This is a genomic window from Labilibaculum sp. K2S, assembly GCF_030372765.1.
Taxonomy (GTDB): Bacteria; Bacteroidota; Bacteroidia; order Bacteroidales; family Marinifilaceae; genus Labilibaculum.
In genome coordinates this window covers 98,035-155,705 of sequence record NZ_JAUCMW010000010.1, presented here as the reverse complement: position 1 = coordinate 155,705, position 57,671 = coordinate 98,035, and the positions used below count along the sequence as shown (strand labels likewise).

The following is a 57,671-nucleotide window of genomic DNA, read 5'->3' as shown; positions in this document are numbered from 1 at the left end:
ATGCAGAAAAAGCTCAGTATGATTTGGCCGAAAAGGAGATCAACGAGTTCATTGAAATGAATTCGCCTCATCAGTATTGGCTGGCAGAAAGCTTTCTTTTGCTGTCGGATGTGTTTCTGAAAAAGAATGACCCTTTTCAGGCTCGATATACCTTGCAAAGTATTGTTGATAATTATGCGGTAAAGAACGATGGGATTATCGAAAGAGCGCAGGCGAAATTAGATGTTCTTTTAGCCAGAGAGAAAAAAGCCGAAGAAAAAATAACCAATAGTGAAGTGAAAGTTCAGTTCGAAGGAGCCGACAGTACCGAAAGCAATAAGTTATTTGAAAAATCTTCGGTGAAAACAGATTCTCTTAAACTAGATGAGGAGAGTATAATGTTAGAGAAAATGTTAAATAGATTAGATATTAAGTAATTAACCACTAATAAAAAAAAGTAATGTTCAAAAAGATCATATTCACTGTTGCGATAGCTGGCTTGGTTTGTTCAGTTTCTCATGCGCAGGAAGAAAGAGATTTAAATAAAGAGGTGAAGGTGAAAACCGCTTATCAGCCAAAAATAAATAAATCAAAGCGAATTGGTGAATTGCCGGTGGTTCAGGATACAGCAACTTTTACACCTTCGTTTTCCTATTTTATACAAACAAAACCTTTGACAGTAGGATTTTCCCCGGCTTTAATTCCGGCAGCACGAATTGTTGGTGAGCCATTGCAATCAATTAACAGTCATGCCTTAACTCTTGCAGGGGGTAATTATTCAACCCTTTTCGGGGATTATCGTTTCAATAACCAACGCTCGAAAATAAGCGATTTTGGAATTCATATTCGTCATTACTCCACCAACGGAAAATTAGAGTTGGAAAATGGGCGAAAAGCAAAGCCAGATTGGAAAGAACAATTGGCTGAAGTATATGGCAGTGTGTATTTAGAGGAAGGAAAAGTTTCTGGAAAAGTTTATTATGAGCACAAAGGCTACGATTTTTTCGGTTTTCCGGCAGAAGATGATGTTGCTGCAAATTATGTGAATTTATTTCCATATACTGAGCAGGTTCAAAACCGTTTTGGACTGGATGCAGAGTTTCTTACTACCTTTAAAGATGAAGAGAAGCTGAATTTTGGTGTTGGTTTACAATACGAGCATTTTGCCGATGATATCTATGTAACAGAGAATGATGTATTGATTAGTGCCGAGGCTAAAATTCGTCGTGGTGATGGTTTCTGGAGTTTAAAATCATCTTTTGATTACTTTGCAACCGACGGAATTACTAGTATGGAAGAGTTGGGAAGCATGTTTGAAAGAAATACTCTTGTTTGGAATTTAAATCCTCAGTATTTGCTTCAAACCGGCAAATTGAATTTGAAATTGGGATTGAATACAGTTCTTGCCATGGGCGATGATTCAGATGCAAAGCTGTATCCGGATATAGCTATCGATTTTGAAGCAATTGATGGCATTATGACCCTTTTTGCCGGATTGGATGGGGATCTGAAAATGAATAATTACAATGATATTATTGCTGAAAATCCATACGTTTACTCAGGTTTGAATGTGATGCCTTCCAATCAAAAATACAAATTGTTTGGTGGAGTAAAAGGCAGTTTGTCTTCTAATTCATCTTTCAAATTATCGGCAGAATACAGCTCGGTTGATGATCAGTACTTCTTTATACAAAGAAATGCGGGTGCGGTAAATGCAGATTATTTTGGTCCTACTTATTCAAATAAATTTGATGTGGTTTATGATGATATCAGTTTGCTTCGTTTAGGTGCTGAAGTAAGCATAGGTTGGACCGACAAATTGGATCTGAATTCAGCGGTTTGGTTTAATAAATATACTCTCGATAAGCAAGCTGAGGCTTGGCACAAACCAGAATTTGAAATGAATGTTAATGCCACATATGCATTCACAACTGATCTTGATTTTCAGGCGGGAGTTAATATATTGGGAGAGAGGCCTGTTTCAATTGGATCTGCGGTAAAAACATTGGATGCCGTGTATGATCTGAATATTGGTGCGAGTTATCGTCTAAATAAGCATTTTACGGCTTTTGGGAAAGTAAATAACCTATTTGCCGACAAATACTACCAGTGGGATGGATATCCTTCTCAGAGACTTAATTTTCTATTGGGTGTGAAAGTCGTATTTTAGAGCGCGTTAAAAGCATTTTACTGAAGGGTGTTCTATTCGTAGAGCATCCTTTTTTTTATTTTGCTTATGTTTGCAAATTGTTTTTTGCACGCTTTTTGCTATTTTTAGTAGTATTATTAAATCTCTATCAAAATTATGTCCTGTAAATTGATCCGTAAATTAAGATATATACTTCCGCTCGTTACTATACTTTTTTCATGTGTAAGTGAGCTTTGTGCTCAAAAAGAAGAGCGGTGGAAACTTTCTGTCAATAATGACCAAAAGCCACTCGAAATTTTAATGGAGATGGGGATGGAGGATTTGGGAGTAACCTATCTGTTCGATATCACCAGAGATACTCTTAATCTGGCTTTTGTGGCTGAAGAATCAATTGATTGGGATTCTCATGGAGTTAGTGTTTTTGCAATGCCCAAGAACAGTGAGGTTCTTAAAATAAAACTCGACAATGCTGATATGGAGAATGTTCAGGTTGTTTTTTACAAGATGTGGAAAGCAATGCCTAAAAATTTTAAAAACGTAACTACGGTATTTGAACTGCACGAATACGGACGCACAAAATCGGGAACCGATATGAATAGTTTCATTATCAGGTTTAAAATGAAAAGACCCCGCCGAAGTAATTCTATGGAATTATAAACATAAACGGACACAACTTTCTTCTGATTAGTACATTTAAAAACAGTTTGTCAAAAACTATTAAAAAGCACGATTTTTCTAAATAAAACAGCCGGTAAACTCATCATTTTTACTATCTTTGTTTTACTTTTATTTTTGGGCTTTAGTGATAGTGTAACGTGCTGACAGTAAATGTGTTTTATCTTTCTCTCCACTGCTGGTTTTTATCGGTTTAGTCAGAAAAAAACTTTCCTGAGAATAAATTAATTTTTGTACAAAAAAAATATTAGAATATAAGATCATGATTTGATCAATAATCATACGATTTATTGATCAAGTTATTTGATTGACAACTAAAGATCTGATAAATGAGTGATTTAGAAAAGAAACCAAACGGGAATAATGAATATTCTGCTGATAGTATTCAGGTATTAGAAGGATTGGAAGCGGTTCGTAAACGCCCTTCTATGTACATTGGTGATGTAAATGTTAAAGGTTTGCACCATTTGGTGTATGAGGTTGTAGATAATTCGATTGATGAGGCCTTAGGTGGATATTGTAAGAATATCGATGTGTTTATTAACGAGGATAATTCAGTTACCGTTAAGGATGATGGTCGTGGTATCCCTACCGAGCTGCATATAAAGGAAAACAAATCAGCACTTGAAGTAGTAATGACTGTTTTGCATGCCGGTGGTAAATTCGATAAGGATTCTTATAAGGTATCCGGAGGTTTGCACGGTGTTGGTGTTTCTTGTGTTAATGCATTGTCAATACTTTTAACTGCGGAAATTCATCGTGACGGAAAAGTATATCGTCAGGAATATTCAAAAGGCGTGCCTTTGGCTCCGATAGAGACAATAGGTGAATCTGATTTGACAGGAACCTATATTACTTTCAAACCAGATGATTCAATTTTCCTTGTAACTGAGTATAAATACGATATTTTAGCTGCACGTTTAAGAGAGTTGGCCTTTTTGAATAAAGAGATTCGTTTGAATCTTACTGATAAACGAGATTTAAATGAGAATGGAGAACCTCGTTTCGAGACCTTTTATTCAAAAGAAGGATTAAAAGAGTTTGTTGAATACCTTGATAGTACAAGAGAACGATTAATCGAGGAAACCATTCATGTTTCGATAGACAAGAATGAAGTTCCTGTTGAAATAGCTCTTCAATACAATTCTTCTTATTCTGAAAATATTCACTCTTATGTGAATAATATCAATACAATAGAGGGTGGAACTCACCTAACGGGTTTCCGTCGTGGATTGACCAGAACATTAAAAGCATTTGCTGATAAGTCAGGAATGTTGTCAAAATTAAAATTTGACATTAGCGGTGATGATTTTCGTGAAGGTTTAACAGCTGTTGTTTCTGTGAAAGTTGCAGAGCCGCAGTTTGAAGGACAAACCAAAACAAAATTAGGAAACTCTGAAGTAAGTATTGCTGTTGATCAGGCTGTAAGCACAATGTTGGCTAATTATTTGGAGGAACATCCAAAAGATGCCAGAACCATTGTACAGAAGGTGATAATGGCAGCTACGGCTCGGCACGCGGCTAGAAAGGCTCGTGAATTAGTACAGAGAAAAACTGTTTTGGGTGGTTCTGGATTACCTGGTAAATTATCTGACTGTTCGGATAAAGATCCTGTAAATTGTGAAGTATTCCTTGTCGAGGGAGATTCGGCGGGAGGAACAGCCAAGCAAGGTCGAGATCGTAAATTTCAAGCAATTCTTCCATTAAAAGGTAAAATTTTAAATGTTGAGAAAGCCATGCAGCACAAGGTTTTCGAGAGTGAAGAAATCAAGAATATATTTACTGCTCTAGGTGTTACAATTGGAACAGAAGAGGATAGTAAAGCTGCTAATGTGGAGAAGATTCGTTACCACAAGATTGTAATCATGTGTGATGCGGATGTCGATGGTAGTCACATTGCGACTCTTATTATGACTTTCTTTTTCCGATACATGAAATCATTAATCGAAAGTGGTTACTTATATATTGCAACACCTCCATTGTATTTGGTTAAAAAAGGTAAGAACGAACAATATTGCTGGAATGAAGATCAGCGTTTGCGCTTAATCGAAGAATGGGGTGGTGGAAAAGAATCTGGTTTGCACATTCAGCGTTACAAAGGTCTTGGAGAGATGAGTGCAGAGCAATTGTGGTCGACAACCATGAATCCTGAAGCGAGAACATTACGCCAGATAACGATTGAAAATGCGGCTGAGGCTGATCATGTATTTTCAATGTTGATGGGTGATGAAGTTCCTCCAAGAAGAGAATTTATTGAAAAGAATGCAACTTATGCGAATATTGATGCATAAGTAGTAAGATGCAGTATGTTAAGCCCTTGAGTTTATTTCTCAAGGGTTTTTTTTTATTATTAAATCATCAATTTTGTGTTTTTTATTTGTTGTATAAAACAAAATGAATACTTTACTTCGCGTAAATTTTAAAGGTTGAAAATATGAATATTTGTGTGTTTTGTTCTTCCAGCAATTCTGTGGATGAAAAGTATTTTCTGGAAGCTGAAAACCTGGGAACATCGATTGGTGAATCAGGATACAATTTGGTTTATGGGGGAACTAAAGTGGGACTTATGAATCAGGTTGCAGTTTCGGTTAAAGAGGCAGGAGGAAAAGTGATTGGTGTTGTGCCAAAGTTGATTAATGATTATGGAATATCGGCTGATTTTTTGGATGAATTAGTTATTACTCCTGATATGTCGGAACGGAAAAAAATTCTGCGTGAAAAATCAGATGCATTTGTAGCTTTGCCAGGTGGTTTCGGTACGCTCGAAGAGATTCTGGAAGTAATAACTTTGAAACAGTTAGGGTATCATAACTTACCAATTGTGTTCATTAATACTGATGGGTTTTATGATTTTTTAAAAGGCCAGTTTGAACTTTCTTATCAGGAGAATTTTGCAAAAGAGGATTACCGCGACTATTATTTATTTGTGAATAGTTATGATAGTGCTATGAATTATATTCAGAACTATAAAAAAGAACAATTAAAGACAAAATGGGATTAGTTTTTTAGAAACTGTTTCTCGATTGAATCCAGTAGTTTTGCTGTTTTAATTGGTTTTGAGAGGTAGTCATCGCATCCGGCCGTCATTACTTTTTGCTTGTATTCTTTTTGAAAGTAAGCGGTTTGGCCAATAATCGGAATTTGTGAGTTGAATAATTTGATTTCTTTCGTTGCATCGTAACCGTTCATAATTGGCATTTGTATGTCCATTAATACAAGATCAACAGCAATTGATTGACATATTGTTACAGCTTCAATTCCATTTGTTGCCCAAAGTATTTCTGCGTTGGTTTTTGCCAGACTTGCTTTGAAAAAGGAGAAATTAGTCTTCTCATCATCTACAATAAGAATGTTCTTGCCTTTCCAGTTGTAAATTTTTTTGTCACAAACTTCTGGTGTTTCAATCTTCAGGTTGTCTCTGTTGTAGGGAAGGGTGACAAAAAAACAAGTCCCTGCATTCTCTTTTGATTCAACTCTTATGTCTCCGCCAAGTATTTCAGCCAATCGGTTCGAAATAGTTAAGCTCAGGCCTGTTCCGCTATACTGTCTGGTGTCCGATCCATCCATTTGTCTGAAGCTGCGAAAGATATTTTTCAGGGATTTTTCAGGGATTCCAATGCCAGTATCTTTTACGAAGAATTCGATCTTGTTTTTTTCTTTAAGACGATAACCAAACTCTATAAACCCATTGTCGGTAAATTTGATTGCGTTTTCGATTAAGTTTGATAGTAATTGTTCTAATCGGCCAAGATCAGTATAAATAATAGAGTCTTTATCGTTTAGAGTCTTTTGAATTTTAAGTATAAGGTGGGATTTTTTATTCTTGTTTTTATGAATGTAATACTTTTCATATAATTTGGTAAGTAATGCATTAACAGGAATTTCCAAAGAGGAAAGTTTTATTTGTTTGCACTCTATTTTCGACAAATCAATTATATTGTTAATGAGTTGTAGTAAATTAATACCACTTTGTTTGATTAGAGCTCCGTATTCTTGTCGCTCGCTTTTTGTAACGTCTTGAGATGTGATAATTTCAGTGAATCCAAGAATATGATTCATTGGAGTTCTAATTTCATGAGACATATTTGCAAGAAATGCTGATTTTAATTTATCAGATTCTTCTGCTTTATTTTTTGCTTCGGTTAAGTGTTTTTCATATATTTTTTTTTCTGTAATGTCCCTGTAAATGCCGAAAATTGCAATCTGCTCACCATCAACTTCAATTGGATTTCCCATAATAGAAACGTCAATTAGTCTGCCATCTTTACATTTCCGGACAGTTTCAATTTCTACCAGCTGGCCTTTAGCTGTGATGTAATTTAAACTATTGGCTTCATCTTGTTTTGTTTCATCGGCAAGTAAGGTATCTATAACGACTCCTTTTAAATCTTCTTTTGTATAACCAAACAGATTTGTAAATTGTTTGTTGATTTTTATACCATTACTTTCGTTGTCGGTAATTGCGATCGCTTCCGGAGAATTTTCGAAAAGTTGTTCAAAATAAGCAGTTTCAATATTAAGCTGGTGCTCAATCGATTTTCTTTTAAGAATCATTTCATTGGCATGTTCACCAAGAATTTTAAATTCTTTAAAATGCAGTTTAGATATGTCAATTATGTGTGAATCACTCGCAGCGTTTTTGTAAAATTGAGTTAGAATTTCTAATCCCGACTTGCTGCTTTTCACCATAAATCGGGTAAATGCAATAATAATAATAATAATTGTCAGTAAAAAGATTAAACCTGCTTTGATGAAATACCCATTCACAAGAGCTTTCAGCTCATTTCTTTTATTCTGAATTGATTCTGTGAGTTGGCTAATATGAACACCACTGCCAACTACCCACTGCCAGTCTTTATAGGTTTTTGCATACATTAATTTTGCGATAGATTCTTGACTGCCCTCTTTGTATGAATCCACATACCTCACGAATCCACCATCTTTATCTGTTCCTCTTGTAATTAGCTCCTGAACTACCTTTTTGCCATTTTTATCTTTTTCATTCCAAAGATTTTGACCAATAAGATCCTTTTGTGTATGTGCTAGACAAGTTCCGTCGAAATTAAATACTTCAATTGTGAAACTTTCATCAAATCGCATGTCTGTGATTTTGTCCAGAATTTTATTTTGAATTCTCAATTGGTAGTTTTCTTCATATTGAGTACATCCGATGTACCAATTATATGGTTTGAATATTTTAACAAAGGATATTTTAGGAGCGATTTTTTGCCCTTCTTCTTTTTGCCAGGAATACTTTGAGTAACCTTCTCCTTTAGTTTGTGCAATTTTTATTTCATTTTTAATAATCGGAACACCAAAAACATCTTTAAGTGATAGTTTGTTTTGTCCTTCCCATTCCGGGTTTTCCGAATCCATTTGCACAACACCAGCCAAGCTGTTTATATAGAAAAAACCGCTTTCATCATTACAGCGGACAGAGCGCAAAGCGTCAGTGATAAGTTTCTTTATCTGACTTTCTGTAAGATCATTTTTACAGCTGTTATATATGTTTGCAGCAATGGAGTGTGCTTCGTAAACTCTGTTGCTAATGTCTTTTTTTAGAGTATTTCTTGTTTGCTCTCTCTCGTTTTCAATATAATTTATAAGAGTTTGAGTTTCGTGTTGAAGGGTTTTTTCTTGTATTTTAAAAAAGTCGTCCTGAATCTGTTTGGACTCTTGCTTAAATTTTTGCCTTGCTTGCTGCACCCAAAAAATCCCAAGAATGGAAATTAGGAGAAAAGAAGTCGCGAGAAGTGAAACCAAAAATACTTTAGAAATACTTTTGTCTTCAATGATTTTAGCAAGAAAGAATTTCATATTAAGGTGGAAGTAGAATTCAATTATTATGTTGTGAGAGTACCATTAAAAACATGTGTTGCCGGCCCTATCAGCCAAATATCTTCAATTTGGTTGTTACTTATTTTTTTGAAATGAACTTCAAGAAAACCACCTTTTGTCTTAATCTTAAATTTGTTGCTGTCCGTTTTAAAACCGGCACAGATAGCCGATGCAACAACTCCTGTTCCGCAAGAATAGGTTTCATCCTCAACACCTCTTTCGTAAGTGCTGACAGTGAGGTTTTGATCTTGAAATGATACAAAATTCACATTTGTCCCTTTTTCGGCGAATCTATTATTGTAGCGTATTTTCTTTCCTTCAGTAAAAGTGTCGAAATTTTCATGATTGGATATGAATCGCACAAAATGAGGTGATCCGGTATTTAAAAAATAAAAATCGTCACCCATTTCAATATCTAAAACATCAATCATTTTTAGACTAACCTGAATACCATCTTCAGTATTCGTAATTTTTGCTTCATGTTCTCCATCAACAGCAATGAATCTTGCTTTTTCTGAGACAAGTCCTAAATGATAGGCAAAAGCAACAATACAACGACCACCATTTCCGCACATGCTGCCTTCTTTTCCATCCGAGTTGTAGTATCTCATTCTAAAGTCGAATCCGTCTTCATTTTCAAGCAACATTAATCCATCCCCACCAACACCAAATCTTCTGTCGCAAAGTTTTTCGATTAATGAGAAGTTATCTGGAGTAATTCTACCGCTTCTATTATCAATTAAAACAAAATCATTCCCGGTTCCCTGATATTTTGAAAATTCAACTTTCATTTTTAAATCTTGTTAAGAAGTGTTAAATACCAATAAATTATAAACACTTGTTAAGTTTATATCGTTAAAATTGTCGTATAAATGTAGAAATCTTATTGGTACCAGTTATTTCGTCACTCAAGAAAATCAAAATTATTTGATCCGTGAAATAATTTGATTTTTATTTTGGATAGAGAAAGCAACATTCTGCTTTTTTTTTGCATAGTAAGAAAAACAACCTGTTTGATTTCAAGCAGGCATCATATAATTATTAATTAATAAAGTTTTTTCAGATGAAATTGAAATTGTTTTTGGGAAAATTAGCAATTGCCATTTTAGGTGGAACAATTGCTGTTTTATTATTTGTGTTATTTACTGATAAAAAAGAAAGAATTATTACGGTTCCGGAAGTGCGAACGACACAACTTACGAATCATTCCGTTGGAAATGTGCCTCAGGTTGATTTAACATACGCTGCAGAAATGTCTGTAAAATCGGTTGTTCATGTAAAAACACTTTATTCAAATGAGGAATATCAATCCAATCCCTTTTATGATTTTTTATTTGGAGAGAGAGGTAGAAGTCAGCAGCCAAGAGCTAGCTTAGGATCTGGTTCTGGAGTAATTATTTCTGATGATGGATATATTGTAACTAATAATCATGTTGTACAAGGATCGAATTTAATAAATATTGTATTGTACGATAAAAGAGAATACGAAGGGAAATTAGTTGGCTTTGATCCGTATACCGATTTGGCTCTTATCAAAATAGATGAAAAAGATCTTCCGAAAATGGATTTTGGAAATTCAGATGACATAAAACTTGGAGAGTGGGTTCTTGCTGTAGGTAATCCATTTAATCTGACATCTACGGTAACGGCTGGTATTATTAGTGCAAAAGCAAGAAATCTTGGTTTAAATGGAAATAGAATGAGTATTGAGTCATTCTTGCAAACAGATGCTGCCGTTAACCCAGGTAACAGTGGTGGGGCTTTGGTTGATACTAAAGGTAGGTTAATTGGAATTAATACTGCAATAGAATCCAGAACAGGTTCATATTCGGGTTATTCTTTCGCTATTCCAGTTGCTATCGTTGAAAAAGTAATTGGCGATTTAAAAAACTACGGAAAGGTTCAAAGAGCATTTATAGGTGTGTCTATTCGTACGGTTGACGCTAATTTAGCTGATGAATTAAAAATTGATAAAATTGAAGGAGTATATGTTGCGAATGTAAATGAAGGTGGTGCTGCCGAGGATGCAGGAATTAAAAATGGAGATATTATATTGAATATAGAAGGGAAAGTTGTAAATTCTAGTGCTGAACTTCAAGAGCAGATTAGTAAGTTCCATCCGGGTGACAAAATTAATGTTTTATTAAAAAGAGAAGAGGAAAGGAAACAAATTGAGGTAGTCTTACGTAATAAACTAGGAAATACCAACGTTATTAAATCTAAAGATCTGGCTTTTCTGGGTGCTGAATTTGAGCCTATCTCAACACAGGAGAAGTATCGTCTTCAAATAAACAGAGGAGTGAAGGTAAAGAATCTGCGTGATGGGAAGTTTAAGGACGAGGAGATTAAGGAAGGTTTTATTATTTATAAAATTAACGAAACGCCAATTTTCAAGGTAGATGATATTAAAGATGCCCTTCAGGATGTGAAGGATGGAGGTGTATTTATCTCTGGAATTTATCCGGATGGAAGCGTTAAGTATTACGCGTTTTCGCTAAATGATAAAGATTAGGAAATTAAATGGGAAAATAATAATAATTCGAATAAAAGAGCAATTAATTTTGACTTTAAGTATTTAAAAGTCTAATTTTGCAAAATATTTCGATGAAAAGGGACTATGAGACAATTAAAGATAACCAAATCAATTACCAATCGTGAAAGTGCTTCTTTGGATAAGTATTTGCAGGAAATTGGTAAAGAAGATCTTATTACGGTAGAGGAAGAAGTTGAATTGGCGCAGCGAATAAAAAAAGGCGACCAACGAGCTTTGGAGAAATTAACAAGAGCTAACTTACGTTTTGTTGTTTCGGTTGCGAAACAGTATCAAAATCAAGGGTTAAGTCTGCCAGATCTTATTAACGAGGGTAATTTAGGTTTGATTAAAGCAGCTGAAAAGTTTGATGAGACACGAGGATTTAAATTCATCTCGTATGCCGTTTGGTGGATCCGTCAATCTATTCTGCAGGCTTTAGCTGAGCAATCAAGAATTGTTCGTTTGCCATTGAATCAGGTTGGTTCTTTGAATAAAATTAACAAAGCTTTTTCTAAATTTGAACAAGAGCACGAGAGAAAGCCATCTCCTGAGGAGTTAGCTGAATCTTTAGAGTTGCCTGCTGATAAAGTAGCAGATACACTTCGTGTTTCCGGTCGTCACATTTCTGTTGATGCTCCGTTTGTTGACGGGGAAGACAACAGTTTGTTGGATGTATTGGTGAATGATGATTCTCCGATAGCCGACAGAAATCTTTTGAATGAATCTCTTACTAAAGAAATTGATCGTGCACTAGCTACTCTTACTGAAAGAGAGAGTGACATTATCAAACTTTTCTTCGGTATTGGTATTCAGGAAATGACTTTGGAAGAAATTGGTGAAAAATTTGGTTTGACACGTGAGCGTGTTCGTCAGATTAAAGAAAAAGCGATTCGTCGTTTACGTCATACTTCCAGAAGTAAATTACTGAAAACTTATTTGGGATAAAACATTCCATTTACGATATGTAAAAAGCAGTTTCGAAAGAAACTGCTTTTTTTTATTTCTTTTCTTTTAACTGCGCTTCAAGCTTATACATTTCATCGCGATATTGAGCTGCTTGTAAAAAGTCCATTTCCTTAGCTGCTTTTTGCATTGCTTTTTTGGTTTGCTCAATTGTTTTTTCCAAACTGCTTTTACTCATGTATTGAACAACAGGATCTGCTGCGATTTCAATTGAATCCGGACCGGAATAAGCGACAGGTTCGTTGTCTTTGCCATGATTCATCATGCTTGCTTTTGAGCGGGTAATTTGTGTTGGAGTAATGTTGTTTTTGGTATTGTAAGCCAATTGTTTTTCTCTTCTATGATCTGTTGCATCAATGGTTTCCTGCATCGATCGGGTAATTTTATCGGCATACATTATCACTTTGCCATTCACATTACGGGCTGCTCTTCCCGAGGTCTGTGTTAATGATCTGGTAGATCTCAAAAATCCTTCCTTGTCGGCATCTAAAATTGCAACGAGAGACACTTCCGGAAGATCCAATCCTTCACGTAATAAGTTTACACCAATTAAAACATCAAAAACACCATTTCTTAGATCTTCCATTATTTTCACCCGGTCTAATGTAGTAACATCGGAATGAATGTACCGGCAGCGAATATTTAAATTGGTGAAATATTCCGACAATTCTTCCGCCATTCGCTTGGTGAGTGTAGTAACCAAAACACGTTCACTAATTTGTGTGCGTTTGTCGATTTCGGCAATTAAATTGTCTATTTGATTAAGGCTTGGGCGAACTTCTATTTGCGGATCAAGTAATCCGGTTGGTCTGATCACCTGCTCGACAACAACGCCTTCGCATTTTTCTAATTCGTAATCGGCAGGTGTCGCACTTACGTGGATTGTTTGTTTGGCAATCTGTTCGAATTCTTCGAATTTTAATGGTCGGTTATCCAGCGCCGAAGGCAAGCGAAATCCATATTCAACCAAATTTATTTTTCGGGAGTGATCGCCACCATACATGGCACGAATCTGTGGAATGGTAACATGACTCTCATCAATTACCACCAAAAAGTCATCCGGGAAATAATCCATAAGGCAGAATGGGCGAGTTCCTGCAGCTCTTCCATCAAAATACCGCGAGTAATTCTCAATTCCTGAGCAGTGTCCCAATTCGCGGATCATCTCTAAATCGAAATTGACTTTTTCTTCCAAACGTTTTGCTTCCAGATGTTTTCCTATATCTTTTAAAAAGGCAACCTGAGCTACCATATCATCCTGAATTTGATGAATGGCTTTCTGGACCCTGTCTTTACTGGTAACAAATATATTTGCAGGGTAAATTGTTATTCTGTCATAGTGGTCTAATTTAGCTCCGTTAATTGGGTCGAACGAGTAAATTTCTTCAATTTCGTCGTCCCAGAATATAATACGATAGGCAAAATCAGCGTAGGCTGGATAAATATCAATTGTATCTCCTTTCACCCGAAAATTTCCACGGTCAAACTCTATTTCATTTCTTGAGTACAAAGCATCGACAAAGGAGTGAAGAAGTTTGGTGCGCGAAATTAATTGTCCTTTTTTAATTTCGGTAACATTGGCATGAAAATCTTCTGGGTTTCCAATACCATAAATGCAGGAAACCGATGAAACTACAATTACATCCTTTCTTCCGGACAGAAGGGCAGAGGAAGCGCTTAAGCGCAGCTTTTCAATTTCATCATTAATGGATAAATCTTTCTCTATATAGGTGCCCGTTACCGGTAGATATGCTTCCGGCTGATAATAATCGTAATAGGAAACGAAATACTCAACGGCATTGTTTGGAAAAAACGTTTTGAATTCACCATATAATTGAGCTGCAAGAGTTTTGTTGTGACTTAAAACCAAGGTAGGGCGTTGTACTTGCTCAATTACATTGGCGATGGTAAATGTTTTACCCGAACCGGTAACCCCAAGCAGAGTTTGATGAGGAGCTCCATCGTTTAAGCCTTTGCATAATTCTTCAATGGCATTTGGCTGATCTCCTGTGGGTTTAAATTTTGATTCAATTTTAAATTTCATGCAACACTTTTAATTGGTTCTATGTCTGAATTGCTAAAATATAGAAACAATATGAACCTTGATAGTTTTAAATGGAAAATCTAGCTTATTAGATTATTTCAGAAAGAAAAACAGCCGATTACGTTGTTGGTAATCAGCTGTTGTATTTTATTTGATTGTTTTTTTCAGTTGCTTAATTGAAAGTAAACGGGGAAGTGATCGCTGTAACCACCAAAGTATTTAGGACCGGCGTAAGTGCGGTTGGGAACCAATATACCTTTTGGGGTTTTGTGGCAAATCCAGTCAGCATTAAAGATTTTTCCTGCCTGATGATTTGTATGCAGCCCGTTTGTATTGCTGATAAGGCTGTTGGAAATAATTAGATTGTCGAGCATGTTCCAATCTCCCTTGTAGTTGTAAGTGCCTTTTCCGTTCATCTTTAAATCGTACATTAGATTGTAAAGAGCTTCTGGATTTGATGTGTCCTTATTGTTGGTAGCGGCTAAAATCTCTTCAGCAGATTTGTTGTTAGGTTCATCATTAAAATCTCCCATGATAATGATTTTTGCATTGGCATTTTTTTCCTGCAATTTATCAACGGCAATTTTTAATTGCTCTGCAACAAACACACGATTTTTCTCCGATTTTTCTGCTCCTCCTATTCTTGATGGCCAATGATTAACAAATATGTGTAAGGTGTCATTAGAACCTAAAATACCCTGAACATGAAGAATATCACGTGTTTTATAGTTTGGTTCATCTGGAAAATGAATTCCAATTATGTCATGACTCAGGTATTTGAATTTGTTTTTCTGATACAGAAGTGCACAATCAATTCCTCTTCCATCCGGACTTTCGGTGTGGGCGATGCCATAATCAGCAGATTTTAATTTTTCCTGACTTATTAATGCTTCCAGTACAGATCGGTTTTCTACTTCACAAAGGCCGATAATGGCAGGGAAATTATTTTTATCGATGGAAGATAATACACTGGAAAGATTTACCAATTTTTTTTGATATCGTTCGGCAGTGTATTCTAATTTTCCTTCAGGAGTAAAATCGTCATCCCGAGTGTTTGGATCGTTAAGAGTGTCAAATAAATTTTCAACATTATAAAAGGCAATTGTATACTCCTTTTTTTCCTGAGAACAGGAAAAGGCGATGAGAGCCACCATAAGAACAAACAGTAATTTTTTTAACATGAAATAATTTTATTGATTCTAATAAAAAGGAGTGACATCGGTTACTCTCATGCCTGCCGCTTCAGCGGCCTGAAAGCCTAAGCTTGCATCTTCAAACACTTGACAATTTTCAGGGGAAATTCCCATTAGTTCAGCACATTTTAAAAATGTATCCGGTTCCGGCTTGTGATTTTCTACATCATCAGCACTTACCAGAATAGAAATGTATTTGTCTAAACCTAAAAGCTGCATTGTTTCAGAGGCAATGTTGCGTTTCCCACCAGTTCCTACTGCCATTGGTATTTTGCCATGATATTTGTATACCAGATTAGTAACGGCAGTAATCTCTTTGATTTTGTGCATCTCCTTTGCGAAAAATTCTTCTTTCATATCAGAGAATTTTTGTGGATCAATAGTACGGTTGTTTTTCTCGTTTAGTAAATCGATAATTTTAGAAGATGGCATTCCTGCACAGCTCTTTAAAAAATCAAGACTAAACTCTAAGTTCATGATTTTGGCTGTTTTTACCCAAGCGTCATAGTGTAAAGGCATGGTGTCAGCCAAGGTTCCATCTAAATCAAAAATAAAAGCTTTAGTACTTGGGAATATATCTATTTTTTTCATGGTTTTTGTTTTAGTCTTTCTATTCGTAAATTTATTGTTACAATCCTATTTTTGCCTGTGTAAGATTACATTAAATAGATTAGAAAGGGATGCCTAAATTATTAAATAATTTTTAATTAATTGCACTGAATTTTCGTTAATTGTAGATTCTTATGGTGTTGTTTTATGGTCTGAATAACTGCTTGTTAAATTATTGATTGCTTGGATGTTTCGTTAAAAATATTTAAATTTCGATTGTTTTAACAACTTTTTATTTAATCAGCCGTTATTATAGCTGTTTGATTGAAGTGAATATTAAAAATCAGTATATGAAGATTGTAGCAGGAAGTTTGATTTTACTATTTGTGATGATGAGCGGTACTGTGAGTGCCAAAAACAATTCTTTGGCTGAAAAAAGAGCAAATCTAATTACATCCTGGATGGAGAAGAAATTGGATTTGTCTGCGGAACAGATTACCCGGATCGAGGTTTTAAATTTGAAGTATGAAAAAGAAATTGAAAAGCTGACGATGGAGAAGGATGGATTTCCTTGTATGCAGGCAGTTCGTGATAGTTTGAAACGTAAAGAATTCGAAATGAAAGACGTTCTGTCTGATAAACAGTTGGCAAGTTACATTGAATGTAAGTGTGAGCTAAAGGAAGAACTCAAAAGGAATTGCAAAGATTTGATGTAAGAGTAAATTTAAAATATAGGATCCCAATCTGTTTAGGTTGGGATTTTTTTTGTCCAAATTCAGTAATGGGGATAAAGAGATGAAAAAATCTGAATTATTTTCATGTTTGTAACATCCGTTACACTTTTTGCTATCATCCTGTCGCATCTTTGTGGTATTGAAAGAGGAAATCGGATTTCTTTTCAGAAATTATTTAGTTTGCTCTTTCTCAATTTTGTTACTGAAATAATCAAATTTATAACATTAAAAAATATTATTATGGCTATGTTTTGTTATCAGTGCCAAGAGGCAGCAAAAGGAACCGGATGTACAATTAAAGGTGTTTGTGGAAAAACCGATGAGGTTGCAAACATTCAGGATTTGCTGATGTATGTGATGAAAGGAATCTCAGTTTTTAGTACCAAAGCCCGTGAAGCTGGTGTTGAGAATGATAAAGTGAACAACTTCATCATGACTGGTTTATTTATGACTATTACTAATGCTAATTTTGATAAAGTAAAATTTATTGCCGCTATTCGCGAAGGTCTTAAATTACGCGAAGAAATTAAAACTCAGGCTGAAGCGGCTGGTGTTACTTTTGAAAACCTTCACCACTCTGCAACATGGTTTGCTGATAAAGAGAATGATTTTGATGCAAAAGCCCGGGTTATTGGTGTTTTGTCTACCGAAAATGAAGATGTTCGTTCATTAAGGGAATTGTTGTTGTATGGCTTGAAAGGATTTGCTGCTTACGTTGAGCATGCTTACAATTTAGGTCTTGAGAAAGCTGAAATGTATGCATTTATGCAGAAAGCTTTACAAGCAACTACTGATGATACATTATCTGCTGATCAATTGGTTGCTTTGGTTATGGAATGTGGTGCTAATGGTGTTACTGCTATGGCTGTTCTTGATGAGGCAAATACAACTGCTTACGGTAATCCTGAAATTACTGAAGTAAATATCGGAGTAAGCGATAAGCCGGGCATCTTGATTTCGGGTCATGACTTGAAAGATATGGAGCAATTGTTGAAGCAAACTGAAGGAACTGGTGTTGATGTTTACACTCACTCTGAAATGTTGCCAGCTAACTACTATCCAACATTTAAAAAATACAAGCACTTTATAGGTAACTACGGAAATGCATGGTGGAAGCAAAACGAAGAGTTTGAAACTTTCAACGGACCTATCTTGTTTACAACCAACTGTATTGTTCCTCCTAAAGCAACATCTACTTACCAGGATAAAGTATACACAACAGGAGCTTCTGGTTTCCCAGGATTCAAGCACATTACTGCTGGTGAAGATGGGAAGAAAGATTTCTCTGAAATTATTGAATTAGCAAAAAACTGTGCTTCTCCAACAGAGATTGAAAACGGAACTATTGTAGGTGGTTTTGCTCACAACCAGGTGATGCAATTGGCTGATAAAGTTGTTGATGCTGTGAAAACAGGAGCTATCCGTAAATTCTTTGTAATGGCAGGTTGTGATGGTCGTATGAAAGGTCGTGATTACTATACCGAATTTGCTGCTGCTTTACCAAAAGATACCGTAATTTTAACTGCAGGTTGTGCTAAATACCGTTACAACAAATTAGAGTTGGGTGATATTGGTGGAATTCCAAGAGTATTGGATGCAGGGCAGTGTAACGACTCATATTCTCTGGCTGTTATTGCCTTGAAATTGAAAGAAGTATTTGAACTAAACGATATCAATGATCTACCAATTGCATACAATATTGCATGGTACGAGCAAAAAGCTGTTATTGTATTGTTAGCTCTTCTGTCATTAGGAGTTAAGAACATTCACTTAGGACCAACACTACCAGCTTTTCTTTCTCCAAATGTAGCTAAAGTGTTAATTGATACTTTCGGAATAGCTGGGATCGGAACGGTTGACGAAGACATGAAAATGTTTTTAAACTAAAAATAAATTGAGAATTAGGAAGGTGTTTCGTGTGTGAAGATTGATAGAGGAGAAATGCGATCGGAACTCTTTTTGAATTTTTTAGGCTTTGTTAAATAGTAGTTTGTTAGGGTGATTAGCTGCCTAATGTAGATGATTTAAACTCTGCATTAGGCAGTTTTTTACTTGATTTTGTTGCCGTTTGGGGGACAATTAGTGTAATGTTATATGTAGTTATGGATCGAGCTAAAACAATGAAATTCTTAAATAAGTACCATAAATGGCCTTCTTTGGCATTGACTTTCTTTATTTTATTATTCGCAATATCGGGTATTGTAATGAATCACCGGGGAGTATTTTCTTCTGTTGATATAGATCGAAAATATTTGGGCAGTGAGTATCAGTATTCAAATTGGAATAAGGCAGCGGTAAAATCAGCAGTTACAATTCAAGGAGATACAGCATTAATTTATGGCAATATCGGAATCTGGAAAACTACAGATAATTTAAAAACATTTCAGGATTTCAATTCCGGCTTAATGTCAGGAATCGATAACCGGAAAATAGAGAAACTTATTAAATCCAGTTCGGGTGAGGTTTATGCAGGAACATTATTTGGTCTTTTTTACTACAATCCGCAAAGTGAAAATTGGGAAAATATTGACTTACCTGTTTTAGAGGCGAGAGTTGTTGATTTGATGGAAATTAAGAATCAACTATTTGTTTTGACACGTTCTCACTTGTTGAAAAAAACAGAGATTGGTTTTGAGATCGTAAATTTGCAGCCAGATCAGAATTACGACAATAAGATCAGTTTGTTTAAAACTCTTTGGGAAGTTCATAGTGGTGAGGCTTTTGGTATAATAGGGCAGTTGTTTGTTGATTTTATTGGTCTTGTTTTTATTTTTCTGTGTGTTAGTGGTTTGGTGTATTTTATCTATCCCAAATGGATAAAAAAGTTAAAACAGAAAAGTAAAGATGCTAAGAGGAAGATTAAATTTCTGAAATTTAATTTGAAATGGCACAATCATTTCGGGAATTGGTTAATGATTTTTCTTGTCTTAACCACTCTAACGGGGATGTTTTTGCGTCCACCTTTATTAATTGCAATAGTCTCGAATCGAGTAGCTAAAATTCCATTTACACATTTGAACAACCCCAATCCTTGGTACGATGAGCTGCGCAGAATAATGTACGATGAAGAATTGGACCGAATTCTATTGGCAACCAATGAGAGTGTGTATTATTCTGATGATGATTTTATTTCTGCTCCTAAGGCCTTTATCGTGCAGCCTCCAATTTCAGTAATGGGAGTGAATGTTTTCGAGAAAGCAAATAGCGGGAGTTATTTGGTTGGATCGTTTAGTGGACTTTTTTATTGGATCCCTGAAAAAGGAATGGTTTTCAATTACATTACTAAAAAGCCATATGTTCCGATTAAAACCTTGGGAGCACCAATTTCATCACATCCTATTGCCGGGTATTTAAAAGATGCAAAAGGAAAAGAAATTTTGTTTGATTACAATTTTGGGGCAGGAAATTTAAGTGATAATTCTGGTTTTGCTCCGATGCCTATAAATATTCAGCAATCACCAATTTCACTTTGGAATTTGTGTTTGGAAATTCATACCGGAAGAATTTACCAATACATCTTTGGAAAGTTTTATATTCTTTTTATCCCATTGGCTGGAATCAGTATTTTATGGATCTTGCTTACCGGATATATAATGTATCAAAAGCAAAGGAGGAGAGGAAAGAAATAGTTTTTCTGCGAACTTGTTTCAAAACGGGATAACTGGTCTTAAGTAACCTTTAACGATTATTTAGGATCAGTAAAATCTTACTTCTTTTTTGTTGTAGAAGCCAATCGTATAATCCCGGATTATTATAGGTTTCCGTCCATGAATTGTGAGTCGCTTCAGGGTAAACCGTGAATTTCACACTGCTTCCCAATTTTTTTAATCCATCTACCATTTCTTTCGAGCGGATGAGTGGTACTACATCATCTTTAGCACCATGAAAAACCCAAATCGGAAGCGATTTTATTGTTTCCAGTTTAGTCGTGTCGCCACCACCACAAATTGGAACTGCGGCAGCAAAAAGATTTGGTTTGGCAATAATCGATGCCCAGGTTCCAAAACCACCCATACTCAAGCCCGTAATGTAAATTCTATTTCTGTCAACCGGATATTTATTGATTATTTCGTCATAAAAGGGAAGAAGTAAGTCTTTGTTCCAATAAGTTGTATCAGGACATTGTGGTGAGATGCAAATGAATGGGAAATCTTTTTTGTTATCCAGAAAAGAAGGAGGGCCATGAAATTTCACCTTGCTTAAATCATTTCCCCGCTCACCCATTCCATGCAGGAAAATCAATAAAGGAAGTTTTGCTTCCGATTGCTTCATACTTGGTACATATTCCAAATAGTGTACGCCCAATTTTGATTGTTTTTCAACCTGTTGTGCTTTTATACCTGTTAATGAAAAAAGCAAAATCGTTACTGACAAAAATGTGTACTTAGTCATATTTTAATATCTAGTTTTGATAAATCTACTAAATGTAAATGATAAGTTAAAAGGAAAAAATTATTTACCGAAAGTCTGTATCTTTATCGCCGGATTAAAAAAAGGAAAAGCATGTTCAACTTTGAAGATATAAATTTGGACCGTATTGTGGTTCACAATGTAGGAAATAAACATCACGATGAAGATTTGAAGCTTTCTAAATCAGAAATTCAATTGGAAGATGATGATGTTAAGGATATCCTGCTAAAGTATTTTTTAACAGCCTTTAATAAGGAGGAATTCTATAATTTCCAACATGATACCGATTTGAATATGAATGAGGTGTTTTGTTATGCTTCGGAGTATTTCGAGGAGAATGTTTCCTTTTACGATCAGTCAACCAATATCGCCGTTCATTTGTACGAAAAATCGAATCATCCGAATATAAAGGGTGGCGAATTTTATTTGGTGGGCTTCTCTAATTGCGTGGTTGATGGAGAAGTTTGCGATGCGTTGGGTATTTTTAAATCAGAAAATAAAGACACTTTTTTAAAGGTGTACCAAAAGCAGGATAATTTTGAGTTGGGATGTGAAAATGGAATCAATATCAAGAAATTGGACAAAGGCTGCCTGATTTTCAACTCCGAAAAGGAAAAAGGATTCAAAGTTTGTATTGTAGATAAAACCAATTCGAACAAAGAGGCTTTGTACTGGAAAGAGGACTTTTTGAATTTGAAACTTCGCGAAGATAATTTCTATCATACCCAAAATTATCTGGATATGTGCAAAGGTTTTATTGGTGATGTGTACAATGACGAGAATGAGGTTGCCAAGGCTGATCAGATCGATTTAATGAACAAATCAATCAATTTTTTTAAGGATAAAAAGCTGTTCAACGAGGAATTATTTAAAAAGGAAGTGATTGAACAGCCTGAGGTGGCCACTGCCTTTGATGAGTACAAAACCTATTACCAAAATGAACAGGGAACAACAGTTACACCAGAATTCACAATTAATAACGATGCTGTAAAAGGAGAGCAAAAGCACTTTAAACACATTTTAAAATTGGATAAAAACTTTCATGTTTACATTCACGGACAACGAAAATTCATAGAAAAGGGGTACGATGCTGCTCGTGATTTAAGTTACTACAAACTGTTTTTCAGAGACGAGAATTAAACCTGTCAGCGTCTATATATTTATTTGGATTATTAAGAAGCTTTCTCCATCATGGGAAAGCTTTTTGTTTAGTTGTAATTTGGAGTTTTAAAGTTTCATCTTATACTCACTTTATACCCCAGAACCGGCTGGTTGTTGAAGTAAATGATCAACTCATCTTTACCTTTCGAGTTTACGGGTACTGAGAAGTTAATGATGTTCTTTTTTAGAATAGGTTTTACGAGTTGACCAAATTTTTCACTTTTAAAGTGATAAGCAATCGGAATGCCACTTGGAACATTTGCAATTGAAAAGGCAATATCATTTCCTTTTCTGATTGATATTAATCCATTTTCCGGACTGATTATTTGGTAGTCTTTGCCGATGAATTCATTAAAAATGGCAGGTTGAAGTGCAAATTCTTCCCGGGTAAATTCTTTATTTAGCAGTAACCATTCCTGATTATCAGGGTAATGTTTCATGGCAAATTCCTTTGGATCACTATCGAAATAAGCAGGAGTATATTCTTTCCGAAATTCCATTTTGGCGTAGTCAACAGAACCCGCAGCCCAGGTAATATCTGCAAGCTTCCATTTTCCATTAATTTTTACAGCATTCCATGCATGATTCGAAGGCAAATTGTTGTTTCCTATTTCGGAAATAAATCGTTTTGCTGCGCCCGGGATTATTGTACATTCAATGTTTAGTAAGCTGCAGATTTCCTGAAAAAGCGTTGCGTATCCTTCACACAAAGCCTTGCGGCTCTGTATTGTTTCCAATGCCAGATCTCTTCTGAACTGATCTTTTTGCGTCTGCAAATCTTCGTCCGAAGTATACGAAAAACGGATTTTTTGAATCTTGTTTACTCCCTTTGTTTTGTACTCAACATTTATGGCAATCCATGCAAAGGCAGCCCTTGCCCTATCTTCATCTGTGGTAAAATCAATTTTTATTTTATCCGTTAAATCCTCATAAGAGTTAAATTTTGTCGAGTATTTCGAAATGATTTCATCAACTTTGGTTTGAGAGAAACTTTCAAAATGAAGCGAGGTGAAAAATAGTACAAGTAAGAATTGATATCTAAAAGGAATCGCCATGTGTCCGTTTATTTTTTGTTTTAAAGTAATCAGATAGAATGGAAAACGCAATTTCGATGCCATTATTTGAATTTATGGCAAAAAGATTAAATAGTAATTGTTTGATGAGGAATAGAAAAACCAGAATTTACCCCACAAAAAAGACCCACACTCACGGAAGCTTGAGCATGGGCCTTTCGAGTAATATACTTAGTAGTATATGCTTTTAATTATCTTAGGTGATTCACCACTTGATAGATTGGCTGAAGAACAGATTCTCCAAATAAAATACTCCTTTCGGGAGACCAACCATATTCAGGGTCTGGTAAATCATTATTGTCCTTGAATGGCATTTCAATTGTCAAAGATAAACATTTATATCTTTCTCCAATGTGTTTCGAGCAAATTGCTAAATTTCCTGTTCCCGGTTCGTTCTTCGGATAGCCTTGAGTATCCTGAAAATCAGGACATGTAGCAATCCATGAACCAATGAATTTTTCTGTTAATTTTTTCAATCTTTCATCGAAAGAAGGGATGCCTTCTATCCCCGAAATAAAATTATAAGGTAAAGCTTCATCTCCGTGGATATCCAGATTTAAATCACAACCATATTTGTCCATTAAGTTGCGTACATGGAAAACTTCAGGACTGTTTTCTATTGAGGGTTCGGCCCATTCACGATTATAATTGAATCCTTTTGTGTTTACGCGTAAATTGCCCGCAATACTGCCATCAATATTCATGTTAGGTACCAAATAAAAAACAGCTTTATTTAGCAAACTTCTCGAAATTGGATCATCCTGATCCAAAAGGCGGTCAATTAAACCCTGCATAAACCATTCGGCCATGGGCTCGCCGGGATGCTGACGGGCAATTACCCAAATGCTTTTTTTCGCTTCGTCGGCTTCACCAACAATCAGCATATCAATGTCTTTTCCTTCCACCGTTTTTCCAATCGAAACCAATTCACATTCCGGTGACATTTGTGCCTGATGAATTAAATTTAGATGCTGATCGTAGGTGTAAGGAGCGAAATATGCGTAGTAAACCGAGTTGTAAAGTGGTGTGTGCTCAATAATCAACTCGTTGCCATCGTAATTTGATGGAACCCGAAACCAATTCTCCCGATCGTAGGATGCCACAGTTTGGTAGCCTTCATATCCTTCCGGATAAGATGCTTTACCGGCATTTGTAATTCGCATTTTAACAGATTCTTCCATTGCGCCCATTAATCTGAAATGGAACCATTGAAAAAATTCAGAATTCGTGTCGTTGGGGATGCTTAGCTGTATGTTTTGAGGACTGGCAGCATCAATAACTTCAATTTTACCGCCATCAAAATTCGATGAAATATTCATGTTTGTGTCATTTTTTGTGATTCAATCAAAGGTAGATTTTTTGATTTTTACAGACAAGGAAACTGTCGAATTCTTAAATTACACTTCGGGAGTACTAATTCACGATTAGTAAACGTTTAAATCAGAACAATTTCTTCTATTTTTGGGAGACAGTTTATCTGTAAAATATTATTTCTGTATTTTTACAGACCTAGGCTTGTATTTATTTTAATTCAAACTAATGATCAATTTATTTCGTCTGAAAGATAACCGTTCAAAAAAGTGGAAGTTTTTAGTACTTGCTGTAATGCTTGTATTAGTTGTAACAGGATCGGTACTTTTTAAACTTTATCAGGATATTTTTTCAGCAAACATTAATTTGGGCGAAGAAGAAACCAGCTTATTGTACATACCCACCCATTCGAATCAGGCAGATGTTTTGCAAATTTTAAATGAAAAAGGCTGTCTTACAAACAGCTCTTCATTTCAGTGGGTTATGGAGAAGAAAAATTTCGCAAATCACATTCACCCGGGGCGTTACGAAATTAAAAATGGCATGAGCAATAATGAATTAATAAATTTATTGCGCTCAGGCGTTCAAACACCACTCAATCTTACTTTTAATAATACCCGCACTTTAGAAGATTTTGCGGGCAAAATAGCGGCTCAAATCGAGGCCGATTCAATTAGCATTCTATCGTTGTTAAAAGACGAATCTAAAATGCAGAAATACGGATTTTCACCTCATACCATTATAGGAATGTTTATCCCCAACACCTATCAGGTATATTGGAATTTAGATGCTGAAAAGTTTGTGGATAAAATGCATAAAGAGTATGTAAAGTATTGGAATGCTGAGCGTTTGCAAAAGGCTAAAAATATTGGGCTTTCGCCTATGCAGGTGAGCACGCTGGCATCAATTGTCGATGAAGAAACCATTAAGAATGATGAGAAAAGCCGTGTTGCAGGTGTTTACATGAATCGCTTAAACCGTAAAATTAAATTGGATGCCGATCCAACTTTAAAGTTTGCTTTGGGCGATTTCACCATTCGTAGGGTGCTTAACAAACACAAAACAATTGATTCTCCATACAATACCTATAAATATCGTGGATTACCGCCAGGACCAATCCGTCAGGCATCCATTTCGGGCATCGAAGCCGTTCTAAACTACGAAAATCACAAGTACTACTATTTTTGTGCCAGTCCCGAATTTAACGGGTATCACGTGTTTGCCAAATCTTTGCGGGAACACAATCAAAATGCGGGCAGATATCAGAAAGCGCTCAATCAAAGAGGCATCATGAAATAATTAGTACTTCTGCTCTTGTCGGTTTGCAATTTTCAGGCTTTTATTGGGGATACACTGCATGGCAAATGGCAGTGTATTCATAACGGATATCTGATTACTTTTTAAATTTTTCTCTGGACTTTTTTATTGCCGGCATATTGGAAACCGCCCATTTCGCTAAATTATCCACATGGGGAACAAGTGATTTACCTAAGTTTGTAATTTCGTACTCAACTTTAGGAGGAATTTCCGGATAAATGGTTCGGAAAATAAATCCGTCAGCCTCCAATTTTCTTAGTGTAACAGTCAGCATTTTTTGAGATATATCCGAACCAACTTCTTTATTGATTTCATTGAAACGCAACTTCTGCTTTTCACCTAAAATCAGCAATACAAGAATAGACCACTTGTCACCAAAACGATCTAAAACCGTTCTGACAGGACAATTTGTAATATCCCATTCACTTTTTTTAATTTTTTTTTCCATCATAGACCTTTGATTATCAACAATAGTTACCTTGAAGTTAGTTTGGAACAAGGATGTGCCTTATTGGTCGTTTTTACAAACTAATATATCTTTACTATACAAAAGTAAGTATAAAACTTTTATATAGTAAGTTTAAATAAAATATAAGATGGAAAAAATTTTAGTTACTGGTGCAACAGGTCATTTGGGAAATATTGTAGTTGAAAATCTACTTAAAAAAGTTTTCGCCAGTCAAATTTCAATTTTAGTTCGGGATGAAGCCAAAGCACAGACTTTAAAAGCAAAAGGTGTAACTGTTAATATCGGAAATTATCAGGATATTCATTCATTAAATAATGCAATGAAGGGCATCGATAAAGTTTTGCTAATCTCATCAAGTGATTTTAATGATAGAATCGGTCAGCACAAAAATGTGGTTGATGCTGCTAAACAAGCAGGAGTGAAACAGATCTTATACACAGGTGTTACATTGAAAGATATTGCAGCATCTCCTTTACAGCCATTGCTTCAGGATCATTTTCAAACAGAAGATTACATAAAAGAAAGCGGGCTTTCATTCACTTTTTTGCAAAATAGTTTGTACGCAGAGGTGATTCCAATGTTTGTAGGTGAAGATGTTTTGAAAACAGGTATTTTCTTTCCTGCAGGTGAGGGTAAAGTGCCTTTTGCTGTCAGAAAAGATCTGGGAGAAGCTATTGCAATTATTTTGGCAAGTGAAGGACACGAAAACAAAACTTATCACTTAACGGCATCAAAAACCTATTCATTTGCAGATATTGCAGCTGAACTTACCACATTGTCTGGCAAAAAAGTAAATTACACCAGTCCGGAAGCTGATGCATTTGAAGATATGTTAAAGCAATTTGGTTTGCCCGAAGAAATTGTATTGATGTCCGTTTTGTTTGCCAAAGGGATTAAGAATAATGATTTTAATATGGCTGACGGTACTTTAGAGAGTATTTTGGGACGGGAACAAACGGATGTAAGAATGTACCTTAAAGAGGCTTTCAATTTGTAATAGCACTGGCAAATAAGTTTTTTGATTCATGAAAAATTAAAACCTCCTTCATTTTCTTAAAAGCGGAAAGGAAAGGGGGTTTTGGTGATTATTGCAGCACTTAAGTTCACCAATCAAATTTTCTACTTCCCAAATTTAGTACGATACTCTATAGGAGTACAGCCTGTTATGCGTTTAAACTGACGGTTGAAATAGGAAATGCTGTTGTAGCCGCTTTCAAATGCAATGTTTCCAAAATTTTGCTTGGTGCCGGCAATCAGTTTACCGGCATATTCAACACGCATCTCGTTTAAAAAAGAGGAAAATGGTTTTCGTGTTCTTTGTTTAAAATAGCGGCAAAATGCATTAGGTGTCATATTGGCAACCGAGGCTATTTCTTCCAGGCTAATATCCTTCTGAAAATGGGTTGACAGATAGTGAAACACGATATTGATCCGCTCGTTGTCGGAATCTTTGATGGGTGAATTATAACTCACTGTAGAAAGCGAATGGAGACTTTCAGATACTGCAAAAATATTAAGGATATTTAGCAAATGCTGGAATCTTTCAAATCCTTCCAGTCTTTGTGTTTTTACTATATTTTCAGAAATTTCCACTCTTTCTTCACCTTTCAGTTTTAATCCGTTAAGAGCCAGATTAAGCAGGCGTTTGATGTGTGCCATTTCGGGAATTTCAAAGAATTGACTGCCAAAGGTTTCTTCTTTAAAGAAGATCGAAATACCAAAGGAAGTCAATTGGTTATCAGGATCATAATAGGCTTGGTCCGATTTAAATACATGTGGAACATTTTTTCCGATTAGATAAACACTCCCTGGAGAGAAGCGTTCCACATGATTTCCAATAAAGCATGTTCCTTCGCCTTCTATTATTGTGGTAAGCTGATGTTCGGGATGATAATGTATCGAATCGTAGAATCTTTTACTTTGATCCAACTGAAGCCGAAAGGAGTTCCCGCTGGTTTTCGGAATGACAAATCGAATTGCTTTCATGTGTTTGTATGTAAGGATTTATGGTACCGGCAAATGAATGTAACGATCCTCTTGTTTGCATGTCGAAGATCAGAATGTTGTATCAGAATAATTAAACAGCTTTCGTTTTATGGCATCATAATATCGGAATTTTATCCAAATATAATAATAGTGGGTAATATTGTTCAAGCTTCTGATAAAATAAGCGAAATAAAACACCTGTAAGTCTTTTATTTTTGAATTGTTATTAATTCATTTATAAAATTATAAAATATGAGACCTACCTGGACAGGTGTTTACCCTGCTGTTACAACAAAGTTTAAAGCGAATGGGGAGTTGGATATTCCTGCTTTTTTAAAAAATATTGATTTTCAGATTGAATCTGGTGTTTCAGGAATAATTATCGGAGGATCACTTGGTGAATCGAGCACACTAAGTGTAGACGAAAAGCTAAAATTAGTGGAGGTTTTACAGCCTTACCGCGATAAGGTTCCGGTGTTGATGAACATTGCAGAATCAAGTACCGAACGTGCTGTTGAAGCAGTAAAATTAGCTGAGGCAAATGGAGCTGATGGATTTATGCTGCTTCCTCCGCTTTTGTATAAAGCCGATGCTGATGAAACAGTGGCTTATTTTAAAGAAGTTGCCAATGCTACTTCATTGCCCATCATCCTTTACAACAATCCGGTTGATTATAAAATAGAAATTACGATTCCAATGTTCAAGGCTTTGCTGGATGTGTCTAATATTGAAGCTGTAAAAGAATCTACACGCGATTTAACGAATGTTACCCGTTTGAGAAATGCTTTTGGCGATCGATTTAAAATATTGGGTGGAGTTGACACCATTTGTTTAGAAGCCTTGTTGTTGGGAGCAGATGGTCTGGTTGCAGGTTTGGTGAGTGCATTCCCTAAAGAAACAGTAGTGCTTTTCGATTTGGCCAAAGCAGGTAAAGTTGATGAAGCTGTGAAATTGTACCGATGGTTTATGCCATTGTTGGAGATGGACATCGATCCGAAACTGGTACAGTACATAAAACTGGCAGAGGTTTATGCAGGCATTGGAACCGAGCATGTGCGCTCACCTCGAAAAATTCTTTCCGGAACGGAACGGCAAAAAGCAATTGAAACCATTGAAATTGCATTAAAAAACCGTCCTGATTTATCAACCTGTTAATCACAATAGAAATGAGCAGATTACAAACGAATATTAGTAATACAATGGAGGCTGCGGGCAGAGCTTTCAAAGTTTATAAAAAGCTTTCGGGGCGGGAGCGGGCAAAGTTTTTACGTCTTATCGGAAAGGAAATTTATGCCATTGGCGATGACCTGATACATACAGTGATGGAAGAAACAAATTTGCCGGAAGGACGTGTGAGAGGTGAGCGGGACAGGACTGTTGGGCAAATTGATAAGTTTGCCGATTTGCTCGATGAAGGTTCGTGGCTAAATGCAGTTATTGATGTAGGAGATGTCGAAAGAGCTCCTCTTCCAAAGCCGGATTTGCGCAAATTACATGTGCCAATTGGCCCTGTAGTTGTATTTGGTGCAGGAAATTTTCCACTTGCTTTTTCGGTGGCCGGCGGCGATACAGCATCGGCTTTGGCCGGTGGAAATTCCGTGGTGGTTAAAGGCCATCCTGCGCATCCTAAAACCGGAGCCCTTATTGCAAACGCGATAAAACAAGCGGTGAAAAAATCCGGTTTACCAGAAGGAGTATTTGGTTTTATTGAAGATTCGGGATACGAGTCGGGTGAATTACTGGTGAAGAATCCTTTAACAAAAGCAGTTGGTTTTACAGGTTCGGAACGTGGTGGCCGTGCTTTGTATAATTTGGCTGCCGGCAGACCTGAGCCTATTCCTGTGTTTGCAGAGATGGGGAGTGTGAATCCTGTTGTTGTTTTGCCAAATGCATTGAAAAATGATCATGCTTCCATTGCATCAAAACTGGTAGCATCAGTAAATATGGGAGCTGGTCAGTTTTGCACGAATCCGGGTTTGTTAATAACAACAAAAACAGATGGATTTGATGATTTTATTGAGAATTTGGTTCACGAAGTAAAAAATACGGAGGGTACAGAAATGTACAGCGAATCAATTCTGCGCAACTATCAGTTGGGAACCGATAAAATACTTTCTCACTCTGAGATTGAAGTGCTGGGAAAGAGCGGGAGTGCAACAGATCCGGAAAAAGCAGTTCCCGTTTTGGGATTGGTGAAAGCCACCGATTTTATAGCAAAACCATCTATGCACGAAGAGATTTTTGGTCCTTTTAGTTTGCTTGTGGTTTGTGAATCGACAGAACAAATTCTGGATGTTGTAGAAGCTTTAAAAGGGCAATTGACAACAACCCTATGGTCGTATGAAGACGAACTGGATAATTATTCCGGTTTGATTTCATCTTTGCTTGAGAAATGCGGGCGTTTGTTGTTGAATGGTGTTCCTACAGGTGTTGAAGTTTGTTCAGCCATGCAGCATGGCGGGCCTTATCCGGCTTCTACTGATTCCCGTTTTACTTCGGTTGGCGTTTCTGCCATTTTAAGATTTGTGCGTCCTGTTAGTTATCAGGATTTTCCGCAGAATCTTCTTCCTGAGGAATTAAAAAACACCAATCCATTAGGGATTTGGCGATTGGTTGATAATCAATGGACAAAAGATCCGATAAAATAAGAAATAACTATGGCAAAGAAAACATTCTTCTGTATAGATGGACATACCTGTGGAAATCCGGTTCGGGTTGTAGCAGGAGGTGTTCCGCAATTGCAAGGCAAAACGATTTCCGAAAAGCGTGAACATTTTTTGCGTGAATACGATTGGATCAGACATGGATTGATGTTTGAACCTCGTGGACATGAGCAGATGTCAGGAAGCTTTATTTTTCCTCCCGAAAATCCGCAAAATGATGCAGGAATCCTTTTTATTGAAACAAGTGGTTGTCTTCCCATGTGCGGGCACGGTACTATTGGCACAGTAACCATTGCGATTGAGGAGGGATTGGTATTGCCTAAAACTCCCGGAAAATTGATGTTGGAAACTCCGGCAGGTCTTGTTGTGGCGCATTACGTTCAAAACGACAAAGGCAAAGTAACTTCTGTAAAAATTATCAATGTTCCATCTTTCTTGTATAAAACAGATTTGAAGGTAGACAGCCCTAATTTGGGCGAATTAACTGTGGATGTTGCGTATGGCGGTAACTTTTATGCCATTGTCGATGAGCAGGCTAATTTCTCCGGTTTGCATCATTTTACTGCTGATGAGCTGATCAGTTACAGCGGAGCAATTAGAACGGCTTTGAATGAAAAGTACAGTTTTGTACATCCGGAGAACGAAAAAATTTCAGGCCTTAGCCACGTTTTGTGGACAGGCAATACCATTTCGCCTGAGGCCGATGCCCGTAATGCTGTTTTTTACGGCGAACGGGCCATTGATCGCTGCCCTTGCGGAACAGGAACGTCGGCCCGTATGGCACAGTGGTTTTCCAAAGGAAAGCTGGAGCTTGGTTCAAAGTTTCTGCACGAAAGTATTATTGGAAGTCAATTTGTGGGAACGGTAGAAGAACATCTGAAAATAGGAGAATATGATGCGATAGTGCCGGCAATTGAAGGATGGGCAATGGTTACCGGATACAATACTATTATCATCGACGACGAAGATCCTTATGCACATGGATTTAGAGTTGTTGGAAAATTGTAAAACGAAAGAATGGCAAAAAAAATACTTATTGTCGGTGCGGGTACCATTGGCTTGCACTGTGCCTATTATCTGATTCGAAGTGGTCATGAAGTTGAAGTAATTGATGCTGCTGATGAGAACGATCATTCCGGATGCTCCTATGGAAATTGCGGCTTGATAGTGCCAAGTCATTTTATTCCCATAGCGTCGCCGGCAATGCTAAAATCGGGATTTACCATGCTTTTCGATAAGAAAAGTCCCGTGCATCTTCCCCTTTTGGCTAATGTGAAAAACGCCCCTTGGTTTTTGAAGTTTATGGCCAGTGCCAATTCCGGTCATGTAAACAGAGTGATGCCTGCACTATTGCAATTGAATGTGGAAAGCAGGCAGCTTTACGCTGATATTGTAGAAGAGCAGGCTGTAGATGTCGGACTCGAAAAAAAAGGATTGCTGATGATGGCAAGCACTCAAAAAGGATTGGAAGAAGAATTGGAACTGGCTCATATTGCGAATGGTTTGGGAATTTCAACCCGGGAAATAGATGATTCGGCACTAAGGGAAATGGAGCCGGATGTTCAGTTTACTGTAGAGGGAGCCGTTTTGTACGAAAGTGACGGACACCTAAATCCGCAAAAATACATGCTGTGGCTGAAGACATACCTGCTTAAGCAAGGGGTGGTGTTTCATCACAATTCGAAAGCGTGTAAATTCGATCTTTTTAAAGGAAAAATAACAGGAGTACATACCCGGGAAGCCATGTTTACAGCCGATGAGATTGTTTTGGCAGCAGGTGTTTTTTCATCAGCCCTGGCAAAAACGATTGGTGTAAATCTGCCTTTGATTGCCGGAAAAGGATACAGTATGGATGTGGCCACTCCGAAATGGAATTTGAATACACCATTGATACTTAGCGAAGCAAAAATTGCCGTTACACCTATGAACGGAGGCATTCGTTTGGGGAGCGGTATGGAATTTAACGGCAAGCCCGGACAGATCAGGCACAAGCGCGTACAGGCCATGTTAAACCGTACTGCCGGAGCCATACAATCATTCGAACAACCCGGCATCGATGGATTGAATATTTGGGAGGGATTACGACCGGTTAGTTATGATGGTTTGCCATACATTGGGCGGCCACGAAACATTCAAAACCTGATTGTTGCTGCCGGACATGCCATGATGGGGATGAGTCTTGCACCCGTAACAGGAAAAATTGTAGGTGAGTTGATTGAAGGACAGGAACCGGAATTTGCCATGGAATTGCTTCATCCCAATCGTTGATGCAAATGCAGTCACATCAAAATTTACGGAGGTGTCCGAAATGCAAAGTTTCACTTGAAAACCTCATGTTGATCGAGCTTTAAACATTTGTTATTGGACATCCTTTTTTTTTGCTGATTGAATACTGCCGTTCCATAAACCGCGAATTCTGCATCTTTAAATTCAGGGGCAGTGGAAGAGGAATACCGGGAGAGAAAGCTTTGCATAATAAAATGCAACCGGCTTGAAAAATAAGAGCTGCGTCTCACATTTTGTATCAAAGGATTTATTATCATTGCAGCAAAGTAAATTGAATTGAGAGCAATGATTGGAACACAGACAAAAGGAACCATTATGGTACTTTTATCAGCAGTATTTTTCGGACTGCTGCCTTTTTTTGCCATTAAAACCTATGCCGAAGGTTTTGATGTGAGTAACCTGTTGTTGTACAGATTCAGTTTTGCATTTGTGCTGATTGGTTTGTTTTGTATCTACAAAAAGATTAATATCCGAATCAATAAAAAACAGTTTTTTCTGCTGCTGATTCTCGCATTTGTTGGAACCATGATGACCACCTACACACTTTTTTTATCCTATCAGTATATTTCGTCGGGATTGGCAAGCACACTTCATTTTGTGTACCCCATTATCACCATTGTTTTTGCAGGCATCATCTACAAAGAGAAATTTACACTGAAAAAATTAACAGCTCTCTTTTTATCCATTATTGGCATTGCCTTGTTATCCTTAGGCGGTGGTGCAGCGATTAATACAACAGGTGTTTTATGGGCTTTGGTGTCGGGCTTATTTTACGCCATCTACATTTTGTGCATGGCCAATCCCGAGTTAAGGAAAATTTCGCCTTACAGCGTTGCTTTTTGGATTTTTGGCATCTCTGCAATTTTGTTCTTTGGCAAATGCTACTTCACAAATAATATCAACACAAATCCTGGTATCCTGTCCATATTTTATATCGTAAATCTTAGCTTTTGGTCTACTTTTTTGTCGGTTGTTTTGTTCTATATGGGCATGAAATATACCGGTCCGGGGAATGCGTCTCTTCTGTCAACTCTTGAACCTCTTACCGGAGTTATGGTAGGAGTGTTTGTGTTTAATGATGTAATGGACTTAAAAAGTTCTTTGGCCATTCTTCTGATATTGACTTCTGTTTTTATGGTGATGCAAAACAATAAGAAACGAAATTACCGAATGTTTTTTCTCAAATTAACTCCCCGCAGACTAAGGAGAGCTTAATATTTTAATAGAGAGTCATAACAGGTTAACATCAAAATTGATCCTATAAATGTTTCTTTTCAGCTATCTTCGTTAAAAAAATGCAGGGGAACCCGGCTGTCCTTTTCTTTTTTGCCTTGGTATAAGCGAAAATTATTCATTCATAAATTTTAAAATATGCACCATAAATGTCTTGTTTGTGAAAGGATTTCAAAAATTCTAAATCATGAAAACCCATACTTTGTGGCAGAACTGGAAACAGGTTATGTTGTTTTGGGCGATTTTCAATTTTTTAAGGGCTACGTTTTATTGCTTTGTAAACAACACAAAACCGAGCTGCATCAATTGGATGAAGAGTTTAAGATGAAATTTTTAAAGGAAATGAGTGAGGTTGCCGAGGCTGTTCATCTGGCTTTTCAACCAAAAAAAATAAACTACGAAATGTTGGGAAATGCATTTTCTCATTTGCACTGGCACATTATTCCCAGATATGAAGATGATCCCAACCCACTGAAACCGATTTGGACGATGGACAGCAAAATAATAAATGCAGAAGAAACCAGACCCAACGATCAGGAGTTATCAGAACTAAAAGAAAAGCTGTTAAATGCGTTGAAAACCACGGTTGGCTTTGGTCGGTTGGTGATTTAAAACTGTAGTTAGAGCCGGATTGCAGCAAGCCTGATTACATCCTTTATAAATGATGAAAATAAAAAAAGCGGAATTCATGCCCGTTTGTTTTGTTTGAATTTTGTAATTTGGCTTCATGGAAAAGAGTGAAGATTTAAACGAATTTTACAACAGAATAAAATACAAGCCCGATCAGGAGCTGGTTTTAAGCAAACCTCACATTAATGTTTTTGAACGGTCATCCTGTACGGGACCGCTCACTTATTCAAGAAGAGATTACTATAAAATAACTTTGATATTGGGCGAAGGAAGGCTCGATTATGCCGATAAAAGTATTTACATAGACAGGCCGGCTTTATTGTTTTCGAATCCGTTGATTCCCTATAACTGGCAGAATATTTCCAAAGAACAGACAGGATGGTTCTGTATTTTCAATGAGGTTTTTGTAAAACAGAGGGATGAGCTGCTTACGGATCTTCCAATGTTTCAGCTGGGACACGATAAGGTTTATTTTCCGGATGAAAATGCCGTGAAGGAAATTGCTGATTTGTATCGGAAAATGATGTTGGAAAATGAAGGTTCGTACATTCACAAGCAGGATGTGCTTCGCAATTACCTTCATCTGATTGTTCATTATGCACTTAGAATGGAGCCCGCAAAAAATTATGAGCAAACGCAGAATGCAGCCACCCGTATTACGTCACTGTTCATGGAATTGCTGGAGCGGCAGTTTCCCATTGATTCGATGCAGAATCAATTGAAACTGAGATCGGCAAATGATTATGCCTGTCAGCTTTCTGTGCATACCAACCATCTTAACAGAGCGGTAAAAGAGGTTACCGGGAAAACCACTACCGAACACATTTCAGGCCGTATTATTATTGAGGCAAACGAATTGCTGGTTCATACCGATTGGCCGGTTGCAGAAATTGCCTATTGCCTGGGGTTTGAGTATGCTGCCTATTTTAATAACTTTTACAAGAAAGCAACAGGAATGACACCCAGGGAAGTTAGAATGCAAATTGTTTGAATTTTATAGTTTTTGGTTTGATTTTTCTGATTTTTCTGAAAATAGTCTGGCTAATTTTGTCAGGTAATTATTTAATCAATCAGTATGAAATGTCCATGACTGGTAATTGTGACACACAGGAAGATAATTATATGGTAAGTTCTCCCGAAACAAGTTCGGGACAGGCTATATGGCAAAAACTTAAAATTAGAATCAGATGCAATACAAAACATTAGGAAAAACAGAAGAACAGCTTTCTGCTATAGGATTAGGCTGTATGGGGATGTCGCATGTTTACGGTGAAAGAAAAGATGAGGAAAGTATCGCCACTTTGCACAAAGCATTGGAATTGGGGATTAATTTTTGGGACACTGCCGATTTTTATGGTGGAGGAGCGAATGAGAAACTTATTTCAAAAGTGCTGAAACCAAACCGGGACAAGATATTTATAGCCACAAAATTTGGGTTTAAGTATGGCGGTGAAAATTTGCTGGCCAGTAGTTTTGACGGCTCACCCAAATACATGCGTAAGGCTGTGGAATTAAGTCTGCAGCGATTGGGCATCGAAACCATCGATTTGTACTATGCCCACCGGGTTGATCCGAACGTACCGATTGAGGAAACGGTAGGAGCAATGGCGGAACTTGTAAAGGAGGGAAAGGTTCGTTATCTGGGACTTTCAGAAGCGTCCATTACCAATATCAAAAGAGCAAACGCAGTACATCCCATTTCGGCATTGCAAAGTGAATACTCCCTCTTAACAAGAGATGTAGAGAAGAAAGTACTGCCCGAAATTACAGAAATGGGCATCACATTTGTTCCTTATTCACCTTTGGGAAGAGGAATGTTTACCGAGAATTTTAATGTGGATACTATTGCTTCCAGTGATATCCGTTTGAACTTACCCCGCTTTCAGGGAGAGTATTTAATCAACAATCAGAATCTGATGAAAGCACTGGATGAATTTGCATACGGTAAAAGCATCAATACTGCCCAGCTGGCATTGGCATGGCTGATGGCGAAAGGCGATAACATCATACCAATTCCGGGAACAAAAAAACGCAGGTATCTCGAACTAAACGCCAAAGCCACAGATATTGAATTTACAGCAAACGAAGTGGCCGAAATAGAAGCCATTATTGCGAAATACCCCAATACGGGAGAGCGTTATACCGAAGCTGCTATGAAATTGGTAGATAAGGATTAAGCGAAAAGCGAAGCGCTGAATGAAAATTGCAGACCGGGCATCATGCCCGGTCTTTTTTGTGTCTGCAAAAACGAAACTGCACCAAAGACTTTCCGGAGTATTGGCAAACTTTTAATTCGAGTTTATCACATTTAGTTGGAATATTTTTAATCCAGTTGGCTAAAGCCAAACTGTAATAGATAAAATTACAAAGGATTTCCTGCTAAAAGCCAGGTATCTGTTGCAATAGCCTTCAGGCAATTGATAGTAAGAAAAGAATAGTATTGAAGGAGTAAAATGATGCTGAAACAAAACATCTATTGCAGTTGCTTTTAAGCAACTGATAATATGAAATTTAAAAACAGGCTTTAGCCGCATAAAATAAATAAGATGAGTTGGGTAAGAGTATATGTACACATGGGATTCTCTACAAAAATAAAATTATCATTGACAAGCCGTTTGAATATTTAACTTGCTCTCCAACTTTACATTCACCAATTGCTAACTCCTGACAGCGTAGAAGACCTGTCATCGTTTTAGCAATTTTCTTTTTATTCACTATTATTTTTTTTGTTAACTAATTATTGTTTTGTAGATTCGGATTCGCAATTGGTTTTGCCGGATAATAAATATTCCGCTGAAAGCCGAAGTTAAATCAAACAATAAATAGGATGGGAAAGTTTTCACTTTACGATTTGTTAGGGTTGCTGTTGCCCGGAGTACTCTTTTTGTTTTTTTGTAATGTCATAAATAATCTTTATGGATTTACACCTACATTGTTCGGAGCGCTTAATTGGCAGATAAACATTGGCATTACATTGTGTTTTGCACTTATAATTGGAGCCACGCTTTACGCTTCAAATTTCTATTTAGTACAACAGAAATGGTACAACCGGCTTTTGGGAATGTACAAGCCCGTTGCTGTTCTTTATTTAAAAATGGAGTTTCTTCACCAATTGATGAACGAAAGCTTAAATGAGAAAGCAAAAGAATGGTACGGAAAAAACATCTTTTTGAATAAAACCGGTTTCGATAATTTTACAGCCGGCCAGCAGAAAGAAACGGAATATTTGCAGGATGAGTTTTACGACCGTATGTATTACGAATTGGAGCATCACGGCAAAATAGAACACCCTAAAACCTTTCAAAGCTTTTATTTTTTCTTTCGGCAAACAGCCCTGGCCTGCATCCTGCTTCTTTTATTGGAGGTATTTTTGTTTGCCTTGCATTTTATTACTTCTCTCCATTTAAACAAGCCGGATATATTTACCGCACTCTGCCTGGGTGGATTATTGTTCTCTATTCTTTTTGTTTCGGCACAGCTTGCCCAATGGTATCGCAAACGAATGGTCATGAAAATGTATTGGGCTTATTTTACTCACCTAAAACAAATTTAGTGCTATGGAAACAATCGAAAAAACAGAGTATAAAGGCTTAAATGTGTACAAAACAGTAGAAAACGATCCGCAGTATTTTGGTGGCTATCTGAATATGGCGCGGTTAAATATCTTTAGCATTAACAATTCTGTTGCCCATAAAATTAAACTGTCAACTCTTTCTGATGAAGAAAAAATACTGGATAGTTTTTTATGCACTAACAACAGAAAGCATCTCAACTGGAATTTGGCTCATTCTATTGCAGTTAAGTTTTTGCCAATAGTAAAAGTCTTCGACTTTGAGAGTCTTCCAAAACAGGAAAGAACCGGCGACCTGAATAATAGGAATACAGGAAAAGACTTTGCTGCAATGACAGCTTCTCTACGATGTTTGTTTAGCGAAATTCAAGAGTTCAGAAACGATTACTCTCATTACTATTCCATAGCAAACGGGAACAAAAGAAAAACGACAATTTCGGGAGAAGCTGCCGAATTACTTAGGCTTAATTTTGCACGGGCTATTGAATATACAAAGGAGAGGTTCAATGGCGTTTTAAACGATGAAGATTTTGAACCTGTAAAAGAACGTGTACTTGTAAATCAGGATAACACAATAACGACTGATGGTTTTGTTTTTTTAATCTCTATGTTTTTAGAGCGGGAACATGCGTTTCAGTTTATAGGAAAAATTAAAGGCTTAAAAGGAACGCAGTTCAATAGTTTTATTGCCACACGAGAGGTGTTAATGGCCTTTTGTGTTAAACTGCCGCACGATCGGTTTGTAAGCGAAGATAAAAAGCAGGCACTCACACTGGATATAATCAATACCCTGAACCGATGTCCCAAAGAACTGTACAGCGTAATTACCGATGAGGAAAGGAAAGCATTCAAGCCAAGTCTGGATAAGCTAAAACGTGAAAACTTGTTGGTTAACAGCACGAATGACAAGCTTGCTATTGAAGATTACGACAAGTATATTGAGGCACTTACACGAAAAATAAGACACAGCAACCGCTTCTCTTATTTTGCATTAAAGTTTATCGACGAAACGGATATCTTTAGCAAATTGCGTTTCCAGATTAACTTGGGGAAGTTACTCATTGACGAATACGAAAAGCCCGTTAATAATGAATTGTATCCACGAAGCATTGTGCAAAATGTAAAAGCATTTGGAAAGCTAAGCGATTTTGAAGATGGGGAAGAAGTCTTAAAACAGATTGACAAAGGTGGAAATTCGCTGGGCTTTGAGCAATACGCACCCTTTTACAACACAAAAAACAATAAAATTGGTTTGCACACCAATAGTGCGAAATCGATAATAATCAATAGGCCGAATTCAGAATCGAAAATTAAGAAAAGCCTTAAGCAAGCTTTGCCCGAAGCCTTTTTGAGTTTGCACGAGCTGCCCAAAATTATTGTGTTGGAATATCTGGAGAAAGGAAAATCGGAAGAACTGATCAACGATTTTATTTTGGCCTGCAACAGTAAAATTACCAATAAGCAGTTTATTGATGAGGTGAAGGCGAAATTGCCAAACGACTGGAATGAATTCAATAAAAGATCGGATTCGAAAAAAGATCCTGCCTACAAGCCAAATGCATTGGCTTATTTAAGAAAACGTAAAAAAACCTTGGATGAGGTGCTGGCACAATACAATTTAAATCACAAACAAATACCAACACGCATTTTAGACTACTGGTTGTGCATTGTTGATATTGATGCCGACCGAGCCATTTCCGAAAGGATTAAACGAATGAAGCGCGAGGGTATGGATCGCTTAAAGGCGTATCAGAAATTTACCAAAACCGGAAAGGGGAAAATCCCAAAAATTGGCGAAATGGCTACTTTTCTGGCAAAGGATATTGTTGATATGGTAATCAGTACCGATAAAAAGAAAAAAATCACTTCTTTTTATTACGATAAAATGCAGGAGTGTTTGGCTTTGTTTGCCGATCCCGAAAAAAAAACGCTGTTTATTGATCTCATCAGTAAAGAGTTAATGCTTAATGATATTGGAGGACATCCTTTCCTGAAAAATATTCGCTTTAAGAACTTAAATTATTTGCAAGACTTGTATGCAAAATACCTGCAGGAAAAAGTGAAAAGGAATGCTTATAATGATGATTCATGGATGAATACTACCTTCTACGATTTAGCATGGGATGATAAAAAAGGTAAAGAATCTACTACGGTAAGAATTCCATTTAATCTATCTAATGTTCCTTTTACACTGCGTCAGCTAAAAGAGAAAACTAACTACAATCTGGATGAATGGCTGTATAATGTAACAAAGGGAAAGGTAAAAGGGGATGGTAAAGCGCCGATCAATTTACCAACCAACCTGTTCGATGAAACCCTAACTCGTTTGCTGCAAAATAATTTGGAAGCGCACGCAGTGGAGTATCCTGCAGAGGCGAAATACAACGAGCTTTTAAAAATTTGGTGGAAAAAGCGCGGCGACAGCATACAAAGCTTTTACAATGCCGAAAGGGAGTATTTTATTTTTGATGAGAAAGTGAATTTTAAACTGCAGGAGAATGCCATGTTTGCCGATTTTTATTCCGATAGTGTAAAAAAAGCCTTTAGAGCAAAACGAAATGCAAGAAGAATAGAACAAAGAACCGACCGAAGTTTGCCGGATATTAAGTTCAGTCAGGTAGAAAAAGTATTTAAGCGAAGCATTTCGAATTCCGAAAAACAAATTCGTTTGTTGCAGGAAGAAGATCGGATAATGCTTCTGATGCTCGAAAAGCTGATGAGTACCGATCGGGATTTGAACTTAAAACTGAACCAGATAGATACTCTTTTAAACGCGACCATTACGGTGAAGGAACCGGTTACCGGAAAATTGTGGTTCGAAAATAATGCCGAAATAACAAGAACAATTATCGATCAGCGCAAGCGAAAAGATCACAGCATGCTGCACAAATATGTTTTCGACCGGCGCCTGCCCGAGTTGTTCGAGTATTTTACCGAAAACGAAATAGCCTTGCCAAACCTAAAAAACGAATTGGAGGCCTATAATGCAGCCAAACAAAAGGTTCTAGATGCGGCATTTGAACTTGAAAAAAAGCTGCTTGCAAACAATTGTGCCGATAATTTTATAGATGAGGATTGTAAAAACGGACACATTCCGCACAAAGCCTATTTGCAGTGGCTTACAAAAGAGGGGGTAATAAACGAAAACGAATTTTTGTTTTTAAATGGGGTTCGGAATTGTTTTTCGCACAATTTATTCCCTCAAAAAAGAACGATGAGTTTGTTTGTTGCCCGGTGGGACAATAGTAATTTTGCCCAACAAATAGCAGAACGTTACAATGAGAAAATTGACGCCATACTAGCTATATAGTAGAAAATACTTCCGTTTTTTGCCCGGCAAAAAACGGTTTATCCTTTGCAAATAAGGCATTTATAAAACCTAGGTTGTAATTGCTCTTATTTTGAAGGGTATACACAACTATTACCATCGGCAGGCATTTGTTCATTTCGTTGTAATTGCTCTTATTTTGAAGGGTATACACAACGAGTACTCTGATGACAATGTAGAGATTGAAGTTGTAATTGCTCTTATTTTGAAGGGTATACACAACCAGAATTGGTTGAGTATGCTAATGAAGTAAGTTGTAATTGCTCTTATTTTGAAGGGTATACACAACCTTTTCAAGATAATTTGATTGTAATCTTGTGTTGTAATTGCTCTTATTTTGAAGGGTATACACAACTAGTCAATTACTCCACACTGAATTAGTGTTGTTGTAATTGCTCTTATTTTGAAGGGTATACACAACACATGAAAAAACTGAAAGAATAATCCTAAAGTTGTAATTGCTCTTATTTTGAAGGGTATACACAACAACGTTTAGCTCCTTGATTCTACTTGATACGTTGTAATTGCTCTTATTTTGAAGGGTACACGCAACTGATTTGATTAATTAAATGATTAGCGCAATGTTATAGTTGCTCTTATTTTGAAGGGCACACACAACATTCATTGCCCCGTGCTTCAGCTCGGGGGTTTTGGAATATTTTTCTTTTGGAGGGTATACACAACATTCATTGCCCCGTGCTTCAGCTCGGGGTTTTTGGAATATTTTTCTTTGGAAGGGGATACACAACAAATATTGAATGTTGGAAAATCCATACAGCAGCTATTTTGAAAAGGCCAGGCCCTCAGTCCGGCCTTTTTTCTTGTCCAGACAAAAAGTTGTCGTATTTCTCAGGGAAATAAGCCCACCAAGCAAAAAGTTGCCGTATTTCTCAGGGAAATAAGCCCACCAAACAAAAAGTTGTCGTATTTCTCAGGGAAATAAGCTCACCAAGCAAAAAGTTGTTGTATTTCTCAGGGAAATAAGCTCACCAAATAAAAAGTTGTTGTATTTCTCAGGGAAATGAGTCGTCCGATTAAATGGATGCTATGCCACGTTTTTAGATTGTGTAAGTTGAATGGTTAAATACCTGTATTGTATTTTAAAACAGGTAGAGTAAACTGATAGTAAGTTTTCTTTAATTTGTTATGTGTATAAATAATTTTTGGGTTGCTTTGTACTGCTTGTTTTTACTGGTGTTTGTGTGCTATATTGGTTTTTTCTTTTATTAATTGGTGTTTTAAAGTTTTACGATATTCATAATAAATTAATTATTTGTTTGTTTTGTCGAATAATTGTTGATAATTTAAGGCTTCGAAAAAATAAAACAAAATAGTTATGAAAGCAATAAACGTAAAGTTGAACACAAGTGAAACAGCAGAAGCCTGCCAAGGCATAATAGAATTAAGTAAAAAATACCCGATAACAGAAGATGCTTACTTCAGCATAACATTCGAAAAATTATCCGGGATATCGAACGAGTTAATTGGGAAGATGAATGCGGGTTGGTTGAATAGTGAATTAAAGGATAAGGATGAGGCACGTGATTTGGATCTGCGCGCCGTTTTTTATGAAGTAAAAGCCAAATGCATGCGCCGCCCCAGTGCCGGTCAGGAAAAGGCTTTGCGGATAAAAGAAGTTTTGGATCGTTACGGGATGAAAATTACCGAAGAATCGTATACCATAGAAAGCGCCGGAGTACGCGCCATGTTGAGCGATTTAAATGCGCCCGAATTGGAGGAATGTGTTCGGGCAATACCTGATTTAAAACAACTGATGGATAATGTGGAGCAATCGCAGGCCGATTTTGATGTCTCGGCCTCTAAATTAATCGAAGACAAAAACGAACGGGAAAATGCCAAATCGGCATCGGTTGTTGCACAGGAAGTGAAGAGCATCATTAACAATGAGTTGTTGGTTTATTTAGCCGCAATGGCAAAAGCAAACCCGGCGAAATACAAACCTTTTACCGATGTGGTAAATACATTAATTGAAACCAGCAATAACAAGCTGCGCGACCGTTTGGCTGCCTTACAACGCAAAAAGGAAAAAGTAAATCAGGAATTGAACTAGAGAGAATTACTTACAACTACATACAAACTGAAGCAAACCCCTTTTAACAATTGTTAAAAGGGGTTTTTTATGTGTTTTTAATTGGCATCTTTTTTAAAGGGCTTTCGCTTTAGTTCAAATATTTAGTAAGACCGGGAAGCTGAGAACTTGTTCGAAGATCGCCCGGCCACACTTAGATTTGAGTTAAATAAGGAAGTTTTTTAAAAAGCAGCCTTGAATTTCTTTGCTTCGTTTCTTGTTTCAAGACAAGAAATGATGTCGGGTTTGGGCGGAAAGCCCAATTACTAAAATCAATTAGAACAAGACTGATACAATATTATATTGTTTCTCTTATTTATTGAGCTGCGGCGATCGAAAAAAAAATGCGGTATTACTTTTCATCATCACATTGGGCTGATTAAACCGCATTTACTTCCATCTCCAGCTTCACGCCAAATTTGTAGAGTACCGATTTTCTGATTTCGTTGGCCAGCTGAAGAATTTCAGATCCTTTTGCATGGCCATGATTCACGATTACCAGCGCCTGATCTTTGTGAACACCGGCATCGCCGATTTGTTTGCCTTTCCAGCCACATTGCTCAATCATCCAGCCGGCAGCCAGTTTGCTTTGTGTTTCGCTTAGCTCGTAAACGGGCATGTCTTCGTGTTTGGCTTTTAGGGCATCGGCTTCAGCTTTGGCAACCACCGGATTTTTGAAAAAACTGCCTGCATTGCCCAGTACTTTAGGGTCGGGCAGTTTGCTTTCGCGGATTTTGATGATTACCTCGCGGATATTTTTCAGATTCACTTCATTGTAAGCTTCCAGCTCCCGGGCAATGGCGCCGTAATGAACTTTAAATTCGGACTGTTTGCTGAATCGGAAGTTAACGTGGGTAATAATGAATTGATTTTTGTATTCGTTTTTAAATACGCTGTACCGGTAGTCGAATTCGCAGAGTGCATTGCTGAAAGTTACTTTTTTGTTGCTCTCAATGGATATGGTCTCCACGCTTTCGATCACGTCTTTTGCCTCAACACCATAGGCTCCTATGTTTTGGATGGGTGCTGCACCAACCACACCCGGAATATGCGACAGATTTTCAATGCCCGATAAATTGTTCTCAACACTCCAGGCCACAAATTCGTCCCAATTTTCGTTGGCACCAGCCCGAACCAAAACCGAATCATCATCTTCTTCAAGAATTTTTATTCCTTTTACTTTGGGGTGGATAATTAAACCTTTAAAATCTTCGGTAAACAAAAGGTTGCTGCCGCCGCCCAACAGCAGGTATTGAATGCTCAGGATGTTATTCTTGCTTAAAAAGTCTTGAATTTCTTCGATTGTATCGAATTCGAAAAAATATCTGGCATTGGCTTCCAGGCCAAATGTATTGTAATCTTTTAATGAGAAATTTTTACGAAGAGAGGCCATTGTGTCAGTTATCAGTGAACAGTTATCGGTTATCAGTGAATGGTATTAAAGAGTTTGTTTAAGAAGTTTTACAAAACCAAGAATATCTTCTTCGGTGGTATCGAAGGAACACAGCCAGCGCACTTCGCCTGCATGTTCGTCCCAAACCCAAAAAAAGTATTCTTTCTGAAGTTGTTCAATTTTATCTTTAGGTACGAGTGCCCAAATGCCGTTGGCCTGTACTTTTTGGGTGATTTGTATCTGATCTATCTTCCGAACTTCCTGTTCGAGCAGTTTGGCCATTTTGTTGGCATGACGGGCTGTTTTCAGCCACAATCCGTTGGTGAGCATGGCATCGAACTGAGCGCCGATGTATCTCATTTTAGAACAAAGCTGCATGCTTTGTTTGCGAATGTATTTGGCTTCTTTCGATAGCTCGGGATTAAAAAAGATGACTGCTTCGCCCAGCATCATGCCGTTTTTGGTCCCGCCAAAACTGAGCACATCAACACCGGCAAGGGTGGTAAATTCTTTTACATCAACATCCAGACTTACAACAGCGTTTGCCAGCCGTGCACCGTCCATATGAACGTACATGTTGTTGGCGTGTGCCAAATCGCAGATTGCTTTTACTTCCTGCGGCGTATAAACGGTTCCCAATTCGGTGCACTGGGTAATCGAAATCATTTTTGGCTGGGAGTGATGCTCAAAACCAAATCCGTGCAGATGCGGAAGAATTAATTCGGGTGTTATTTTTCCATCGCTGCAGGCAATTGGAATTACTTTACAACCTGTAAATTTATCCGGGGCACCGCACTCGTCAACCTGAATGTGAGCCGTTGCCGGACAAATAATAGAATGATAGGATTGGGTTAAGGTTGAAAGACTAATAACATTGGCTCCGGTTCCGTTGAAGGCAAAGTATACATCAATATTGTTTCCAAACAGGGTTTTGAATTTTTCAATTGCGGCAGCTGTGTACGAATCTCCGCCGTAAGCCATTGCATGACCTTGGTTCGCATTCTGAATGGCTTCCATTACCTCTGGCAATATTCCTGAAAAATTGTCGCTTGCAAATCCTCTTTTATTCATTTTATATGCTTTTGTATCGAGGCATTAAAAGTAAACTTTATTCACTAAATATTTCGATAAAAAGTTTGAAAATGCAGATATGCCATCAAATATGTCCTAAACGTTTTTGTGAATTAGTTCTAATTTATTTTTTTAGATCATGATAACTTTTAAGGGGTATTATTTATTGGCATCGATTACATCCCATTTATGACAATATTAACATGTCATCTAAAACAAAAGCATTTGGATTATGAGTTTAAAAGCACTTTTATTTTTTGAAGCAAAACAGACAGATCGTCGGGTTTGGCTTCACCTTTGGTAAGGAACTGAATTCTACCTTCTTTATCCAAAAGGAAAAGGTAACACAGCTTTTTGTCCTGAACATCGAAGTAGTCGTAATAGCTGCCCAAAGGACCATAATATGTCATTACATTTTTGTGCATTGGTTCGGCAATGCCGCTGCGCATTCCATTGTCAATATAGTGCGACATCCAATTGTAAAGATTACTGATCATGGGTACCTCAATAAACCGGAAATCGTTGTGGGCGCTAAACTCTTTCAGGAGTGGTTGGGTCCAGGTATCAATTTGGGCTTGCGTACCTCGTTTAAATGCAATGATTAAAACGCTCACCTTTCCTTTGCAGTGATCGGGAAGAGTGATCATTTTAGACGATAACAATTCCCCTTTTATCTCGGGGAAAAGATCTCCTGATTTTAATTGATCGGGATTTTGTGCCACGGCTTGCTGGATGATGATGATACTAAGGAATACTGCAGTTATAATTGATCTGATCATTGTGCCATTTTAAAATCAAAATATGTCGGTATTATTTATTTTCCTGATAATATTTGAGTAGAAAAGCATATGTATTTTTCGAGGTTTTCTCTCGTTCTATTAGCGTAGGTTCTTTTAATTGGGCTTTAATTAATTTGTAAAGTTCTGCAATCAGTTCGTATTCCTGTGTGTTTTTCAGGTAGGTTTTCGATCGTCCGATGTAAATTCCCGGGCTGCGTTCAACCAAAGGAGACAGATTGATCCATTTATTGGTTAAAGTTAAAGTGAGTTTCGCTTTCAGTCCAAGATCTGCATTTCCCAGAACGAGATCACCGTCGTTATTTATCGACCAAAAATATTTTTCGGGGTTTTTCAGCAATTTTTCAAGCATATCTTAAAAGTTTTAATTTTATCTGAATGTAGTTGTAAGTTTGTAAATGTAAATTTCTAAAATTTTTAGAAATTTTGCAGATACTTCAGTCTTGAATTATAAAGATAAGTAAAAATGATTTGTGATATTCAGTATGGAAAATTAATGATTGTGTCTGATTTGCATGGCAACGGATTTGATTTTCGACAGATTTTGAAGGTGTATGGAAAACTAAAAAGCGAAGGAAAAGCAGATTATCTGGTTTTTCTGGGCGATTTAATTCATGCTTATCCCGGAAAGCAAAAAGATGAATCCTTGGAAATGGTTCAGGAACTCATTAAAATGGAGGCAAATAAAAAGGGAAGCGATGTGATCTGTTTGTTGGGGAATCATGAGTTTGTTCACATCTATCATATCCCTTTGCATCGGGGAAATCTGGAGTTTACATCCTGGTTCGAGAACCGGATTCGAAAGAACAGGGAAGAAATTGTAGGCTTTTTTATGGATATGCCGTTTGTATTGAGAACCAAAGGAGGCGTTTTGGTGAACCATACCGGTAGTTCTGATCGGTATGCGCGCAGCAAGGAAATGGATGTAAACTGGTTTAAACAGTACTCTCATAAAGGGAAATTTGTGGCGCATGTTGAAAGTATTCGCACCTACAATCCGCAGATTGGTTCCCTGTTTATGGATACTGCCGAAGGGGATTATTTGTGGGATGTTTTAATGAATGGCAACGAACGGCAGTATGGAGAGGAATATTTGGAAATGATTGATGATTTATTGGCGTTCGCAAGTAAGGACCGCGAGCATTCACCAATGAAAACGCTGGTCAGCGGTCACATTGGTGTTGACTACGGAGCCGAAACAATCGGGGCTCATAAATTGCGCTTGTGCAGCAGTGCCGGTTGCTTACGCGATTTGGAAAAGAAATACCTGCTCATCGATGCCGAAAAAACATACGCCCATTCAATGGAGTTACTGGAATCTTGTCACGATCTCTTCTGATTTTAGGATCGGAACGATTCCAGACTTTTTCCTCTTAACTGAAGAGGTGATTTTCCTGACGCTGCTTTAAAAGTCTTGTTGAAGTAGGAGGGACTGTTGAAGCCGCATTCGTAGGCAATTTGAGCCACCGTTAACCTGCCTTCGGCAAGAAGTTTTTTTGCATAATTAATCCGCATTTCATTCAGAAATTCAGAAAAGGTTTTATTCGTTTTGCTTTTAAAGAAGCGGCAAAATGCGGTTTTACTCATGTTGGCAATTTTAGCCGCCTCGTCCAATTCTATTTTTTGCTGAAAGTTTTTACTTACGTATTCATAAATCTGATACAGTTTCTGATTGTTTCTGTGCTGGAACGTTTCTACAAAATTATCCGATGCCAGATACTCCAGATCATCCGATAGAGCCAAAACCTGTAATATCTGCAGCAACACAAGAATCCGCTGAGCGTATTCCGAAGAATGAAGTGTTTTTAAATGCTGAATGATCTTGTATTTTGAGCTGCCTTCAATGCGCACTCCCTGAAACGACTTGGTCAGAAATTTCCTGATCCGGTACATTTCAGGCAAAAGAAAGAACTCTTTGCCAAAACTATCGTCTTTGAAATGAACCACCCAGGCAATGGCCCGCAAATCATTTTCTTTCTGATAGTAAGACTCATCGTTCTTCATTACATGAGGAGTGTTGGGACCAATAAATATCAAATCTCCATCTTTAAAATTGTCAATGCAGTCACCAACCACCAAAGTGCCTCTGCTTTTTTCAATGTAGATCAATTCAAACTCGGGATGGTGATGCCACGGAACTTCAATGTGGGGTAAAACATCAATTTTAGATCGAAACGAATGCTCATTTTTTATTGGTATTTCTTCAAGTAGTAGTGACATAGTTGTATTATTTTACCTGCATTGCTTTGTATTGATTGAATAAAAGCTAATATATTATTTGCCGTTTTTAGTCTTAACTTCAAACATCAAAACATTACCTTTAAAAGCAGTACTTGTGCATTATTGCCTTTTGCTATCGTTTGTTATTAGCAAAGTGTGAATATAGTGTAATAAAATGATAAAATAGTAAAACTAATTCATAAGAAATTGGTTGAGATTTGTAAACAGAAATACAAACGATTGAAAAAATATACTTATGGTCTCAATTAGTACGAATAGTAAGAGTAATTCCGGCACACAGGCGCAAGGAATGAATTACAAAGGAGCTTTAGCCCTGCTGACTTCTCTGTTTTTTATGTGGGGATTTTTAACCTGCATGAACGATATTTTAATTCCTCATTTAAAAGGATTGTTTGAATTATCAATTACGCAGGCAATGTTGGTACAGTTTACCTTTTTTGGTGCCTACTTTTTAATGTCATTGCCGGCCGGTTGGATTATTGGAAAGATTGGTTATAAAATGGGAATTGTAACCGGATTGGGTATCGCAGCTATGGGTGCTGCCTTGTTTTTTCCTGCAGCAGCATTTTTGTCCTACGGATTTTTTCTTTTTGCTTTGTTTGTACTGGCTGTAGGAATTGTTATTCTTCAGGTGGCAGCAAATCCTTTTGTTGCAGAATTGGGTACGCCCGAAACGGCATCAAGCCGTTTGAATCTTACACAAGGATTTAATAGTTTGGGAACTACTGTAGCTCCAATTTTTGGTGCTTATTTAATATTGGATAACACAAGTATTGATAGTGCAGGCAAGGCTGAAGCGGTTCAAATGCCATATCTTGGATTGGCAATTGCACTGGCTGTAATTGCTGTGATTTTTGCTTTGGTGAAGTTGCCGAAAATTCAGGATGTTGAGGAAGAAAAAGCAGAAGGTTCGGTATGGAAATTCAGACATTTAATTTTGGGTGCTGTTGCTATTTTTACTTATGTTGGTGCAGAGGTTTCCATAGGTAGTGCTTTGGTAATGTATTTTGGAGACGAAGGACTGCACCTGTTTGGTGAAGCAGAAGCGGCCAGCTATGTTTCGGTATTTTGGGGTGGAGCGATGGTCGGCCGGTTTATAGGATCAGCAATCATGCAAAAGGTATCAGCCTCAAAAGTATTGGCTTTCAATTCCGTTATGGTTGTAGCTTTAGTTGTTGTCAGTATGCTTACGAATGGATATGTTGCCATGTGGAGTCTTGTTTTGGTAGGATTGTTTAACTCAATCATGTTCCCGACTATTTTCACGCTTGCAATTGATGGTTTGGGTAGATATACCAGTCAGGGGTCAGGTATTTTGTGTTTGGCGATTGTTGGAGGTGCAATAATCCCAATGATAATGGGTGTGTTAGCCGATAATTTCGGATTGCGAAATGCATTTGCTTTAACCATTATCTGTTACGGATACATTTTATTCTATGCCTTAAGAGGACACAAACACGCGTAATTAATTATTTATTTTTAGGGATGAAGGAAGTTGCTTTAGGTATTGATATAGGTGGAACCAATACAGTTTTTGGCTGTATTGATTCGGAAGGGAATTGTTTGGTAACAGGAAGTTTACCAACTCAAAAGCACGCGGCTATTGAGGATTATTTAGATGAATTGTTTGTTGAGGTTGAATCTGTTATGAATGGATCAGCTGAAAAAATGAAAATAATAGGAGTTGGTATTGGTGCTCCCAATGCCAGTTTTTACACGGGAACAATTGAAAATGCAGCTAATTTGCGGTGGAAGGGGAGTGTACCTTTGGCAAGTTTAGTGAAAAAGAGAATAGATGTTCCTGTAATTATTACCAACGATGCCAATGCTGCCGCAATGGGAGAAAAGGTTTTTGGTGCTGCAAAAGGAATGGATAATTTCATTGTGATTACTTTGGGAACCGGATTGGGAAGTGGAATTGTGGTGAACGGCGATTTGCTATATGGTCACGATGGCTTTGCAGGTGAGGTCGGACATATGATTGTTCGCGCGAGCGGACGGGAATGTGGCTGCGGACGTAAGGGGTGTTTGGAGACTTATGTATCGGCAACAGGAGTTAAAAGAACTGTTTATAAGTTGTTGGCGCGGCACATGGGTGATAGTGAGCTGAGAGATATCCCGTTTAGCCGGCTGACAGCAAAAATGGTTGCGGAAGCGGCCGGCAGAGGCGATTTAGTTGCAAAAGAAACATTTAGATATACTGCAAGAATGCTGGGAGAGGTTCTGGCTAATGTAGTTGCGGTAACCAGTCCGCAGGCAATCTTTCTATTTGGTGGGTTAACAAAGGCAGGAGATCTTCTTTTTACTCCGGTTGCTGAAACACTCGAAGAACAACTTCTTTCCATCTACAAAGGGAAAGTTAAACTATTAGCTTCAGGAATTGAGGATGACGCAGCGGTTTTAGGTGCAGCATCTTTAATCTGGAACAAAAGATAACCGATAGCTTTCAGGTTAAGTTTTGATGTTAATTTGGTATTATCCCCCCGTGCCTGCATTTATGCGGGCACTTTTTGTTTGTAGAAATTGTTTCTACAAACTGTGGGAAAGATTCCACACATATTTACCTGTTTAAAAATAAAAAAATGAAAATTAACATTATTTTTTGGGGTGTATTGTGTTGGTAATGAGTGTTTAGTTTGCTTTTGTGTGCAGAGTTTTCATTTGATTTTATTTCTGGCACAGATTTCTCATATTGACCTGTGAATTTGAATTGATGTAAACTTATTAAAATTGGAAATTATGAGAAAGATAGTATTTGCACTCCTGGTATTACCTCTATTTACAGCATGTAATCAGAAAGAATTAAAGCAATTGCGCGAGCAAAATGTTCAATTAACACAAATGGCTCAGGAAAAAGATTCTACCATTGATGATTTTGTTGAATCGTTTGATGTTATTTCTGCTAATCTGGCAATAATTAAAGAGAAAGAAAATATTATTGCTGTTAGTGCAAGTGAAAATCCAAGTATTGGAAAAAAAGCGAAAATCGTTACTGATTTAAGTTTGGTTCGCGATCTTTTGGAAGAAAACAAGGCAAAGCTCGAAAGTCTGGATAAAAAATTAAATAATAGCTGGTATCAAAACTCAAAACTAAAGAAATTGGTTGCTGGTTTAAAAACACAAATTGAAGAAAAAGATATTTCAATTAATGCTTTATCGGAGCAAATTGCACAGCTTAATGTTAAAGTTGACCATTTGAATGGTCAGGTTACTGATTTGAATGGGACTGTTATTGCTTTAAATACTGAGAATGACAGCATCAATAAGACGATTGAAGAACGAACTGCCAATTTAAACACAGCACATTACGTTATTGGTGATATTAAAGAGTTGAAGGAGAAGCAAGTTGTGACAAGTACCGGTGGTATTTTAGGAATTGGAGCAACGAACATGTTGAACCAAAAAATTAATCCTGAAAATTTCAATAATATTGATATTACTCAAACAACAACTATTCCTGTATCTGGAAGAAAAGTTAGTTTAGTAACATCTCACCCCAGTGATTCCTATCGATTTGAAGGAACTGATAAAGAAATTGAAGCAATCACAATTCTTGATCCTCATGAGTTCTGGAAAGCATCAAAATATTTAGTTGTTGCAGTGAAATAATAGAAGCAAAACAACTTGCCTGTAAGCATCCCATTTTGGGATGCTTTTTTTATATACAAAAGGCCAGCTTATTTGGTTTCTTGTGCTCAGAATATGCTTGCTTTAAGATTGGAACAGCCAATTGTCAGACCCAAAAGTGTGACCAACAAATGAGTAATGAATAAACTTGACGAGAATTGAAACTGATAGAAGTGACTAGTGTTAATCGGGTTCTTATTTAAATTTTAAATGCCAATCATACAGAATTTATTTCAGATTTCCTTAAAGTGATTATCTTTGCGGCTCATTTAAATTAAAGAGATGATTAGTGTAGATGCTTTAGCGGTAGAATTTGGAGGAACCACTTTATTTAAAGACATTTCCTTTGTGATTAATGAAAAGGATAGAATTGCTTTAATGGGAAAAAACGGGGCTGGTAAATCTACTCTTTTGAAAATAATTGCAGGAGCCGAAAGTCCTTCCCGGGGAAGAGTTTCAAGTCCTAAGGATAAGGTGATTGCTTATTTGCCACAGCATTTAATGACAGATAATACCCGTACGGTATTCGAAGAAACGGCTCAGGCTTTTGCTTCCATTTTTGAAATGGAGAAGCAGATTGAGGAAATGAATGTAGAATTGGGTACACGAACCGATTTTGAATCGGAGAGCTACTACAAATTGATTGAGGATGTTTCTGCTTTAAGTGAAAAATACTATTCGATAGAAGAAATAAACTACGATTCGGAAGTTGAGAAAACACTATTTGGTTTGGGGTTTGTACGGGAAGATTTTGCAAGACCAACCAGTGAATTTAGTGGTGGTTGGAGAATGAGAATCGAATTGGCGAAAATTCTTTTGCAAAATCCCGATTTAATTCTTTTGGATGAGCCGACGAACCATTTGGATATTGAATCGATACAATGGTTAGAGGATTTTCTGATTAATTCGGGAAAAGCTGTTGTGATTATTTCTCATGACAGGGCTTTTGTTGATAAAATTACCACCCGAACCATCGAAATTACAATGGGTAGAATTTACGATTACAAGGTAAATTACTCTCAATATTTAGAGCTTCGCAAGGAGCGAAGAGTTCATCAGCAAAAAGCATTTGATGAACAACAAAAAATGATTGCGGACAATCAGACTTTTATTGACAGGTTTAAGGGCACGTATTCCAAAACACTGGCGGTTCAATCGCGGGTGAAAATGCTCGAAAAACTCGATATTGTTGAGGTTGATGAGGAAGATAATTCAGCACTTCGTTTAAAATTCCCACCATCGCCACGTTCAGGAAATTATCCTGTAATTATGGAAGATGTTGAAAAAATTTACGGTGATCATACCGTATTTTCAGGGGTGAATTTTACAATACAAAGAGGAGAGAAGCTTGCTTTTGTGGGGAAAAACGGAGAGGGAAAATCTACTTTGGTAAAAGCCATTATGCAGGAAATTGAGCATGGCGGTAACTTAACGCTTGGGCATAATACGATGATTGGTTATTTTGCTCAGAATCAGGCTTCGTTGATGGATGAAAATCTGACTGTTTTTCAAACCATTGATGATATTGCCAAGGGAGATATTCGAACAAAAATTAAAGATATATTAGGCGCTTTCATGTTTGGAGGTGACAACTCAACAAAGAAGGTGAAAGTTCTGTCCGGTGGAGAAAAAACCCGGTTGGCAATGATTAAATTGTTGCTGGAGCCGGTGAATTTGCTGATTCTTGATGAGCCAACCAATCACTTGGATATGAAAACCAAAGATATTTTGAAGGCTGCCTTAAAAGAATTTGACGGAACCATAATTCTGGTTTCTCACGACCGTGATTTTCTGGATGGTTTGGCCGAGAAGGTATACGAATTTGGAAACAAGAAGGTGAAGGAACATTTGGGTGATATTTACTCATTCCTGAGCAAAAAGAAAATGGAGAATTTAAACGAATTGGAACGTAAAAATTAGATCAGTACAGCAAACAATACAATTAAATTGAAGAGACGCCATCGCGTCTCTTTTTTTGTTGAATTTCATTTATTGTTCTAACCATGAAATTACCTTTTCACTATTGGGTTTCTCTTTTGAATAAAGAACATCAACAAGTTGTCCGTTTTCATCAATCAGGTATTTTTGGAAGTTCCATTTTACTTTGGAATCCATCACTCCATTTTTTGACTTTTGTGTCAGCCAGCTGTAAATTGGATGAATATTATTTCCTTTTACTGATATTTTCGACATCATGGGAAAGCTAACCCCATAATTTTTGGTGCAAAATTCTTTTATTTCTTCATCAGTTCCAGGTTCCTGCCAAAGGAAGTTGTTTGCAGGAAAGCCAACAATTACAAAATCTTTATCCTGATATTCCTTGTACAATGCCTCTAATAATTTGTATTGAGGAGTAAATCCACATTTAGATGCCGTATTGACAATCATGATTTTTTTGCCCTTTAAATCAGCAAAATTAAACTCTGAACCGTCAATAGCTGTAACGGTAAATTGATGAATACTCTCTTGGGCAAAGCTCATAAAAGAAGTTGAGATAAGTAAAATGCCTATTGCAATTATTTTTCGCATACCATGATATTTATATTAACGATTCAACAAATTACTCCCTTTTTTGTTCCGAAACAAGATGAGGAATATGAATGCATTTTTATAAGATCAATTTTGATGTTAATTTGGTATTAGGGTGAGCTTGACTCCGTTTGTACATTAGGCTGCAAAAAAAAGAGCAACCAATCAGTTGCTCTTTTCTCATTCAATATTTAGGGATCTTAGAATTTCTCATCGTATTTGGTCCAGATTCCATCACCAATTTCCCAAGCCTTTTCAACCACTTCGTTTCCAAGTTGAATGGTTCTGTTGGTAAGGAATTCCACTCTTTTTTTCTTGTTCAAACTCATGAATTGTTCATCAATTTTCGCCTGTTCTTCAAAATAGCTTTTTTGTAATGGAATAAACACCTTGTCGATATCGTGACGCATATCTCCCCATCGCTGAGCCGATAATGTACCTAATCTGTTGAAAGCCCACCATGCAGAAGTGCGGGTATATCCCAATGTGCGGGCTTTTACTTTATAGCTTTCAGCTAAATCTGTTGATCCTGAATAAACCGGAATATAAATTGAGCTTGCCACATTATCCTGTGCCAACCAAACAATGCCACCAACTTCATCAGGCAACCAATCACGACATTGAATAATCGTTGCATACATAGTATACCAACGGGCTATGGTTCTTTCTCCCAACTCATCCCATCCGCCATTCACACGAAACAATTTATTCATATCGTAAGGCATAAAAGGATTTGCAAAAGGAGATATCACTTCATTGCCGTCTTTATCCGCTTGTTTGATATTCTTTACAAAATTATAAGGGGTTCCTTCGTAGTAATCTTTAAAGATCTCTACCAACTTATTCATTGTTATTTTTTCATCCGGTTTTACCGAGAAAGGATAATCCTTATCGTTGGCATCCAAATGCAAAAAAGGAGCTGCCATTGAAAGTACCCGCCATTCTCTTCTTCGTGAAGCAAGAGACAAACGACTCTCCGGTGCATAAGCGTAATTCCAGCGGAAAGTTTCGCCTTCTTTCCACCATCCGTTTTCTTTGGCAACATCAAAAATATTTTCCGATGCCATAAAATAATCCGGATTTTTTAAATCAATCTCTTTAATGGTACTGGCGTTCGCGTTTACAGAAATGTGATCGTTTGGAACACGTTGAGCAACCCAAACGGCTCCTACTTTTCCTTTTCCCGGACCAACAACCTCAAAATGCCAAACCTCTTTTTTATCAGCAATGGTAAGGCATTCGCCATAATCGCGCCAACCGTATTTTTTTAGTAAATCATCAGCCAATGTAATTGCTTCGCGGGCAGAAGAACATCTTTCCAACATTAATTGCTGCAAACGCTGACAATCAATTAAACATTCTGTAGAGAACAATTCTTCATGACCACCAAAAGTAGATTCACCAATGGCCAGTTGCTTTTCGTTAATACAAGGATAGGCGGTATTTAAGAATTGGTAGGTTTTTTCTACCTGATCGATTTCTCCGATTTTTTTGTGCTGATACGTTGGCATTGCCAAACTATCGCAGGCAGAGCGTTCAAACAATTCAAATTTATTTCCTTTGTCGTGCTTCTTAGCGGGAACAACATTCATCCAGGCTCTTGTACGGTGACTGTCATCGGTGTGAGACGTAATAACAGAGCCATCAACAGTAGCCGTTTTGCCAACCGTTATGGTGGTACATCCTTCCGGAACACCGTTTTTCCAATCTGATTTGTCCTGAGCAACGGCAGAAAATGAAATTGACGCCATTAAAATGAACAAGCTCATTTTAAATTGTTTCTTCATAAGTTCGTGTTGTGTTGTTTAGCAATTGTGTTGTTTGTTCTT

Annotated in this window: 46 protein-coding genes and 1 CRISPR repeat array (1 of these 47 running past the window's edge); of the genes, 29 read left to right on the top strand and 17 right to left on the bottom strand. The window is 37.2% G+C overall.

Annotated features, from left to right (window positions below; genetic code table 11):
• The 5 genes from QUH73_RS12925 to QUH73_RS12905 all read left to right on the top strand — a co-directional run.
• A protein-coding gene (locus QUH73_RS12925) for a tetratricopeptide repeat protein (RefSeq protein WP_289530856.1) crosses the window boundary here: on the top strand, window positions 1–416 show its end. 2,770 nt of this gene lie to the left of the window's left edge; only the last 416 of its 3,186 coding nucleotides appear in the window; its start codon lies off the left edge, out of view; it ends in the stop codon at window positions 414–416.
• 23 nt (window positions 417–439) lie between these two features.
• Window positions 440–2,149 (top strand): hypothetical protein, encoded by a 1,710-nt coding sequence (locus QUH73_RS12920; RefSeq protein ID WP_289530855.1) that lies wholly within the window; start codon window positions 440–442, stop codon window positions 2,147–2,149.
• Between the two features lie 135 nt (window positions 2,150–2,284).
• A complete protein-coding gene (locus QUH73_RS12915; protein ID WP_289530854.1) occupies window positions 2,285–2,785 on the top strand; it encodes a hypothetical protein in 501 nt (166 codons plus the stop codon).
• Window positions 2,786–3,132: 347 nt separating this feature from the next.
• Window positions 3,133–5,094, top strand: a complete 1,962-nt coding sequence (gyrB, locus tag QUH73_RS12910; protein ID WP_289530853.1) for a DNA topoisomerase (ATP-hydrolyzing) subunit B — start codon at window positions 3,133–3,135, stop codon at window positions 5,092–5,094.
• A gap of 143 nt (window positions 5,095–5,237) precedes the next feature.
• A complete protein-coding gene (locus tag QUH73_RS12905) occupies window positions 5,238–5,804 on the top strand; it encodes a TIGR00730 family Rossman fold protein (RefSeq protein ID WP_289530852.1) in 567 nt (188 codons plus the stop codon).
• On the opposite strand, the gene QUH73_RS12900 is transcribed toward QUH73_RS12905, so the two are convergent.
• The gene (locus tag QUH73_RS12900) at window positions 5,801–8,620 is read right to left on the bottom strand and encodes a cache domain-containing protein (protein ID WP_289530851.1); all 2,820 of its coding nucleotides are present in this window, start codon (window positions 8,618–8,620) and stop codon (window positions 5,801–5,803) included. The genes QUH73_RS12905 and QUH73_RS12900 overlap by 4 nt on opposite strands.
• Before the next feature lie 26 nt (window positions 8,621–8,646).
• Window positions 8,647–9,432, bottom strand: coding sequence for a diaminopimelate epimerase (dapF, locus tag QUH73_RS12895; protein ID WP_289530850.1), 786 nt, complete (start codon window positions 9,430–9,432; stop codon window positions 8,647–8,649).
• Window positions 9,433–9,704: 272 nt separating this feature from the next.
• On the opposite strand from dapF, the gene QUH73_RS12890 reads away from it, so the two are divergent.
• Both QUH73_RS12890 and QUH73_RS12885 read left to right on the top strand, forming a co-directional pair.
• On the top strand, window positions 9,705–11,153 hold the full coding sequence (locus QUH73_RS12890; RefSeq protein WP_289530849.1) for a S1C family serine protease: 1,449 nt from the start codon (window positions 9,705–9,707) through the stop codon (window positions 11,151–11,153).
• A 105-nt stretch (window positions 11,154–11,258) separates the two neighbouring features.
• Window positions 11,259–12,119 (top strand): sigma-70 family RNA polymerase sigma factor, encoded by an 861-nt coding sequence (locus QUH73_RS12885; RefSeq protein WP_289530848.1) that lies wholly within the window; start codon window positions 11,259–11,261, stop codon window positions 12,117–12,119.
• A 52-nt stretch (window positions 12,120–12,171) separates the two neighbouring features.
• On the opposite strand, the gene uvrB is transcribed toward QUH73_RS12885, so the two are convergent.
• From uvrB to QUH73_RS12870, 3 genes are all read right to left on the bottom strand, one after another.
• A complete protein-coding gene (uvrB, locus tag QUH73_RS12880; protein ID WP_289530847.1) occupies window positions 12,172–14,181 on the bottom strand; it encodes an excinuclease ABC subunit UvrB in 2,010 nt (669 codons plus the stop codon).
• Window positions 14,182–14,345: 164 nt separating this feature from the next.
• Window positions 14,346–15,362 carry an endonuclease/exonuclease/phosphatase family protein gene (locus QUH73_RS12875; protein WP_289530846.1) on the bottom strand — a complete coding sequence of 339 codons (1,017 nt, stop codon included), beginning with the start codon at window positions 15,360–15,362 and terminating at the stop codon, window positions 14,346–14,348.
• Between the two features lie 18 nt (window positions 15,363–15,380).
• Window positions 15,381–15,965 (bottom strand): HAD family hydrolase, encoded by a 585-nt coding sequence (locus tag QUH73_RS12870; protein ID WP_289530845.1) that lies wholly within the window; start codon window positions 15,963–15,965, stop codon window positions 15,381–15,383.
• A gap of 308 nt (window positions 15,966–16,273) precedes the next feature.
• On the opposite strand from QUH73_RS12870, the gene QUH73_RS12865 reads away from it, so the two are divergent.
• The 3 genes from QUH73_RS12865 to QUH73_RS12855 all read left to right on the top strand — a co-directional run bounded on the left by QUH73_RS12865 (window position 16,274) and on the right by QUH73_RS12855 (window position 20,286).
• A complete protein-coding gene (locus QUH73_RS12865) occupies window positions 16,274–16,639 on the top strand; it encodes a hypothetical protein (protein WP_289530844.1) in 366 nt (121 codons plus the stop codon).
• A 258-nt stretch (window positions 16,640–16,897) separates the two neighbouring features.
• Window positions 16,898–18,544: a hydroxylamine reductase gene (gene hcp, locus QUH73_RS12860; protein ID WP_289530843.1), complete on the top strand. Its 1,647-nt coding sequence runs from the start codon at window positions 16,898–16,900 to the stop codon at window positions 18,542–18,544.
• A 119-nt stretch (window positions 18,545–18,663) separates the two neighbouring features.
• On the top strand, window positions 18,664–20,286 hold the full coding sequence (locus QUH73_RS12855; protein WP_289530862.1) for a PepSY-associated TM helix domain-containing protein: 1,623 nt from the start codon (window positions 18,664–18,666) through the stop codon (window positions 20,284–20,286).
• A 49-nt stretch (window positions 20,287–20,335) separates the two neighbouring features.
• Here the strand turns inward: QUH73_RS12855 and QUH73_RS12850 are convergent, their stop codons facing one another.
• Window positions 20,336–21,049 (bottom strand): prolyl oligopeptidase family serine peptidase, encoded by a 714-nt coding sequence (locus tag QUH73_RS12850; RefSeq protein WP_289530842.1) that lies wholly within the window; start codon window positions 21,047–21,049, stop codon window positions 20,336–20,338.
• Between the two features lie 111 nt (window positions 21,050–21,160).
• Between QUH73_RS12850 and QUH73_RS12845 the strand changes: the two genes are divergently transcribed.
• Window positions 21,161–22,207, top strand: a complete 1,047-nt coding sequence (locus QUH73_RS12845; protein WP_156196887.1) for a nucleoid-associated protein — start codon at window positions 21,161–21,163, stop codon at window positions 22,205–22,207.
• Window positions 22,208–22,302: 95 nt separating this feature from the next.
• Here QUH73_RS12845 and QUH73_RS12840 read toward each other — a convergent pair whose 3' ends face one another.
• Both QUH73_RS12840 and QUH73_RS12835 read right to left on the bottom strand, forming a co-directional pair.
• Window positions 22,303–23,346: a transglutaminase domain-containing protein gene (locus tag QUH73_RS12840; RefSeq protein WP_289530841.1), complete on the bottom strand. Its 1,044-nt coding sequence runs from the start codon at window positions 23,344–23,346 to the stop codon at window positions 22,303–22,305.
• A 146-nt stretch (window positions 23,347–23,492) separates the two neighbouring features.
• The gene (locus tag QUH73_RS12835; RefSeq protein WP_289530840.1) at window positions 23,493–24,620 is read right to left on the bottom strand and encodes a M14 family metallopeptidase; all 1,128 of its coding nucleotides are present in this window, start codon (window positions 24,618–24,620) and stop codon (window positions 23,493–23,495) included.
• Window positions 24,621–24,840: 220 nt separating this feature from the next.
• On the opposite strand from QUH73_RS12835, the gene mltG reads away from it, so the two are divergent.
• Window positions 24,841–25,911: an endolytic transglycosylase MltG gene (mltG, locus tag QUH73_RS12830; protein ID WP_289530839.1), complete on the top strand. Its 1,071-nt coding sequence runs from the start codon at window positions 24,841–24,843 to the stop codon at window positions 25,909–25,911.
• A gap of 94 nt (window positions 25,912–26,005) precedes the next feature.
• Here mltG and QUH73_RS12825 read toward each other — a convergent pair whose 3' ends face one another.
• Window positions 26,006–26,380 carry a winged helix-turn-helix transcriptional regulator gene (locus QUH73_RS12825; protein WP_289530838.1) on the bottom strand — a complete coding sequence of 125 codons (375 nt, stop codon included), beginning with the start codon at window positions 26,378–26,380 and terminating at the stop codon, window positions 26,006–26,008.
• Between the two features lie 145 nt (window positions 26,381–26,525).
• Between QUH73_RS12825 and QUH73_RS12820 the strand changes: the two genes are divergently transcribed.
• Window positions 26,526–27,395 (top strand): SDR family oxidoreductase, encoded by an 870-nt coding sequence (locus QUH73_RS12820; RefSeq protein ID WP_289530837.1) that lies wholly within the window; start codon window positions 26,526–26,528, stop codon window positions 27,393–27,395.
• A 122-nt stretch (window positions 27,396–27,517) separates the two neighbouring features.
• Here the strand turns inward: QUH73_RS12820 and QUH73_RS12815 are convergent, their stop codons facing one another.
• Window positions 27,518–28,384 (bottom strand): AraC family transcriptional regulator, encoded by an 867-nt coding sequence (locus QUH73_RS12815; RefSeq protein WP_289530836.1) that lies wholly within the window; start codon window positions 28,382–28,384, stop codon window positions 27,518–27,520.
• A gap of 252 nt (window positions 28,385–28,636) precedes the next feature.
• On the opposite strand from QUH73_RS12815, the gene QUH73_RS12810 reads away from it, so the two are divergent.
• The 11 genes from QUH73_RS12810 to QUH73_RS12760 all read left to right on the top strand — a co-directional run bounded on the left by QUH73_RS12810 (window position 28,637) and on the right by QUH73_RS12760 (window position 44,166).
• Entirely contained in the window at window positions 28,637–29,539 is a 903-nt protein-coding gene (locus QUH73_RS12810; RefSeq protein WP_289530835.1) for a dihydrodipicolinate synthase family protein, read from the top strand.
• An 11-nt stretch (window positions 29,540–29,550) separates the two neighbouring features.
• The gene (locus QUH73_RS12805; RefSeq protein WP_289530834.1) at window positions 29,551–31,032 is read left to right on the top strand and encodes an aldehyde dehydrogenase (NADP(+)); all 1,482 of its coding nucleotides are present in this window, start codon (window positions 29,551–29,553) and stop codon (window positions 31,030–31,032) included.
• A gap of 9 nt (window positions 31,033–31,041) precedes the next feature.
• The gene (locus QUH73_RS12800; protein ID WP_289530833.1) at window positions 31,042–32,055 is read left to right on the top strand and encodes a 4-hydroxyproline epimerase; all 1,014 of its coding nucleotides are present in this window, start codon (window positions 31,042–31,044) and stop codon (window positions 32,053–32,055) included.
• Window positions 32,056–32,064: 9 nt separating this feature from the next.
• A complete protein-coding gene (locus QUH73_RS12795; RefSeq protein ID WP_289530832.1) occupies window positions 32,065–33,315 on the top strand; it encodes an NAD(P)/FAD-dependent oxidoreductase in 1,251 nt (416 codons plus the stop codon).
• 303 nt (window positions 33,316–33,618) lie between these two features.
• The gene (locus tag QUH73_RS12790) at window positions 33,619–34,548 is read left to right on the top strand and encodes a DMT family transporter (RefSeq protein WP_289530831.1); all 930 of its coding nucleotides are present in this window, start codon (window positions 33,619–33,621) and stop codon (window positions 34,546–34,548) included.
• A gap of 156 nt (window positions 34,549–34,704) precedes the next feature.
• Window positions 34,705–35,178, top strand: a complete 474-nt coding sequence (locus QUH73_RS12785) for an HIT family protein (RefSeq protein WP_289530830.1) — start codon at window positions 34,705–34,707, stop codon at window positions 35,176–35,178.
• A 115-nt stretch (window positions 35,179–35,293) separates the two neighbouring features.
• Window positions 35,294–36,187: a helix-turn-helix domain-containing protein gene (locus tag QUH73_RS12780; protein ID WP_289530829.1), complete on the top strand. Its 894-nt coding sequence runs from the start codon at window positions 35,294–35,296 to the stop codon at window positions 36,185–36,187.
• A 196-nt stretch (window positions 36,188–36,383) separates the two neighbouring features.
• Complete coding sequence (locus QUH73_RS12775; protein WP_289530828.1) at window positions 36,384–37,373, top strand: aldo/keto reductase; 990 nt, start codon at window positions 36,384–36,386, stop codon at window positions 37,371–37,373.
• Between the two features lie 650 nt (window positions 37,374–38,023).
• On the top strand, window positions 38,024–38,749 hold the full coding sequence (csx27, locus tag QUH73_RS12770; RefSeq protein ID WP_289530827.1) for a type VI-B CRISPR accessory protein Csx27: 726 nt from the start codon (window positions 38,024–38,026) through the stop codon (window positions 38,747–38,749).
• 4 nt (window positions 38,750–38,753) lie between these two features.
• On the top strand, window positions 38,754–42,077 hold the full coding sequence (cas13b, locus tag QUH73_RS12765; protein ID WP_289530826.1) for a type VI-B CRISPR-associated RNA-guided ribonuclease Cas13b: 3,324 nt from the start codon (window positions 38,754–38,756) through the stop codon (window positions 42,075–42,077).
• 73 nt (window positions 42,078–42,150) lie between these two features.
• A CRISPR array of direct repeats spans window positions 42,151–42,714; the repeat unit is 36 nt; unit sequence GTTGTAATTGCTCTTATTTTGAAGGGTATACACAAC.
• Window positions 42,715–43,431: 717 nt separating this feature from the next.
• On the top strand, window positions 43,432–44,166 hold the full coding sequence (locus QUH73_RS12760; RefSeq protein ID WP_289530825.1) for a DUF6261 family protein: 735 nt from the start codon (window positions 43,432–43,434) through the stop codon (window positions 44,164–44,166).
• 397 nt (window positions 44,167–44,563) lie between these two features.
• Here the strand turns inward: QUH73_RS12760 and murB are convergent, their stop codons facing one another.
• The 4 genes from murB to QUH73_RS12740 all read right to left on the bottom strand — a co-directional run bounded on the left by murB (window position 44,564) and on the right by QUH73_RS12740 (window position 47,797).
• Window positions 44,564–45,577 (bottom strand): UDP-N-acetylmuramate dehydrogenase, encoded by a 1,014-nt coding sequence (gene murB, locus QUH73_RS12755; protein WP_289530824.1) that lies wholly within the window; start codon window positions 45,575–45,577, stop codon window positions 44,564–44,566.
• Between the two features lie 45 nt (window positions 45,578–45,622).
• Window positions 45,623–46,648 carry a threonine aldolase family protein gene (locus QUH73_RS12750; RefSeq protein ID WP_289530823.1) on the bottom strand — a complete coding sequence of 342 codons (1,026 nt, stop codon included), beginning with the start codon at window positions 46,646–46,648 and terminating at the stop codon, window positions 45,623–45,625.
• A gap of 230 nt (window positions 46,649–46,878) precedes the next feature.
• The gene (locus QUH73_RS12745; RefSeq protein ID WP_289530822.1) at window positions 46,879–47,427 is read right to left on the bottom strand and encodes a hypothetical protein; all 549 of its coding nucleotides are present in this window, start codon (window positions 47,425–47,427) and stop codon (window positions 46,879–46,881) included.
• A 31-nt stretch (window positions 47,428–47,458) separates the two neighbouring features.
• A complete protein-coding gene (locus QUH73_RS12740; protein WP_289530821.1) occupies window positions 47,459–47,797 on the bottom strand; it encodes a hypothetical protein in 339 nt (112 codons plus the stop codon).
• A 114-nt stretch (window positions 47,798–47,911) separates the two neighbouring features.
• Between QUH73_RS12740 and QUH73_RS12735 the strand changes: the two genes are divergently transcribed.
• Window positions 47,912–48,784, top strand: a complete 873-nt coding sequence (locus QUH73_RS12735) for a metallophosphoesterase family protein (protein WP_289530820.1) — start codon at window positions 47,912–47,914, stop codon at window positions 48,782–48,784.
• Between the two features lie 2 nt (window positions 48,785–48,786).
• Here QUH73_RS12735 and QUH73_RS12730 read toward each other — a convergent pair whose 3' ends face one another.
• Complete coding sequence (locus QUH73_RS12730; protein WP_289530819.1) at window positions 48,787–49,665, bottom strand: AraC family transcriptional regulator; 879 nt, start codon at window positions 49,663–49,665, stop codon at window positions 48,787–48,789.
• 256 nt (window positions 49,666–49,921) lie between these two features.
• Between QUH73_RS12730 and QUH73_RS12725 the strand changes: the two genes are divergently transcribed.
• The 4 genes from QUH73_RS12725 (at window position 49,922) to QUH73_RS12710 (ending at window position 55,233) form a co-directional block, all read left to right on the top strand.
• Window positions 49,922–51,151: a sugar MFS transporter gene (locus tag QUH73_RS12725; RefSeq protein ID WP_289530818.1), complete on the top strand. Its 1,230-nt coding sequence runs from the start codon at window positions 49,922–49,924 to the stop codon at window positions 51,149–51,151.
• Window positions 51,152–51,171: 20 nt separating this feature from the next.
• A complete protein-coding gene (locus QUH73_RS12720) occupies window positions 51,172–52,122 on the top strand; it encodes an ROK family protein (RefSeq protein ID WP_289530817.1) in 951 nt (316 codons plus the stop codon).
• 303 nt (window positions 52,123–52,425) lie between these two features.
• Window positions 52,426–53,295, top strand: a complete 870-nt coding sequence (locus tag QUH73_RS12715; protein WP_289530816.1) for a Cbp1 family collagen-binding glycoprotein adhesin — start codon at window positions 52,426–52,428, stop codon at window positions 53,293–53,295.
• 300 nt (window positions 53,296–53,595) lie between these two features.
• Window positions 53,596–55,233, top strand: a complete 1,638-nt coding sequence (locus QUH73_RS12710) for an ABC-F family ATP-binding cassette domain-containing protein (RefSeq protein ID WP_289530815.1) — start codon at window positions 53,596–53,598, stop codon at window positions 55,231–55,233.
• Between the two features lie 69 nt (window positions 55,234–55,302).
• On the opposite strand, the gene QUH73_RS12705 is transcribed toward QUH73_RS12710, so the two are convergent.
• Window positions 55,303–55,842, bottom strand: coding sequence for a glutathione peroxidase (locus QUH73_RS12705; protein ID WP_289530814.1), 540 nt, complete (start codon window positions 55,840–55,842; stop codon window positions 55,303–55,305).
• Window positions 55,843–56,042: 200 nt separating this feature from the next.
• Complete coding sequence (locus QUH73_RS12700; protein WP_289530813.1) at window positions 56,043–57,629, bottom strand: dipeptidase; 1,587 nt, start codon at window positions 57,627–57,629, stop codon at window positions 56,043–56,045.
• Between the last annotated feature and the right edge of the window lie 42 nt (window positions 57,630–57,671).

Bases quoted from the DNA above. Each gene is read 5' to 3' on its own strand.
- QUH73_RS12780 (WP_289530829.1), top strand. From the start codon at position 35,294: ATGGAAAAGAGTGAAGATTTAAACGAATTTTACAACAGAATAAAATAC.
- QUH73_RS12815 (WP_289530836.1), bottom strand. From the start codon at position 28,384: ATGAAAGCAATTCGATTTGTCATTCCGAAAACCAGCGGGAACTCCTTT.
- QUH73_RS12740 (WP_289530821.1), bottom strand. From the start codon at position 47,797: ATGCTTGAAAAATTGCTGAAAAACCCCGAAAAATATTTTTGGTCGATA.
- QUH73_RS12720 (WP_289530817.1), top strand. From the start codon at position 51,172: ATGAAGGAAGTTGCTTTAGGTATTGATATAGGTGGAACCAATACAGTT.
- QUH73_RS12885 (WP_289530848.1), top strand. From the start codon at position 11,259: ATGAGACAATTAAAGATAACCAAATCAATTACCAATCGTGAAAGTGCT.
- uvrB (WP_289530847.1), bottom strand. From the start codon at position 14,181: ATGAAATTTAAAATTGAATCAAAATTTAAACCCACAGGAGATCAGCCA.
- QUH73_RS12905 (WP_289530852.1), top strand. From the start codon at position 5,238: ATGAATATTTGTGTGTTTTGTTCTTCCAGCAATTCTGTGGATGAAAAG.
- cas13b (WP_289530826.1), top strand. From the start codon at position 38,754: ATGGAAACAATCGAAAAAACAGAGTATAAAGGCTTAAATGTGTACAAA.
- QUH73_RS12795 (WP_289530832.1), top strand. From the start codon at position 32,065: ATGGCAAAAAAAATACTTATTGTCGGTGCGGGTACCATTGGCTTGCAC.
- QUH73_RS12865 (WP_289530844.1), top strand. From the start codon at position 16,274: ATGAAGATTGTAGCAGGAAGTTTGATTTTACTATTTGTGATGATGAGC.
- QUH73_RS12730 (WP_289530819.1), bottom strand. From the start codon at position 49,665: ATGTCACTACTACTTGAAGAAATACCAATAAAAAATGAGCATTCGTTT.
- QUH73_RS12845 (WP_156196887.1), top strand. From the start codon at position 21,161: ATGTTCAACTTTGAAGATATAAATTTGGACCGTATTGTGGTTCACAAT.
- dapF (WP_289530850.1), bottom strand. From the start codon at position 9,432: ATGAAAGTTGAATTTTCAAAATATCAGGGAACCGGGAATGATTTTGTT.
- gyrB (WP_289530853.1), top strand. From the start codon at position 3,133: ATGAGTGATTTAGAAAAGAAACCAAACGGGAATAATGAATATTCTGCT.
- QUH73_RS12775 (WP_289530828.1), top strand. From the start codon at position 36,384: ATGCAATACAAAACATTAGGAAAAACAGAAGAACAGCTTTCTGCTATA.
- QUH73_RS12900 (WP_289530851.1), bottom strand. From the start codon at position 8,620: ATGAAATTCTTTCTTGCTAAAATCATTGAAGACAAAAGTATTTCTAAA.
- QUH73_RS12705 (WP_289530814.1), bottom strand. From the start codon at position 55,842: ATGCGAAAAATAATTGCAATAGGCATTTTACTTATCTCAACTTCTTTT.
- QUH73_RS12820 (WP_289530837.1), top strand. From the start codon at position 26,526: ATGGAAAAAATTTTAGTTACTGGTGCAACAGGTCATTTGGGAAATATT.
- QUH73_RS12800 (WP_289530833.1), top strand. From the start codon at position 31,042: ATGGCAAAGAAAACATTCTTCTGTATAGATGGACATACCTGTGGAAAT.
- QUH73_RS12700 (WP_289530813.1), bottom strand. From the start codon at position 57,629: ATGAAGAAACAATTTAAAATGAGCTTGTTCATTTTAATGGCGTCAATT.
- mltG (WP_289530839.1), top strand. From the start codon at position 24,841: ATGATCAATTTATTTCGTCTGAAAGATAACCGTTCAAAAAAGTGGAAG.
- QUH73_RS12890 (WP_289530849.1), top strand. From the start codon at position 9,705: ATGAAATTGAAATTGTTTTTGGGAAAATTAGCAATTGCCATTTTAGGT.
- QUH73_RS12805 (WP_289530834.1), top strand. From the start codon at position 29,551: ATGAGCAGATTACAAACGAATATTAGTAATACAATGGAGGCTGCGGGC.
- QUH73_RS12915 (WP_289530854.1), top strand. From the start codon at position 2,285: ATGTCCTGTAAATTGATCCGTAAATTAAGATATATACTTCCGCTCGTT.
- QUH73_RS12760 (WP_289530825.1), top strand. From the start codon at position 43,432: ATGAAAGCAATAAACGTAAAGTTGAACACAAGTGAAACAGCAGAAGCC.
- QUH73_RS12710 (WP_289530815.1), top strand. From the start codon at position 53,596: ATGATTAGTGTAGATGCTTTAGCGGTAGAATTTGGAGGAACCACTTTA.
- QUH73_RS12870 (WP_289530845.1), bottom strand. From the start codon at position 15,965: ATGAAAAAAATAGATATATTCCCAAGTACTAAAGCTTTTATTTTTGAT.
- QUH73_RS12920 (WP_289530855.1), top strand. From the start codon at position 440: ATGTTCAAAAAGATCATATTCACTGTTGCGATAGCTGGCTTGGTTTGT.
- hcp (WP_289530843.1), top strand. From the start codon at position 16,898: ATGGCTATGTTTTGTTATCAGTGCCAAGAGGCAGCAAAAGGAACCGGA.
- QUH73_RS12750 (WP_289530823.1), bottom strand. From the start codon at position 46,648: ATGAATAAAAGAGGATTTGCAAGCGACAATTTTTCAGGAATATTGCCA.
- QUH73_RS12850 (WP_289530842.1), bottom strand. From the start codon at position 21,049: ATGACTAAGTACACATTTTTGTCAGTAACGATTTTGCTTTTTTCATTA.
- QUH73_RS12875 (WP_289530846.1), bottom strand. From the start codon at position 15,362: ATGTTAAAAAAATTACTGTTTGTTCTTATGGTGGCTCTCATCGCCTTT.
- QUH73_RS12745 (WP_289530822.1), bottom strand. From the start codon at position 47,427: ATGATCAGATCAATTATAACTGCAGTATTCCTTAGTATCATCATCATC.
- QUH73_RS12715 (WP_289530816.1), top strand. From the start codon at position 52,426: ATGAGAAAGATAGTATTTGCACTCCTGGTATTACCTCTATTTACAGCA.
- csx27 (WP_289530827.1), top strand. From the start codon at position 38,024: ATGGGAAAGTTTTCACTTTACGATTTGTTAGGGTTGCTGTTGCCCGGA.
- QUH73_RS12810 (WP_289530835.1), top strand. From the start codon at position 28,637: ATGAGACCTACCTGGACAGGTGTTTACCCTGCTGTTACAACAAAGTTT.
- murB (WP_289530824.1), bottom strand. From the start codon at position 45,577: ATGGCCTCTCTTCGTAAAAATTTCTCATTAAAAGATTACAATACATTT.
- QUH73_RS12725 (WP_289530818.1), top strand. From the start codon at position 49,922: ATGGTCTCAATTAGTACGAATAGTAAGAGTAATTCCGGCACACAGGCG.
- QUH73_RS12840 (WP_289530841.1), bottom strand. From the start codon at position 23,346: ATGGCATCGAAATTGCGTTTTCCATTCTATCTGATTACTTTAAAACAA.
- QUH73_RS12825 (WP_289530838.1), bottom strand. From the start codon at position 26,380: ATGATGGAAAAAAAAATTAAAAAAAGTGAATGGGATATTACAAATTGT.
- QUH73_RS12735 (WP_289530820.1), top strand. From the start codon at position 47,912: ATGATTTGTGATATTCAGTATGGAAAATTAATGATTGTGTCTGATTTG.
- QUH73_RS12785 (WP_289530830.1), top strand. From the start codon at position 34,705: ATGCACCATAAATGTCTTGTTTGTGAAAGGATTTCAAAAATTCTAAAT.
- QUH73_RS12790 (WP_289530831.1), top strand. From the start codon at position 33,619: ATGATTGGAACACAGACAAAAGGAACCATTATGGTACTTTTATCAGCA.
- QUH73_RS12835 (WP_289530840.1), bottom strand. From the start codon at position 24,620: ATGAATATTTCATCGAATTTTGATGGCGGTAAAATTGAAGTTATTGAT.